This window comes from Nodularia sp. LEGE 04288 (genome assembly GCF_963896525.1).
Classification (GTDB): domain Bacteria; phylum Cyanobacteriota; class Cyanobacteriia; order Cyanobacteriales; family Nostocaceae; genus Nodularia.
The window spans coordinates 1-42,492 of record NZ_CAWQOY010000128.1 but is presented as its reverse complement, the minus strand read 5'-3'; the positions used below and the strand labels follow the sequence as shown (position 1 = coordinate 42,492).

Sequence of the window (42,492 nt, the reverse complement as noted above, 5' to 3'; positions counted from 1 at the left end):
GCAGGGGGGAGAAGACGGTAATTTCCCAATGACCAATGACCAATGACCAATGACCAATGACTAATGACTATTATTTCAATAATCCGGCGCTGATTGCACCTAAGATGGCGATCCCAAATGCTAGGCGATACCAAATAAATACCCAGGTGCTTTGGGTTTTGAGGAATTGTATCAACCCGGCGATCGCTATATATGAAAATATCGCAGATGAAATTGTCCCGACAACCATAGGAACCATACCGACATTACCTACGCCTACTGCTAAAAAATCTTTTAATTCGATTAATCCGGCGAGGGTGATGGCGGGAATACCGAGCAAAAATGAGAATCTGGCGGCTGTTTCTCGTTCTAAACTCATAAATAGCCCACCTGTGATCGTGGAACCTGAACGAGATACGCCAGGAATTAATGCCAAGGTTTGAGCTAAACCCATCAATAGCCCATCTTTCATGGTGAGATGCTGAAAGTCACGTTGACGTTTGCCGAGTTTTTCTGCTAATCCCAATAACAGTGACATGAATATAGAGGCAATGGCGATCGCTGTTAAACTTCTCAAGGGTGAATTATCGTAGTCTGGGATAAATCTTTTAATTAACAGTCCAAAGACCAAGATCGGAATTGTTCCCAAGATAATCCCCATAAATAGCTGAAAGTCAAGGCTTGCGTAATTTTTCAGGGCGATCGCTTTTGTTGCTCCTTTGATAATTTGCGTCATATCACCCCAGAAATACCACAGCACCGCGACAATACTACCAAGCTGAATAATTGCGGTAAAAGCTACTCCCGGATCGCCCCAACCCAGCGCTACAGGCACAACTTTTAAATGTGCTGAACTGCTGATAGGGAGAAATTCCGTCATTCCCTGCACAAAACCTAAAAAAATAGCTTGCAAGATATTCATTTGTTGCTGTACCTCGTCTAAAGCTGGGTTAGGTAGGGTACTTAAAACCTTTCTCGGAAACGCTGCAACTGAAAAAATGGCAGATGCTGCACTTAAGAGCATGAAGCATTGACGTTTTGATAAAGCCATTTAATTTACCTACGAATAGCAAAGCGTTGCTGCACAGCATATCGCTTTGATTACAACCAATTAAACAGCTGTATGAGGAACTTTCCAGGAAATTAGTCATTAGTCATTGGGAATTCATAATCTTTCCCCCCTGCACCCTGCACCCTGCCCCCCTGCCTCTTCTCCCTGACTTGAGGTAAAATAAAAATGCCCAGGGGGGGGATTTTAAGTATGATATCTTAAGTAAGATAAAGTTAAGTAACAAATATTAAAAACTTTGATTAATAATACCTTGTCTTCGTACACCACTCCGACTACCCCAGTCAATCCGGATTTACCCACAATTGAAGTTGGGCAAAAAAGTATCAAAGAGTTAGAATCTACACTCGCTTTATCTCCTTCTATACCTATATCTACGCCGGCGGGACAAACATGGTTAGTGTTGGCGGCGGCGGTCTTTTTAGTATCAGTACCAGTATTTATAGAAGCGCCATTAGTGCGATCGCTGCCAGTTTTGAGTGTAGCGCTCACAGGATTTTGGGTGTGGCTGAGTTTCAGCTTAATGTCACGTCCGACAACTTATGTGTGGGGAGATTTGCTTTTCGGCTTTAGCTGGAGTTGGTTAGCAGGAGCGATTTACTGGGGTTGGCTACGTTGGGAACCTGCTTGGCATTTACCTGTAGAATCTATCGGTTTACCATTTGCTTGTTGGTGTCTGGTGAAGAATTGGGGCAAAGTTGGTAACTGGTTTTACTTAGGTTCTTTACTCGGTACAGTTTTGACTGATGTGTATTTTTATTTAGTAGACTTGATGCCCTATTGGCGGCAAATTATGCAAGTTGAACCGGATAGCGTATCACCAATATTACAAACTGCTTTAATCCAAGTACAAACACCTTGGGGACAAGCCTGGGCAGTAGTTTTGGCTATCTTGCTGTTAACGGCAGGAATTTTACCTTTACGGACAAAATCACAACATTGGTACGCCTTTGGTGGAGCAGTGTTAAGTACAATTTTGGTAGATAGCCTATTCTTAATAGCTGCAAGTGCTGCCTAAAAATTCAATCCAGACAAGCATGGTATCAAAAAAGACCTAATTAAGAAACTTTTCTCCCTATTCCATCTGTGTAGATAACTTTTTGTAAAAATAGTATCAAAGCCAGTAGCAGCAAATATTGTGGGTATTAATCCGCTGTATATTAGTTTTTGATGACTGCTGTTTGTTGAAAAAGCTAGAAGCTCTCAACCCAAGGTAAAAGAGCCAGGATGTATGTACACTCAACGTGTATATTCTCAGGCGAGGACGAAATAGAAGCTCACAGTATTGGTTGCTGTGCTTTACTTCATAGGTCTGAACTCAGCTGACAGTTGATCGCATTTGGCTTAACGTCATTATTTCAGTTTGAAAGAAAGAGGGAGAAAAACCGTGAAAACATTTGTGCGTTTATTAACAGTATTTAGTTTGTTGCTTGGTTCTTGGGGATGGCTGGGAACGACTCAGATAGCCACTGCTGCCAATATCAACAGTGTTGCTTTTGGACAAGTTCCAGTTTTGGCAATTTCCCGGCAGAATAAAGCTGACGCGAAGTTAGGGACAGCATTTGGTCAAAAACTTGATTTGAATAATACCAACGTGCGAGCTTTTCAACAGTTTCCAGGGCTGTACCCAACCCTAGCCAAGAAAATTGTCCTCAATGCTCCTTACAAAAATGTTGAGGATGTCTTGGAAATTCCGGGATTAAGCGATAGCCAAAAACAACGTTTGCAAGCCAACTTAGATAACTTCGCTGTCACCGAACTAGAAACCGTCTTCAACTCCGGAGATGATCGCTTTAACAACGGTATCTACAGATAACAGATAACTCAAAAGTACATCGGGGATGGGAAATGGGGAATGATCTCCTTTTCCCCCATTTCTTAATCACTAATAGTTCCTGATGGCGACAATCCCTCAGATTTATCTGTGGAGTCAATCCAAAATCCAAAATCCAAAATCTAAAATTGTTTGACTTTGCCTCAAATAGATATTCCTAGCCAATTTGATGTTTTAGTAGTCGGTGCTGGCGCGGCTGGACTGTACACAGCACTGTGTCTACCAGAGAACTTGCGAGTCGGCTTGATTACCAAAGAAACAGTGTCTCTATCTGCCAGTGATTGGGCGCAAGGAGGCATTGCGGCAGCCATCGCCCCGGAAGATTCGCCTTCACTGCACATTGAGGATACTTTGCACGCAGGTGCGGGCTTGTGCGATCGCCCAGCCGTAGAATTCCTAGCCCAAGAAGCCCCTCGGTGTATTCAATCCCTGGTTAACTTGGGAGTGGCTTTTGACCGTCACGGTCAAGCTTTAGCTTTAACTTTAGAAGCCGCCCATTCTCGTCATCGCGTTCTGCATACTGCCGATACTACAGGGAGGGAAGTCACCACAACTCTCACAGCCCAAGTATTGCGCCGCCAAAACATTCAAGTCATCCAGCAAGCTTTGGCTTTGAGTTTGTGGCTAGAACCCCAAACCGGGAGATGTCAAGGAATTAGCCTATTCTACCAAGGTAAAATCACCTGGATTAGAGCTAGTGCTGTAATTTTGGCAACCGGTGGCGGCGGTCAGGTATTTGCCCAAACCACTAACCCAGCTGTGAGTACGGGCGATGGGGTAGCGATCGCTTGGCGGGCGGGGGCGATGCTCCGGGACTTGGAATTTGTGCAATTTCACCCCACATCCCTAACTAAACCGGGTGCAGACCACTTTCTGATTAGTGAAGCTGTCCGCGGCGAAGGCGCACACCTGGTTGATGACGCAGGGCGGCGTTTTGCCTTTGACTATCATCCTGCGGGTGAACTAGCACCCAGAGATGTCGTCAGTAGAGCTATTTTCAGCCATCTGCAACAGACAGCAGTGGATCTAGCTACTGCCCATGTCTGGTTAGATATGCGCCCTATACCCCCAGAAAAGATTCGCCATCGCTTTCCCAACATTGTGAAAGTTTGTCAATATTGGGGTATTGATGTCTTCCATGAACCCATTCCTGTAGCCCCGGCGGCTCATTACTGGATGGGTGGGATTGTTGCTGATTTAATGAATCGCACGAACATTCCCGGCTTGTACGCAGTGGGAGAAACCGCCAGTACGGGAGTACATGGGGCTAATCGTTTGGCGAGTAACTCTTTGCTCGAATGTATTGTGTTTGGCGCACAAATGGCAAATATTGACCTGACAGATGTTACACCAGCGTCAGCAGTACCAATATTGCCATTACGAGAATTTAACGCCAATATCGATGAATGGCAAACCCAAAAAACTCAGCTAGAAACACTCAGAGAAAAGTTACCACGTTTGGTTTGGCAAAGTGCGGGGATTTGTCGAGAGCAGTCAATCTTAGCAGATGCGATCGCCACTGTTGAAACTTGGCAACAAGATTTTGCCGCTTTGCCTTTGAGTCAATTCTTACTGTCTTTAAATCCCAACGAACCAGTTAATTTCGACATCCCAGATGTGGAAAGGCAATTGCGACTTTGGGCAGAAACCCGGAATTTACTAGATGTAGCCTATTTAATTCTCAAAAGTGCAGCTTTTAGAACCGAAAGCCGTGGCGGACACTACCGCCTAGACTATCCTCAACCAGACCCTGATTGGCAAGTTCATACCCTTGTACAAAAACGCCAATGGCAGAAATCTCTGATCGGGAAAAATTAGACATTTTTTCTGCACAAATCTTTTTTTTTGTATTTATAGCAACCGCCAAGGAAGTTAACACATAAACGGATAAGTAGGTCGGCGTAAATAAAGTTAACTGGCTAGGGTCGTCATTGGTCATTTGTCCTTTGTCATTGGTCACATTGGGAAGTCACAATTTTTCCCCCCTGCTCCCCTGCTCCCCTGCTCCCCTGCTTCTTCCTCCACTCCCCAGCTATATTCCACAAAAAAGTCAACTGGGAAAGAATTTAGCTACATTCAACCAGTTGACTATATTTAATGATGAAAACTTATTTTCAGTAATTATCTGAAATACTTGAAATTCCTGGGGCCTGTATAACCAGAAATTTTTGCTAGTTGCTCGAGGTTTTGGACTCCGCTATAGATTTGACCATTAATCATCCAACTAGGGAAACCCTCAATTTTGGCAGCTTGACAAACTTCTGGCTGACCTTTCGGACTATCAGCAGCACACTCCACCATAATCTGTTTCTCTTCCAGAATCTGGTAAGCTTCTTGACCAAAGAGTTGTTTTTGTTCGTGGCAGTGAGGACACCAATAGGCAACATATTCCTTAGCATCTGTGGTCGCCAGATGGCGTGCTAGTGCAATTTCTGCCTCACCAGAGGTAGTGGTAATTTCCCAACCAAAGGCCGGATTAGGTTTTACTTGAGGAATAAAGTTAATTTTTTGAGATTGTCCAGGAGTTGAGTCTGATGTCACACCTGACGGATTCACGCCAGCATAGACACCTAAAGTCCCAATCAGCGTTACCACCCCCACAATAATAGCGGTAAAGAAGATTTGGCCTATATCCTCCCAAGAACGACCGATAATCGTCAAAACTAACAAACTTACAGAGAATAAAGCGGAGGCAATACAGTAATAACAAACGGCTTGGATTTGGAACGCCAGCAAGTACATTAAATAGCCACTGAAAACCGACATGGCGATCGCGCCGACCAGCAGTAACCACCAAGTCGAGTTTTCCAGTTTTTTCAGGCTATTTTTGTCACCTGGTTGCCATACTAAAGGAAGAACAGCGAAAATCACCATACTCACATAAGCCAAAAACCCAAATAAAGCTAAAGGCTGACCACCAAAGATGGGTATAGTTGCCCAAGGACTGGAAAGGACATCATTACAGCCTTTGGTACCAGCTTCGGCCACACAAGCGGCAGTGCCTCCTGTTAACTTTTCGATGGCGATATAACCTGTTGTCAAGGCACCAAGTCCAGCGATCGCGGCAATCAATGGACGCGACCATTTGTGAATCCAAGGAGTAGAACGGCGGCGAATCATAAACTGCTATTGGTCATTGGTCATTCAATTTTAGATTTTAGATTTTAGATTTTGGATTTTAGATTACAGTCTAATCTAAAATACTTTCTGCACTGCGTACACTTCGCTAACGCAAATCCAAAATTCTTTATTCCCTAATCCCCAGTTTCCTAAGAGTGTATTTTCATAGGCCCTGAAATAGACTGAATCTCACCTGGAGAATTCCAAAGACTATGGGCAGCTTCTACAAATTGACTGACACGAATCGGGTCAATTGGTTGCTCAATTCGACCGTGGCGCTTGAGGGAACTGGAAACAATTACACCATTTGCTGCCTGCATCAGTGTAGCAATATTTTCCCAATTGGCTCCACTACCAATGAAAACTGGAGTCCCATTTGCCGCCCCACAAGCTAGTTCCAAGTCTTCTTGGTTAGGAGGACTACCGGTAGCCCAGCCAGACAAAATTACTGCATCTGCCAAACCTCTTTCAATTGTGTCTTTCACAGCAACTGTGAGATTTGGGGAACCCAATGGACGGGCGTGCTTCACCAACACATCAGCGAGAATTTTGACATCGCAGCCCAATTCGCGCCGATAACGAAGTAACTGATGAGCTTCTCCTTCAATTAAACCTTGGTCAGTTGCCATCACCCCTGTCAATACATTGACTCGAATAAATTCGGCTTGCGTACTGTAGGCGATCGCCATTGCACTTTTACCATCGTTCCGCAAAACATTTAAGCCTATGGGCAGTGTCACCAAATTTTGGATGCGTTGTACCACCACAGTCATGGCACTCACAACTGCTGGATCAACTTGGTTTTTAGCAAACGGCGCATCAAAAAAGTTTTCCACAATAATGCCGTCCACCCCACCACTGGCTAGGGCGGCTGCTTCTTGTTCGGCACGGTGAATTACCGCTTTGAGATTACCTCCCCAACGGGGCGAGGTGGGCAGTGGAAGTAGATGAACCACGCCAATAATCGGTGTTCGAGTTTTAAATAGCTGATATAAATCCACGTCTTTCATCCGCTTTGCGGGGTCTAGTGTCCATCAGTCGAGAGTCTAGAATTTGTTTGACTATTGACTATTGAACGCCAGTCAAGCAAGAGGACAAGGGGCAGGGGGCAGGGTGCAGGGGGGAGAAACCCATGCCTAAATACAGGGACTTGGGAAAAGGAGGCATTATTTCTCGCACTTGCGCGTCTGGAAATAAATATTTTGATGTTTGGCATACATCAATGCAGGGGCTTGTATCCCTGTTGGCAGGAGAATTAAAATCCTTCTCCCTTGCTCCCTGCTCCCTGCTCCCCTGCCTCTTATGGTCACCTCAAGTCAACCGAACCTGCTGATGGCGCTGGCTCCTCTTGACTTTTAACTAACTAGTCAAATGTGTTTTAAGTTGGTTGTCTTACTACCTCTTCCCTAGGATGGAAATTATCGTAAAACCTCCCCTAAGATATGTTAAGATAAAACTAGGCTAGAAGAGGAGTTTGCCACTCACAAGACGCAAGGCAGCTTTCCCAGGTTTAGGCATCTCGCCTGAGCATCAGGGCAGCATTACTGCTTTATTAGGCGTGGTCTCGTACTCCTGGGTCGAAATAAACGACGCAGAGAGCGCGATTTCCCTGAGGGTAGCGACTTCTCACAACCAGCCCTTTGGGCGGCTTCCCGACGGGTAAATTAACAAGACACACGCTGCGGTAATGAAAAATACCAACAGAAAAATTGTTAAAAAAATACAAGTGTCAATTGTACTCCAAGACACTCACCTTACCCTGGGAAATAGACTAAATAGTACAAATATCATAACATGGCCGCAAACTACCCATGCCATATATCGGCAGGTAGTAGCTGGGAGTTAAAACCTGTTATTCTAGCCCTTGACTGTGTAAAGGTGTGTATCACAAGGAGCGAAATCATCGCTACTTGCTTATCTGACTACAAAAAACAGAAAATGTTTGCAAAATATGGGTGAAAAACCAACGATTGCAATTTCGCACTTAGGCTGCGAGAAAAATCGAATTGATACAGAACATATGCTTGGACTGCTTGTGGAAGCAGGTTATAGTGTAGATACAAATGAAGAGTTAGCCGATTACGTTATAGTTAATACTTGTAGTTTTATAGAAGCAGCAAGACAGGAATCTGTCAGAACTTTAGTAGAACTGGCAGAAGCCAACAAAAAAGTCGTGATCACTGGCTGTATGGCGCAGCACTTCCAAGAAAAATTATTGGAAGAGTTGCCAGAAGCAGTGGCACTGGTAGGCACTGGTGATTATCACAAAATTGTTAATGTAATTGAGCGTGTAGAACAAGGCGAGCAGGTCAAAGAGGTTAGTCTAGAACCAACCTACATCGCCGACGAAACTACACCGCGTTATCGCACTACAACCGAAGGCGTTGCCTATCTGCGGGTAGCCGAAGGATGTGATTATCGTTGTGCATTTTGTATCATTCCTTATCTCAGAGGGAACCAGCGATCGCGTACTATTGAATCTATAGTTGCTGAAGCGGAGCAGTTAGCTAGTCAAGGGGTGCAGGAAATTATTTTAATTTCCCAAATCACCACCAATTACGGGTTAGATATCTATGGAAAGCCAAAGTTAGCCGAATTACTTCGCGCTTTGGGTAAAGTAGATGTACCGTGGATTAGAATGCATTATGCATATCCCACTGGGCTAACCCCAGATGTCATAGAGGCAATCCAAGAAACCCACAATGTCTTACCATATCTAGATTTGCCCCTTCAACATTCTCATCCAGATATTCTTCGCTCAATGAATCGTCCCTGGCAAGGACGGGTAAATGATGGGATTATTGAACGCATCAAAGCAGCCCTACCAAATGCGGTACTCAGGACAACATTTATCGTTGGTTTCCCTGGAGAAACCGCAGAGCATTTTGAGCATCTACTAGAATTCGTCCAGAAACACGAATTTGACCATGTTGGTGTATTCACCTTTTCACCGGAAGAAGGAACGCCCGCTTACAAGCTAGCCAATCAGTTACCCCAATCCGTGATGGATGAGCGCTGGCATAGATTAATGGCGCTTCAAGAGCCGATTGCGGGTAAAAAAAATCAACAGGAAATCGGCAAAATAGTTGAAGTCCTGATTGAACAAGAACACCCTGAAACTGGAAAGCTCATAGGTCGCTCAGGTAGGTTTTCCCCAGAAGTCGATGGTCAGATTTATATCGATGGGGAAGCAAAATTAGGAACCATCGTGCCAGTAGCAATCCACAGCGCTGATACTTATGACCTCTACGGTCAGGTTGTTAATAGTTACAAAAAGTAGAGTCCGCAAAGTGAGTCTAGCAATGGGTATGCCTAAGGCACGCCAGCTATCACGCAGCGTCTCGACCAAAAGAGAAGTCACGTCAAGCCCTTTGGGCATTGCTGAATCTCATTCCTGACTATCGCTTATCTAACACTGATGGCGTAGTACCCTCGTCTAAATGAGGGTTTCACACACTTGCTTTAAATCTGGCAACTGAATGCAACTGCTGACTATGAGCAAATGCCGTCAGATTTAAAAATACCCCACCAAAAAAACAAAAACTAGGAGAATTAATGACTCTTTCCTTTCAAGAATTAGGTCTTTCACAAAAGCGTGTTGAGCAACTAGAAAGCATCGGCTTTACTACACCTACTAATATTCAAACTCAAGCCATTCCCCAACTGCTAGCAGGTCGGGATGTCGTGGGTCAATCCCAAACTGGAACAGGCAAAACAGCAGCATTTTCCCTGCCAATTTTAGAGCAGTTGGATGTTAACCACAAAGCTGTACAAGCCTTGGTATTAGCCCCAACTCGTGAGTTAGCAATTCAAGTTCACGATGCCATCAACCAATTTGTCGGCAACGACGGATTGCGGATTCTGGCAATTTATGGTGGTCAATCCATTGAACGCCAAATGATGCAACTCAAACGTGGTGTTCACATGGTTGTGGGTACACCAGGGCGGATGATTGACTTACTAGATCGGGGCTGTTTGAAGCTCGATCAAGTCAAGTGGTTTGTCTTGGATGAAGCTGATGAAATGTTGAGCATGGGCTTTATTGATGACGTGATCAAAATCCTGTCTCAAGCTCCCAAAGAACGCCAAACAGCTTTGTTCTCGGCGACAATGCCACCATCGATTCGCATGATTGTGAACAAATTCTTGCGAAACCCGGCCACAGTCACCGTTGAGCAGCCAAAAGCCTCACCCAATAAAATCAATCAAGTAGCTTATTTGATTCCCCGCCATTGGACAAAAGCCAAAGCATTGCAGCCGATTCTGGAAATGGAAGATCCAGAAACAGCTTTAATCTTTGTGCGTACCAGACGGACAGCCGCAGAACTCACCAATCTCCTGCAAGGAGCCGGTCACAGTGTGGACGAATACCACGGCGACTTGTCCCAACAGGCGCGGGAGCGATTATTAACCCGATTCCGTAACCGTCAAGTGCGCTGGGTGGTCGCCACTGATATTGCTGCACGGGGGTTAGATGTTGATCTGCTGTCCCATGTAATTAACTACGACTTGCCAGATAGCGCCGAAACCTATGTTCACCGCATTGGGCGGACTGGTCGCGCGGGTCAAGAAGGTACAGCAATTTCCTTAGTACAGCCTTTTGAACGCCGCAAACAGCAGGCATTTGAGCGCCATAACCGCCAAAATTGGCAATTGCTGACGATTCCCACACGGGCGCAGATTGAAGCCCGACATATCCTGAAATTGCAAGAACAAGTCAAAGAAGCCTTGACTGGTGAACGTTTAGCTTCATTCTTGCCCATAGTCAGTGAACTAATTGAAGAATATGATGCTCATGCGATCGCCGCAGCTGCATTACAAATTGCTTATGATCAAACTCGTCCTGCTTGGTTACAATCAGGCGTAGATCCCCAAGACGATGAGCCTTCCTCCAAACCAAAATTGGCCAAGCGTCGTGGTGGTGGTGAATCTTCTGCTGACAGAAACCGTTCCTGGAACAAATCAGACAGCAATGGCAGTAGTCCGAAGCCCAAGCTACGGACAAATACCAGCAGTCGCCGAGACGCTTCTGTGCCATCAACTAATCAAAAGTTAGGTTCAAATGCAGCTAGAGACTAAAGCTCTTAGTCATTAGTCATGAGTTATTAGTCATTAGTCATATCTAGCTACTCAAGACTTTTGACTAATAGCTGTTAATTCAGCCAAGGACGACTGACTTGTTCTAGTTGCCCGATTTCATCGGTGTTTAATCTCCAGCCCAAAGCCCCTGCATTTTGTTTTACGTGTTGGGCAGTTTTCACCCCAGCAATAGGAATCACATTTCCTTGAGCAATTAACCAATTGAGGGCTACTTGGGCAGGAGTGCGATCGTACTTTTCTCCCAAAGTATTGAGTAAAGAAATGACTGGAGAAATTTTTTGTAACCCTTCTTTACTAAATCTTGGGTCTATCTTCCTGGCACCACCGGGGGTTTGATTACTATCTGGTGTATACTTCCCTGTGAGTAATCCCTGCGCTAAGGGACTATATGCCAAAATAGTTACGCCCAACTCACGAGCCGTTGCTAAAATCCCGTTACTTTCAATTTTACGCGTTAGCAACGAGTAGCGGACTTGGTTCACCGCTAAAGGTATTCCACGCGCAGCTAATATTTGCTGCGCCTCTCGCATTTGAGTTGCTGAATAATTGCTCACGCCGACTGAGCCAATTCTACCCCGCTTCACTTCATCTGCTAGGGTATTCATCAAAGTTTTTTGACTTAAAAAGAAAGCGAACGGCCAATGCACTTGATACAGTTCAACTCGCTCTACTTGTAGGCGTTTGAGACTGTCTGTTAAGGCATCCGAGACAGATTGACCCGTAAATCTCCAAGGTAAAGGGCCAAATTTCGTGGCCATTTGCACAGGTTGTGGGGCTTTTTGCATAAATTGCCCTAATAATTCTTCTGATAGTCCAAAACCATAAACTTCGGCAGTATCAAAGAAATTTATCCCCGCCTCTAATGCTGCTGTAAAAGCTGCTTCTAACTGTTCTGGGCCATAGCCATCGCCATAATTCCAAAAGAGTTTATCCCCCCAAGCCCAAGTGCCAATGCAAAGGGGTGTAACACTGGGGCCATTTTGGCCTAATGTGATATTTTCCACGTGGCAATATTTATTTTATTTACATTTCTTTACTTTTATAGTGTATCGCTAAGTAAGTAGCTGAGAAAAATTCCAATTCTCGATGGATGCCTCAACATAGCTTTTGATAGATGTCTTATAAAACTAAAACGGGCATAACCTAAGCTATAGATATTTGATGATGGCGCTGAGGATTGCGTCTAGAAAAAACTACTTTTCATGAGAATTCTTTTAGTTGAAAACTTTGCTAAAAGTATAAAAATATGAGCCAGTTAACCTCAAGTGAGATAAATATAGCCCTAATCACGCTTGGTGGGCTAGTGCTAGGACTTGGGCTGTTATCTGCTTGGCTCAAAGAGCGGTTGTTTCTTTCAGACCCTCTCATAGCTTTGGTAGTTGGGGTATTATTGAGTCCATCTGTGTTTGGCTTAATTAACCTTGCTCATTGGGGTAAACCAGAGATAATTCTAGAGCAGGGGGCAAGATTGGCGATCGCCATCCAAGTGATGGGAGTAGCGTTGCGACTACCAAAGGCTTACCCTTTCAAACATTGGCGCATCTTAGCTGTGCTGTTAGGACTGTTGATGCCCCTGATGTGGTTAATTAGTGGACTGCTTGTATATCTGCTGTTAGGTCTACCCTTTTGGGTCGCCATGCTGGTTGGGGCTGTGATTACTCCTACCGATCCGGTTGTTTCTACTTCCGTTGTGACAGGGAAAGTCGCCGAGCAAAACCTACCCGAACGTATCCGCCATAGCATCTCTGCTGAGTCTGCGGCAAATGATGGATTGGCTTATCTCTTTGTCCTCCTGCCGATTTTGATATTGACCAAACCGCCACAAGAAGCTCTACTTCATTGGTTCACTAAAACTTTACTATGGGAAGTAGGAGCTGCTGTGGTGATGGGAGCGCTGATTGGCTACCTAGCAGGTCGGCTCTTGCAATGGGCTGAAGCCAAACAAACTCTAGAGAAGCAGTCTTTTTTAGCTTATACCGTAGCTCTTTCATTAGCTGTATTGGGTCTTGTAAAGTTACTTGGTAGCGATGGCATCCTGGCAGTTTTCGCGGCAGGAATTACGTTTGATATGGTTGTGAGCGGTCGTGACAGAGCTGAAGAAGAGAACGTACAGGAAGCAGTAGACCGCTTTTTTACGTTGTATATTTTCGTGCTGTTGGGTTTATATCTACCCTGGCAGCAATGGTTTGAGTTAGGTTGGAAGGGTCTTCTGTTGCTGGTAGCGATTTTGTTGTTGCGCCGACTACCAGCAGTACTATTACTACGTCCCCTTCTTGGGCGGTTGCGAGGGATGCCGGATGCCCTGTTTTTAGGATGGTTCGGCCCTATTGGTGTAGCGGCGGTCTTCTATGCTTTCCTTTCACTGCGTAAGGCAGGTGTGGAAGAACCCTGGATTATAGGTAGTCTAGTCATTTGTGCTTCTATTGTTGCTCACGGTTGCACGGCTGTACCCTTCGCTAAACTTTACGGAAAGCAGCAGAGGTAATCTTTGATCAAGAGATAGGACTACTGGACTGACAAGCTTAAAATGTTGCATTATGTTTCTCTTGTGGAACAGGCATACTATGGCTAACGCCACGCTACGCGAACGACAAGCTCAGTACAAGTCTTGCCTGTTCTGGGCGGGCTAGAAGCTCACCCCACAATATTTATGCTTATGCACTATTTTAGCTGTGTCAGTCCACTACAATACTTAATTTTTTTATACGTCAAATAGGATTCCTATATGTCCCCAAATTAGTGAAGAATTTGGGAATTTGGGAGTTAAGTTTTATTGAACGGTTTATCCTTAGTTAAAGAGAGTCTAGATGTTGTAAATCATCCGAAAAAGTAGCTATGGCCAGCGGCGACGTATTTGATACCGAAACAGAATCCTTAACTGTGCCAAGGGTCAACCTGATCACTATGTTCCGGTTAGGCTTGTTTCAAATGGGACTGAGCATGATGTCGATCTTGATTCTGGGTGTACTCAACAGAGTGATGATTCAAGAAATAGCAATTCCAGCAATATTGGTGTCGCTAGTGTTAGCTCTACCTGCTTTTGTTTCACCTGCTCGCATTTGGTTTGGTCAAATGTCAGACCTCAAACCTCTATGGGGTTACAATCGTACGGCTTACGTTTGGGTGGGAGCAGCAGTATTTGCGATCGCTTCATTTTTAGCAATACAAGTGCTTTGGCAATTAAATCTAGCAGCTAGCAGCACAGATGGCTGGGTATGGACAACCGAAACAATCGCCTGGACAGCATTACTATCTTTAGTTTTTGCCCTATATGGTTTAGGAATTTGTGCCAGTGGTACTGCCTTTGCTGCTTTATTAGTGGATATCTCCCAAGAAGATAACCGTTCTCAGGTGGTTGGCGTTGTTTGGTCAATGCTGATGGTGGGGATTGTTGTGGGAGCGATCATTAGTTCCAATTTGCTCAGTCAATTAACGCCAGAAGCACCCATCGAAAGTTTACAGTCAGCTGTCAACAGGTTGTTTTTCATCGTTCCGGCTATTGTCTTTGGGTTGGCGATCATCGCTACATTAGGCGTAGAAAAAAAATATTCCCAATATTCCCGCCCTTCTACAACTGAGAATCGAGATGACAGCGTTGGCTTGGGAAGAGCTTGGAAAATTTTGACAGCTAGTCGCCAAACAGGTTTGTTTTTCACATTTTTGCTGGTCATGACCATCAGCTTATTTATGCAAGACCCTGTTTTGGAACCCTATGCGGGACAGGTGTTTGGGATGCCTTTGGCAGAAAGCACCAGATTGAATATTTTTTACGGTATTGGTATCTTGATAGCCTATGGTGTCACAGGTTTTTTCATTGTGCCGCGTTTGGGTAAACGCAGAACTGCACGCTTAGGCTGTGTATTAGTGGCAATCTGTGCAGTATTACTGGGTCTATCAGGATTTACGGCTAATCCAGCTTTTCTGAAAGTGAGCTTGTTTATGTTTGGTTTAGCTACTGGTTTTGTCACTACCGCAGCCATTAGTTTAATGTTGGATCTGACAGCAGCTGAAGCCGCAGGTACTTTTATTGGGGCTTGGGGATTAGCTCAGTCTGTCTCTAGGGGAGTCGCCGTAGTCATAGGCGGGACAGTATTAGATATTGGTCGTAATTTTCTACCGAGTTTAGAGCTAGCTTATGGAATGGTATTCTTTCTAGAAGCTGTGGGGATGGTAGTGTCGATTTGGTTCCTCAACCGAGTCAATGTCAAAGAATTTCAAACCAGTGCCAAACAAGCGATCGCATCTATTCTCGAAAGTGATTTAGACTAATTCCTTGGCTGAGGAACGTCTTTGCGCGAGAATTGATTCATGAATGATTTTTGGACAACAATTCTCGACTTTGCCGAAACCACCACTACCAGAGTGGGAAAGCAACTGATGCAAGATTTTGGTAAAGTGCAGGCTTCTCAAAAAGCTGACGGTAGTTTAGTCACGCAAGCCGATAAATGGGCAGATCAGGAAATTCGGGATGCAATAGCTTCTCGTTTTTCTGGTTATGGCATTTTGAGCGAAGAAAGCGACAAAGTTTTTCCGGGTACTGAGTGGTGCTGGGTAATCGACCCTCTCGATGGCACCACCAACTTTACTAGAGGTCTGCCCATTTGGTCAATTTCGATGGGATTGCTGTATAAAGGCACACCCATTTTTGGTTATGTTTACGTTCCCCCACTAGGTCAAGCTTTTCACGGTTTCTGGGCGGGTGACTCTGGTTTAACAACACCCTCCGGCGCATTTCTCAACCACCACCCCATCCATAGCAGTAGTGATGCTGTCAGTAAAAATCACTTTTTTAACCTCTGTTCTCGAAGCACTTCTGTGATTCAAACAGACTTTCCCTGCAAAATTCGGATGCTGGGTGTAGCTAGCTATAATTTTCTCACAGTTGCGACTGGGGCTACACTAGGTGGGATTGAAGCGACACCAAAGGTTTGGGACATCGCCGGGGCTTGGGTGATTGTGAAGGCGGCTGGTGGTAGTTGGACATCTCTTAAGAATCAGCCCTTTCCTTTGTCATCAGGGGAAGATTATAGCGATCGCTCTTTTCCCACCCTAGTTGTAAGTCGCCCGGAATTGCTGCCAGTATTTACACCATTGCTCAAACATTTAAAACTTTAATTATTTGCAGTGTGTCGGATCTGCCCTTACACTGATACACTGATGTCATAAAAAAATGGTAATGAAAGGACTCTGGCTGGAAAATCAACAATTGCAACTACGCACAGATATTCCCGTTCCTGATGCGCCACCGGGAGAAGCCTTAGTGCGGGTATTACGTGCAGGTATCTGTAACACTGACCTAGAACTTAAAAGGGGTTACTATCCTTACACTGGCATTTTGGGTCATGAGTTCGTTGGTATCGTCGAACAAGGGCCAGAACACCTTCTGAATCGGCGCGTAGTCGGAGAAATCAACGCTGTTTGTGGTCATTGCCGTTTTTGCCTGAGTGGACAACCCACGCACTGCGAGAACCGCACTGTTTTAGGCATTGTTAACCGTCACGGAGCCTTTGCTGATTATCTGTGTTTGCCCGTGCAGAATCTACATCCAGTACCTGACAATGTACCAACAGATATTGCCACTTTTACCGAACCTGTCGCAGCAGCTTTAGAAATTCAGCAGCAGGTAGCAGTGGGTGTTGATCACCGAGTCCTAGTGGTGGGAGATGGTAAATTAGGACAATTGGTAGCCCAGACCTTAGCTTTAACTGGGTGCAATTTGTTGGTAGTCGGACGACATCGAGACAAACTCGCTAACTTAGAAGCCAGAGGAATAAAAACTGGTTTAGCCGATGCGGTTATAGATCGAGCCTTTGATATATCAGTAGAGTGTACGGGTAATCCTGAAGGATTTGCGATCGCTCGTCGCGCCTTACGTCCTCGTGGTACTTTAGTTCTGAAAAGCACCTATGCAGGCAATCTCAGCTTAGATGCTTCTTCTTTGGTAGTAGACGAAATTACTCTGATTGGCTCTCGTTGCGGCCCCTTTCCGGAGGCACTCCAGCTACTAGCAACAGGAAAGATAGACGTACAACCCCTGATTCATGGCTGCTACCCCTTGGATGATGCAATTTTTGCCTTTGAACAAGCGCAGCATCGAGGTGTTTTAAAAGTCTTATTAGAAATTAGTCATTAGTCAATCAATTTTAGATTTTAGATTTTAGATTTTGGATTAGACTACAATCTAAAATACTCGCTGCGCTGCATACGCTACGAAGATCGCAAATCCAAAATTCTTTGGTCATTGGTCATTTTCTTTGTTCTCTTGTCCAATCATGACTAATAGAGCATAGGATTGGTCTTTGGTTGATAGTCGCAACAATTAATAGCTTCTTCTGTACTAGCAGTGGATGGGTGTACAGTGCATTTCAAGCGGTAATTGTCGGTAAAAAATTGGCACTTAGCACAGGGAATTTGATGCATTTGTTTGGCTGTGCTGACACTATCTCGAGCTGCTACCCAAAGACTCCAAACCAAGAGAATAATCACAGTCCAAGCAGCAATAAAGCAAATAGGGACTAATAATGGTTGAATCCCCCGAATGACAAAATCTATCAATCTTAACACGGTAAGTCCTGATAAAAATTAAGAGTTAGAAGTATATTAACTCCTAACTCCTGATTCCTTTCTTCTGACTACAGAGGTATAAATTTGGTGCAGGGGAGAAGTTTATTCCCAATCACCAATGACCATCTACTTAAACGCCAGCATGACCCAGCGCTATACCAGCTACAAGCATTCCCAATACTAGGAACGGTTGAGCGCTGGCTTGATATTTCACATCATTTTTCAGGGGGTCACGCAGAAAATACATATCCTGGAAGGTCATTTGCGGGATGATTAACAACAGCAAAATTGCTGCATATAAGTTTTCATGAATGGTGATCAGATAAACTGCAATCACAGCTTGGAAGACATCAATCATCACTGCACAAACCCAAGCGGCTCTTGTGACACCAAACATCACAGGTAATGATTTTAATCCAAACTGGCGATCGCCTTCCACACTCTTAAAATCATTCACAATGGCAATACCCAAACCAGCCAAGCTATAAACCACGGTGATAACAACAATTTTCCAATTGAGTTCGCCAAACAGCGCATGACCAGTACACCAAGGAAAAGCCATATAGCTAGCACCAAGGGCATAACCGCCTAACCAACCGTTTTGTTTCAGCTTTAATGGTGGTGCAGAATAAATGTAAGCAATAAAGGAACCCAGTATAGCTATAGTTGTGATTGTCGGATATTCATTACCTGCCCAAACATCTAATAGAACAGCCAGAACATTTCCCGAAATTAACAATACCCAAATTTGTGTAATTACTTGAGGTAAGGGAATTGCACCAGAGGGAATTGGGCGGTAGGGTTCATTGACCGCATCAATTTCACGGTCATAGTATTCATTTAAAGTTTGCGTATAACCTGCGAGTAAAGGCCCTGAAAGCAACATACAAGCTGCCGACATCAAGACATTTTCTAGTGTCCAAGTATAGTTACCCGAAGAAGCCGCACCACAGACTACACCCCAAATCAGCGGAATCCAGGTGATAGGTTTCATCAGTTGCAGGCGGATTTTCCAGATAGATTTTTCCCCTGCTGCTGCGCCTTTCATGCCTAATAACTGCCGAGCCTTGGAGCTGCGATCGGCAACGGCTGTAATTTCCTCTTGGGGTGAAACTGACTCTATAGCCTCTGCTGGCTGGGAATTAGGGTTAATTGGAGTTGATTCTGACATAAGACTATGAGTAGGGAGTAGGGAGTTACTTCGACTTACTTCGACTTCGCTCAGTACAAGTCGCTCAGTAACCGGGGGAATAGGGAGTGGGGAATAGGGAGTGGGGAATAGGAGGAGATGAGAGAAAAAGATTGTGGCAATAGCCCAAAAACTTGTCCCCTGCACCCTGTCCCCTGCCCCCCGGCTTCTTTCCCCAATCCCCAAAACCTAGTACTTAAAAAGAAATTATCAAATAATTATTCTGAAATTTGGCTCCAGCCACCTGTCTGCCAGTTAGTGCCGGAGGTAGGAAGAGATTACGCCGATGGTCTCCTGCTTCTACGGTGACTTCTGGCCCATACTGGGTAAGTTTGACTTGCTTTTTATCAAATCCTGGCAAGAATAAGCGGACTTGACGATTGTGGATGTCAATTTCTATGGGTTTGGGAGCCTGTAGTGCTTGTTCTGCAAAGTTGGGGAGAGCATCTATCAAAGGTTGCCATTCGCCTGTGGGAGTATCGGGAACAACGCTGACGCTCAGAGGTGTAAATTCTGCGGAAAGGTTAACGTTTGGCTCAGGTGATACCAAAATCACCCCCCCAACGGTTAAACCGATTTGTTGCGCGCTACCCCACAAATAACGGGAACTTGCCACTTCTAGGGGGTCTGCTTTACTAACTAAAAAGGCAGCAAACCGATGAGGATCTGCAAGGGCGGCTATTCCTTTATCTAAAAAACTATTTATTTGGTTGATGGGTAGAGAAAAGTTATCTGATTTCGAGTTGACATTCAAAAAGCTGCTAATTAGCGGCTGAATTAACGGCGATTCCGCAATAGTCTTTCCTAAATCAGAGTTGACAACTAATTGCTGAAATCGCCGTACATACCAACTCAGAGATTCTGGCATCCCCAACATTCGCAGGGTGAAGGAATCACCTGTGCCATCATAGATAATCGCGTCATAGTTGCCACTGGCATCATATTCGCGGATCGCATTCAAGGCCAGGGCGCTGTCCATTCCCGGTAATACTACCAGTTCTTGACCATAAACATCTTTGAAGATGGGCGTGCGGAGGTATTGCGCCTCCAGTTTTTTCACTCCTTCCCAGCTGCGTTCTAGCAACACAGATGATTGAAATTGCACCACTTGTAAATTGGGAGCAATTTCCTGGGGGTCAGCAGTCAGGGTCTGATCCAGTAAAATGGGTAAAACTGGTTCTGCCAACCCTGCTAGAAGTACACGCTTGCCTTGGCTTGCCAATAACTTGGCGGCGGCGATCGCAATTTTTGTCCGCTCTACACCGCCTTTGCCCAAAAATGTCAATATCAGGGACATGACTTGATTCCTATATTCACCGCCAATCTTTTCCACTCCAACTTAGCACTAGGCAAATACTCTTAGCTTCCGCGTTGAGTTCTATCTATTACACAAGTTTGATTTCATCTTCAAAAAACCAAGTGGAAGAATTGTCGTCAAATAGTACCACTACACCAATTCCACGGCCATCCGTGACTTTGTAGCCTTGGATAATGCCTATTTGTCCGAGTTTTTTCGCAATAGAAGCAGATACGCGATCGCGCAGACGAAAAACTTTAACCTTTTGTCCGATTTCCATGCCTAGTCACAATGCAATAAACCAAGTCTCAGTTTAGCCGAATCGGTGTCGCTTCGGTGATAGATTTCGGGGATAATGGCAGACAGAGGCAACAATGAGCGTCACATTTGCCGACTTGAGGAGTTAACCAAAATAGTTTGCTTGATTAGGTAACAACTATGACTAGCGCCATAAATTCAGTCAATACAAACACTGAATATCCTAGTGCTGATGGAGAGCCTGTGGCGGAAACATATTTACATCTGTATGCCATTTTAACTACATTGGAAGTCCTGAAACAGTACTTAGCAGGCAGACAGGCAACGGTACTAGCAAATCAATTTCTCTACTATGCTCAGGGTTTTCCCAAATTAAGAGTTGCACCAGATGTCATGGTAATTTTTGATGTGCAGCCTGGGGGTAGAGATAACTATAAAGTTTGGGAAGAAGGTCAAGTTCCGCAAGTGGTATTTGAGATGACCAGTAAAGGCACTCAAAAGCAGGATCAAGAGCAAAAGAAACTATTGTATGAACAATTAGGTATTTTAGAATACTGGTTATTTGACCCCAAAGGAGAATGGGTTAACGCCAAATTACAGGGCTATCGTTTACAAGATGAAATCTATCAACCCATTACTGATAGTCTATCTCAGCCTTTAGGATTGCGGCTAGAAGTAGAAGAAGAACTCTTACGATTTTATCGCTTAGATACGGGGGCGAAATTACTCATCCCCACCGAACTGGCAGAATTAGCAGAACAAGAACGACAACGTGCGGAAAGATTAGCAGAACATTTGCGTTCATTAGGTGTTGACCCAGATAGTTTAAATTAAGCCAGAAATTGTCCGGAAATTTAGAGGCCAAATAATCTTCATCAAAGCTACTTTTATAGTCAACATATATTTGTGTATAGTTGATTAATTCTGTAACAAAGCAGATAACTAGGAAAGATTATTCTCTGTTTTAGCTATGATTTATACCAAAAAAACTTGAAGAAATTTTCAGAGAATAGTCGCATTCATTGATGATAATTAGGTGTGAGTAGTGAGCGAGGAAACAGGAATTGGTGCGAATAATGCGGAGCGCTGTACGTAAGGCTGAAAAACTGAGGTGGATACTGCCAATAAATCAGCCGTTGTGGGCTAAGTTCGATTTACTGAGAACTTTAGTGCGGCGGGATTTAGAGGCGCGATACAAGGGTTCTGTTTTGGGCAATTTCTGGCCTTTGGTAAATCAGCTTTCGCAATTAGTGATTTACACATATGTGTTTTCCATTGTGCTAAAAGTGAAGCTAACTCTCACAAATTTGCCAGAAAATAACTTCACTTTTGGATTGTGGTTATTTGCTGGTTTGCTTCCCTGGATTGCTTTTTCAAGTGGATTAATGCAGTCGGCTGGTTCAGTGGTAGGTCAGCCAAATTTGGTCAAAAAGGTAGTATTTCCCCTGGCTTTGTTACCCTTGGTGCCAATTTTATCAACGTTCATTGAAAGTTCTTTTGGTTTAATGGCGTTGATCTTATTTGTGGCAGTACAAGCTCATACTTTACATCCTACCTTGGCGCTGTTACCCTTAGTCTGGTTAACGCAGTTGTTGTTAACGGCAGGTTTGGGTTATTTGGCTGCGGGATTAACGATTTTTTTGCGTGATGTTCCCCAGACACTGGGAGTAGTTTTAAATATTTGGATGTATTTAACACCGATTATTTATCCTGCTTCAGCAATTCCCGAAGCGTGGCGCAATTGGGTATTTTGGTTAAATCCGTTGACTGCTATTTCAGAAGTTTATCGTGATTTAATTTTAGTTGGGGAGGTGAAGCATTGGGGTGAATGGGGCGTTTCCAGTGCGATCGCATTGATGATATTTTGTTTTGGATTTGCAGTTTATAAACGGTTGCGTCCGGCTTTCGCAGATGTACTGTAAATATGTGGTAAAATTTTGCTTTTGCTGATGATTTTAAAATATTGAGGTATGGAAAATATGGGAGAAGAAATTGCAGTTTCTCTCAAAAATGTATCAAAGTGCTTTCAGCGATATGCTCATCCAGTAGATCGCTTAAAAGAGATTTTATTACCTGGTAAAAGTATTTCTGAACAATTTTGGGCGCTGAGAGATATTGATTTAGTAATTCCTAAAGGAGAAACAGTAGGCATTATTGGGCGCAATGGCTGTGGTAAAAGTACACTATTGCAAATTATCGCGGGAACCTTAACACCCACAACGGGTGAAGTAAAAGTCAAGGGTCGAGTCTCTGCATTGTTAGAACTGGGAAGTGGTTTTAACCCAGAGTTTACAGGACGGCAAAATGTATTTTTTAATGGGCGCTTATTAGGGTTAAGTCAACAAGAAATTGCCGACAAATTTGATGAAATTGCTGGATTTGCAGATATCGGAGACTTTATCAATCAACCAGTAAAAACATACTCAAGCGGTATGTTTGTTCGTTTAGCCTTTGCTGTAGCTGTGAACGTCAATCCAGAAATTCTCATTGTTGATGAAGCACTGGCTGTCGGTGATGTTGTGTTTCAACATAGATGTATGCGGCGGATGCGAGATTTAATGGATTCTGGAGTCACAACTTTATTTGTCTCTCACGATTCCGGAGCTATCAAAAATTTGTGTAATTCAGCAGTCATGATTCATGATGGGCAAATACACACTTCAGGTTTGCCCAATGCAGTCATAATTGAATATTTGAGACTGGTTACTGATTTAGAATTGAATTTAGCGCCGAAAGAGTTAGATAATCAATTTCCCCAGCCAACAGATGACATTAATCTTGTCAACAATCAATCATTAGAATCACTCGGTGTTGACATCCTATCAGTTAAGGAATCTTCGGGAAAACTCAAACGCCGGGGAAGTGGTAAGGCTCGGATTGAAAAAATCAGATTATTGAACCAGTTAGGAGAAGACGCTGGAGAAAGCCCTATTTTTGAATTTAATGAAGAAGTTACTTTAGTTATTCAAGTCAGAGCTTATGTTGCTATTAAGAGTTGTATCATTGGGTTTTTCGTATGCGACAAAAACGGCAACGAATTGATCGGAAGTAATACCTTGGAAGAAAATATTAAAATTGATAACTTAGAGACTGAAGAAAAATTAGAAATTAGCTTTAAATTCAAAATACCTTTAAGACCAAACTCTTACAGTGTAACGGTTGCTGGAGCCGAAAACTATGAAGCTGTCACTTTTGATTGGATTGATAATGCAATAGTTTTTCAGGTTTTACCTCCACACACAGGAAAGCGTATTCATGCTTTAATCGACCAGCCAATGATGGTTGAACTTAAAAGAAATCTGTTGCAAATAATAGCTATAGCAAATTAAATTATCTAAAAATTAATTATGCATAAAGATTGGTCAAAAGATTATCCATCCCCTGAAGGGCTGACAGAAGAAGCTCTAGATGAGAATAGCAGTCTCAAAAAAATGCTGGACTTTATTGGCTCAGGTAAAAGAGTAGTTGACTTTGGCTGTGCAACAGGTTACTTCGCAAATTTACTTCAACAAAAAGGTTGTATAGTCACAGGAATAGAAATCAATCCAGATGCAGCAAAAGTAGCTGAAAAATACTGTCAAAACGTCATAGTAGCCGATCTTGATTTTGTATCTATTACAGAAATTTTAGCTAATCAGAAGTTTGATGTGGCGATATTTGGCGATATTCTGGAACATCTCCGCAACCCGTGGAAAGTTTTAGAAGAAACCAAAAGTATTTTAAAAGAGCATGGCTTTGTAGTAGCGTCTATTCCCAATATCGCTCACGGAGCAATTCGTTTAGCATTACTTGAAGGCAAATTTGACTATAGGAAGTTAGGAATATTAGATGATACACATTTGCGGTTTTTTACTCGTGAAACAACTGAAAAATTGTTAAAAACATCTGGATATTTTCTTGATCAAATAGGCCGTACAAAATTACCAGTATTTTCTGATTCTGATTTAGTCCCAAAACTTAATGAAAATGACTTTAGCAAAGACCTTATAGAATGCCTCCAAGAAGATCAAGATATTGATACTCTACAATTTATAGTCCGAGCATTTCCTTTATTTCAAGAGGGTGAGCATAGTTTACTGAATACCAGATATCACCAGGTATTAGTCGAACGTGATCTCATACAATCGCAACTACAAAAAACACAGGCTGAATTTGAGCGATCGCAATCTCAATTACATCAAACACAGGCTGAATTTGAGCAATCGCAATCTCAATTGCAAACGATAGAGGCGGAATTTGAACGATCGCAATCTCAATTGCAAAAGATTGAGGCGGAATTTGAGCGATCGCAATCTCAATTGCAAAAGACAGAGGCTAAATTAGAGGAAATTCGTTGGCGATCGCAACATATGCAAACAGAAATAGAAGTTGGTTTACAACCGTCTATAGAAGAAGTAGAAACATTGAGATTACAACTCCAAAATACTCTGACAGAATTTGAGCGATCGCAGCATATAATCACAGCAATGGAAAGTAGTAAATTTTGGAAAATTAGAGAAATTTGGTTCAAATTCAAAACAATATGGACTGGAGTTAATCATTAATCAATGATATTATTTGTAAAACCTAACTTCAAAATAGCATTCAATAATTCAAATAATTATAAATGTGGAGGATTTGAAATATGCTATTTAAGCAAAACAACTTACAAGATATAGTTAGCTTATTAAAATGTTCCAAATGCCACAACGATCACTTAGTAATTAAAACAGACTATTTAGAGTGTAGCAATTGTTCAGCACAATACCCAATACGGAATAAAGTACCCATTTTCTTAGAAAATACCAATACTGTTAAAATAATGCCCATAGACCATATTAGTAATCAATTGCCTATGGAAATATTTAACTGGCTAGAAAAATTAAATGGTTATAGCTTGAATATAGGCGCAGGTGCAACAAAATCAAAAATACCTAAATGTATAGAACTAGAGTATTCAATATGGAAAAATACGGCTGTTGTGGGTGACGCACATCATCTTCCCTTTCAGGATGAAATTTTTGATGCCGTAGTCTGCTTTAATGTATTTGAACATTTATATAATCCAGCTTTAGCAGCAAAAGAAATCTTACGAGTATTAAAACCCGGGGGAAAACTAATTCTTCAGACAGCATTTTTACAACCTTTGCATGAAGAACCAATACATTTTTATAATGCAACTAAATATGGGTTACTTAATTGGTTCTCCGAATTTAAGATAGAAAAGTGCCATGTTTCTGAAAACTTCAATCCTGCTTTGACATTAGGGTGGTTATCCTCTGAATTAATCCACTCATTAAATCAAAATTATAATTCTAGCATCAGTACATACTTATCAAAAACAACCCTTCAAGATTGGAGCAAAATTTGGGCTGATCCTGATCAACGAAACGGTTTACTATGGGATTCATTATTAAATTTACCTCAATCTAGCCAAGAAAAGTTTAGTGCTGGCTTTGAACTTGAAGCCAGTAAACCAAGTAAAATTCAAATGCTTAAACCTATCGAAAATAACACAACAAAAGAAGCGTCTATGGAACTACTAAACCAAAATTCATCAGTGAAAATAGCACAATTACCAGATGAATCAATCAATGAAATTGACGAAAAAAGATTATTAGTTATTTCTCGGCTAGAAAGTGCAACCATCTGTGAGAAGATGGGCAATAATCCCTGGCAAACAATATCTAATACTGCCTATGAATCCAGTGAAAATCCTTGTATAACTGTAATTATTTCTTTGTATAATTACTCTAAATATATATGTAAATGTATAGATAGTGTGTGTAAATCTAATTTGTATGATTTACCAGGAGATATTGAAGTATTAATAATTGATGATTGTTCCACAGATAGTTCAGCCAGCATAGTAGAAGAATATATAAAAGAGGCTAAAATACCTATTTCTTTAATCAAGAAATATTTTAACACAGGTTTAGCTGATGTGAGAAACATAGGATTAAAACTGGCACGTTCACCTTATGTATTCATCCTAGATGCAGACAATTGGATATTGCCCAACTGCTTACCAGTTCTTTATAGAGAAATTAAACTATCTGATTGTGCAGCAACATACGGAAAAATTAGAAGGTTTGATAATGAAACTAATCAAGATATTGATACAGTATCCTCTAAAGAGTGGGATGTTAGTTCCTTAGTAAAAGATCCATACATAGATGCTATGGCTATGTTTAATAGAGAAATTTTGCTGAAAGTAGGAGGATATTCGACTGAACTCATTGAATATGGTTGGTTTGGATGGGAAGATTATGACCTTTGGCTGAAATTAGCTCAAAATGGTTACTCATGTCAGCTAGTTCCAGAAATTCTCAGTTCCTATAGGTTGCATCCAACTTCAATGATCAATATTACTGGCAGATATATCCTCAATATGTCTAGATATTTTCATAATAAATTTTCAGAATTGTCTCAATTAAACACTCAGTCAGATAGACTATTTGGTTCTTGGCGCAGTGAAGTTTATTCAGGAACATACGGAAAAATCAGACCGAGGTTAAATGCAGTTCAATCAGATGAATTACACAAGGCTAATGCGACTATTGAGGCTATCCAGTCTAGTAAATTTTGGAAATTAAGAAACCAGTGGTTTAAATTGAAAAAGAATTTAGGTTTAACCAAAGATATTGGCGTTAAAATCTAATTTCTTTGTTGGCATAAATTAATCAAATTTAGGGTTAGGGTTAAATTCATGAATTATCAAGTGGTAGCCTATATTACTGCTTACAAAGACGTACAAGCAGTAAAAAAATGTTTAGAATTACTCAAAAATCAGTCATATCCCATAGGAGAAATTTTTGTAGTTGACAATTCTCCGCAACAAATAATATTTTCTGAAGATGGATTATTAGTTAAACACTGTCCTGCAAATATAGGAGTTGCAGGAGGATTGAAGCAAGCAGTTATTTGGGCTAAAGAAAAAGGCGCTGATTTTCTTTGGGCTTTTGATCAAGATAGTGAACCAGATGAAAATTTGCTAGAAAAGCTATTATTAAAATATAGTTTATTGTCAACAAAGGATTTTCCTATTGGAATAGTTGCTCCTTTGGCAATTGATGTGCAATCTCAGAGCAAAATCCACGGTTTAATATTTGGGGGATATAAATTTGATTTACCATCAGAATTAGAAAGCCTGACAGATTACTATGAATGTGACGCTTTGATTACATCTGGGAGTTTAATTTCTTTAGATGCAGCTAGAAGTGTGGAATTACCAAGAGAAGATTTATTCCTAGATGCTGTAGATTACCTGTACTGTATAAATTTCAAAAGAAAGGGATATAAAGTAGTGGTGAGCAAGGATACTATTCTTAAGCATCATTTAGGCACATATCGACACATTAAGTCACCAAAGACAAAAAAAGAAGTTTTTACTTACACTTGCTCACCGCTTCGCTACTATTACAGTTGTAGAAATCATACTTTTCTGGAAACTCGTTTATCAACAAAGTTGATGTTGTCCAAATCTGTAATCCATAGATTAAATATTTTAAGGCATCATTTAACGCATATATATTCTTATGAACCAGACTTCACTTTGTTAAAAGCTTGGGCTTGTATGAGTGGAACTATAGAAGGTTTTATGGGGAAACTGGGTAAAACTTGGTAAGTAGAAATGTTAAGTATTTCAGCCGCTTTACGGAAGTTAACCGGTGGGCAGATATGACGTGCTAAATTATTCTTGCCAATATTAGTAGAATCAACACCCGTGAAACTTATAACTACTGAAATTTCTGACGTTTACCTGATCGAACCGCAAGTATTCGCTGACTCACGCGGTTTGTTCTGGGAATCCTACAATCACCAAAAATTTACAGATAAACTAGATATTAGCGTCAACTTCGTCCAAGACAACCACTCAGCTTCCCAGCAAAATGTCCTTCGGGGACTGCACTACCAAATCATCCAACCCCAAGGTAAACTCGTCCGTGCTGTGGTTGGTATAATCTTTGACGTAGCTGTAGATATTAGAAAAAGCTCTCCCACCTGCGGAAAATGGGTAGGTTATGAACTCAGCGCTGAGAATAAACGCCAATTGTGGATACCACCAGGCTTGGCGCACGGTTTTCTTGTGCTGTCAGAAACTGCGGAAGTTATTTATAAAACGACAGATTATTATGCTCCTGAAGGCGATCGCACAATTCTCTGGAATGATCCAGATTTAGCTATAGATTGGCCTATCAAACAACTCCCGATATTATCAGCTAAAGATAGCAACGGTCAAGCATTTAGAACTGCGGAACTATATGAATGAATCAATCTTACTACTGGGTAGCAACGGTCAAGTAGGGCAAGAACTCGAAAAACTTCTTTCCCCCCATCACAAAATCATCTCACTTGCACGCCCCCAAATAGACCTCAGCCAACCCGATAGCCTGCGTCAAATCATCAGAGAAATCCAACCACAAATCATCATTAACGCCGCCGCTTACACTGCTGTAGACAAAGCCGAAACCGAACCCGAACTAGCTACCGCCATCAATGCGACAGCCCCCCAAATTATCGCCGCAGAAAGCCAAAAACTGGGGTCTTTTCTGATTCACTTTTCCACAGATTACGTATTTGATGGACAGCATACTCACCCATACCAAGAAACTGATCCAACCAATCCTTTAGGTGTTTACGGTCAAACCAAACGAGCCGGAGAAATAGCAATTGAGCAAACTCATCCCCATCATCTCATTCTGCGTACAGCTTGGGTTTACGGCTGCTGTGGTAAAGGGAACTTTGTCAAAACCATGCTGCGACTGGGTAAAGAACGCTCAGAAATTGGTGTAGTGACAGATCAAATTGGTAGTCCTACATGGGCGCAAGATATCGCTGATGCGATCGCTCAGATTATACCCCAATTAACACCAGAAATAGCTGGCACCTATCACTATACCAATAGTGGCGTAATTAGCTGGTACGACTTTGCCGTAGCGATTTTTGAAGAAGCCCAACAACTTGGTTTTCCCCTCACACCACCCAAAGTTATCCCCATCACCACCGCCGAATATCCCACCTTAGCCCGTCGTCCGGCTTATCCTGTCCTAGCTTGTGGGAAAATATCACAACTTCTAGGAACTTATCCCCCCCATTGGCGACAAAGATTGAGACTAATGCTCAAAGACTGGCTCTCCAAATCTTAATAAATATGAAAGCACTGATTCTATCTGGTGGTAAAGGTACACGTCTACGTCCACTCACCTATACAGGCGCAAAACAACTAGTCCCAGTTGCCAATAAACCAATTTTGTGGTATGGGATTGAAGAGATGGTTGCAGCTGGAATTACCGATATTGGGATTATTATTAGCCCAGAAACGGGATCAGAAGTCCAAAAGAAAACCGGAGATGGCAAAGTTTTTGGTGCTAACATCACCTATATTCTACAAGACCAGCCAGCCGGATTAGCTCATGCTGTGGCGATCGCCCGTTCCTTTTTAGCAGATTCGCCCTTTGTCATGTACTTGGGTGACAACCTCATTCAACAAGGTGACTTAAGTTACTTTTTACAAGAATTTATTCAACAACAACCAGATGCTTTAATTCTGCTGCGTGAAGTTGTCAATCCTAGCGCTTTTGGTGTGGCTAAGGTAGACGAAACAGGGAGAGTCTTAGAATTAATTGAAAAACCCAAAATTCCCCCATCAAACTTAGCCTTGGTCGGGGTTTATTTCTTTTCTCCCATTATTCATGATGCCATTAATCGTATCCAACCCTCAAAGAGAGGCGAGTTAGAAATTACCGATGCTATTCAATGTTTAATAGACCACAAAAAACACGTTGTCGCTTGCAAGTTAGATGGTTGGTGGCTAGATACTGGGAAAAAAGATGATTTACTAGAAGCTAACCGTTTGATTCTCGATACTTATTTGCAAACATCCAATTTAGGCATAGTCGATCCCCAGAGTCAGATTATTGGACGAGTCCAAATTGGGACTAATTCCCAAATTATCAATTGTACAATTCGCGGGCCAGTGGTGATTGGTAACGATTGTTATTTAGAAAACTGCTTCATTGGCCCTTACAGTAGCATTGCAAATCAGACAAAGCTGATTGATACCGATTTAGAACACAGCGTCATTTTAGAAGGGGCTAAAATTGTGGGAATTAATCAGCGGATTATTGATAGTGTCATTGGACAACGCGCACAATTGACTATTGCACCTCGTCGTCCTAAAGCCTTACGGTTTTTGATTGGTGATGATTGTCAAATTGAACTGACATGATTTACTTTTTAACAGTTAACTATTATTCTACGAATCTGCTAACTAAATTAATTCATTCATTCCCATCTGACCAAAATACTGCTTACAAAGTTTTAATCATCAATAATTCTCCGGAAGAGACTGCTATTAACCAGTTTCAAAGTCAATCTGTGCAGATTATTCATGCTGATGGTAATATAGGCTTTGGTAATGCTTGCAATTTAGGTATTGAATATATTTTTAATCAAGATAAGCAAGCAATTATTTGGATAATTAATCCAGATGCCTATTTACCAAAAAATGCTTTAGCAGAAGTTAACAGATTTTTTGATTCTCATTCAGAGTTATCAATTCTTGGTACGATTATTTATACACCTGGAGGTGAAGTTTGGTTTGCAGGGGGTCGCTTTTTTCCGAGAATTGGGGCAATTATTCATCAAGACTTGTTAACACACACAGATAAACCCTATGCCACTTGTGACTGGGTTTCAGGTTGTAGTTTAATGATTAATTTACGGAAATTTGCGGAACCGCCTTTATTTGACCCGGTTTACTTTCTCTACTATGAAGATTTTGATTTTTGTCAACGCTACGCTCATCAAGGACATTTAATTGCCATCACTAATAATTTTAGTGTAATTCATCAACCATCATCTATTACTAATAGAAATGTGTTTCTTAAAATTAAACATAGTACATACAGCTATCTAATAACATTAGAAAAATATACAAATCTGGCGATACAAATAGTCAGATTAATTAGGCTGATTGTGTACGCACTTGCTTTGATTGCGATCAAACCTCAAGTTTCATTAGGGAAAATGGCGGGAGTGTTAATGTATTTGAAGCGAAGTATGAGTAAGAGGCGCTAGCACCGCTACGCGGAAGTCAAAATCGAGTTTATAGGCTTTTGATTGATTTCTTATGGTTGTCCTATTTACGCCGTGCTGTACTAAATATTTACACTAATACTAAATTAATATGAAGCTGCATGGAATAAAATATCAAGAATAATTGAACGCAGATGGACACAGATGGACGCAGATAAAGATGGATTAATCAAGGAATTTCAGGATTATGTGCAGCCTCACATAAAATTGGTATAAATATTCTGCTGTTTCAGTATGAACAACCTAAAACTTGTTAGTTAGTAATGACCTTTTAAGTGCTGAAATCATGTAATACTAAATGTAAGACTTTTCTTATTTGACAGCAAAAATATGAAAATCACATCTAAAGGACAAGTAACCATTCCCGTAGAAATACGTGAAAAATTAGGACTCATACCCAACACAGAAGTCGAGTTTGAAGTCATTGGAGACGCAGTTTATTTAAAAAAAGCTCAAGTTAAATTTACTACGGCTAAAAGTTTAGTAGAAAGGATACGAGGTAAAGCAACAGTAAAAATGACTACAGATGAGGTAATGGCACTAACTAGACAAGATTAATGAAAGAAATACTGGTTGACAGTAACATTATTCTTGATATTGTCACGGAAGATGCAAATTGGTTTGATTGGTCATCTGAAAAATTAATTGAATATGCCGAAAATACCCAACTTAATATTAACCCCATTATTTATGCTGAAATTTCAATGGGATTTCAAAAGATAGAAGAACTAGAAGCAATTTTACCGCTAAATTTTTTTCATCGTTTAGACTTACCTTGGGAAGCTGCTTTTTTGGCGGGAAAGTGCTTTATGCAATATCGCCAAAAAGGTGGAACTAAACGCTCGCCTTTACCAGACTTTTATATTGGCGCTCATGCTGCGATCGCGGATATGATGCTTTTGACTAGAGACGTTAATCGATACCGCACTTACTTTCCCACATTAGAACTCATAGCTCCAGAATATTAATCATTGAATATTCAGATGACAACTAAAAAAGCCCTAATTACCGGACTCACCGGACAAGACGGTTCCTATCTCGCCGAAATCCTCTTAACAAAAGGTTACGAAGTATTCGGACTAGTTCGCCGTTCTAGCACCAGCAACTTGGAACGTATTAGCCACCTTTCCGGCGACGTTCACATTGTATCTGGTGACCTCCTCGATCAATCTTCCTTAATGGACGTAATTACAGACTCACAACCTGATGAAATCTATAATCTCGCCTCTCAAAGCTACGTCCCCCTGTCTTGGACTCAACCCGCCCTCACGGCGGAATACACAGCCCTCGGTGTTTCCCGTCTCTTAGAATCAATTCGTCGCTGCAAACCGGATGCAAGATTCTACCAAGCCTCTAGTAGTGAGGTTTTTGGTCAACCCGACGAATCACCCCAAACCGAACGCACCGCTTTTCGTCCCCGTAACCCCTATGGTGTTGCTAAAGCTTACGCCCACTGGATGACTATTAACTATCGGCAAAAATATAACCTCTACGCCTGCTGTGGTATTACCTACACTCACGAATCCCCCCGACGCGGCACAGAATTTGTATTTCGGAAAATTACCCACGCAGCAGCCCAAATCAAACTCGGTTTGGCAAATGAATTAAAATTAGGTAATTTAGATGCTCGTCGTGATTGGTGCTATGCCAAAGATGCTGTTTATGCTATGTGGCTGATGTTACAACAAGAGCAACCCGACGATTATATTATTGCCAGTGGTGAAACTCACTCGGTCAGAGAACTTGTTGAGTGTGCTTTTAATTGTGTTGGTCTAAATTGGCCAGATTATGTTTCAGTTGACTCCGCATTTTACCGTCCTGATGAACCAGTGCAGTTAGTTGGTTCTATTGATAAAATTAAAACTCAACTAGGTTGGCAACCTCAACATACTTTTGAGCAAATGGTTGAGTTAATGGTTGATTATGACCTCAAAAAATTGAGCGACAGCATAGCTTAAAGATTTTCATGTTAAAGGTTGTAGTTGATGCCATCCTCTGTAAAATTACACCCAAGCGGGATGGGTTTTATATGGCTAAAATTCAATCAATAAAGCTAGTCAAAGAGCAAAATTACTTTCCTGATCAAGAATGGCAAAAGCAACATTAAAGCTTATTTAATGAATATATCTGATAATTCTGGCTCTAAGCAATTAATTATAAACTTATCAATTCTCTTACCAAAACCCACAGGTATCAGTAACTATGCTCAAAATATTTTCCCTTATTTAAAATGTCTTGAACCCACTTTATTAACAGCACAAAATTACTCGAAATTTAAATCCTATCCAGTCCCAAATAATCTGACTCCGGAGCAAGGTACAAAGGGACATTTGCGCCGCTTATTATGGACACAGTTTCAAGTCCCGCAAATCTATCACAACCTCAAATCTCGGCTGTTATTTTCCCCGTTACCAGAAGCGCCCCTGAATAGTAATTGTCGTTTTGTGGTTATGTGTCATGACTTAATACCGTTGCGCTTTCCCAAACGCTTCTCGCCGTTAACACCTTACCATCGTTATTACATTCCCCAAGTCCTCAAACAAGCGCAACATATCATCTGCAATTCCCAAGCCACAGCCCAGGATATCATCGATTTTTACCAAGTTCCGGCCAGTAAAATTACGCCCATTCCTTTGGCTTATCATCGCCAACATTTTCGCCCAATTAGAGAAACATCGGCAGAAAGTCAGCGTTATTTTCTTTACCTGGGACGACATGACCCTTATAAAAATTTACATCGACTGATAGCTGCTTTTGCGGCGCTACGCAATAGGGGCGAATATGAATTATGGTTAGCAGGCCCCATCGATGGGCGTTACACTCCAGTTTTACAAAGGCAGGTTGCAGAACTGGGAATAACTGATCAGGTAAAGTTTCTCAACTATGTATCTTATAGCGAATTACCAAAAATTATTCATGGTGCGATCGCCTTAGTGTTTCCCAGTCTGTGGGAAGGCTTCGGTTTCCCGGTTCTGGAAGCAATGGCTTGTGGGACTCCGGTAATTACTTCTAACCTGTCCTCACTCCCAGAAGTTGCGGGTGATGCGGCGATTTTGATTAATCCTGACAACACAGCAGAAATTACCGATGCCATGCGGATTATAGCTGAAGATATGGAAGTGCGATCGCACCTCTCCACCCAAGGTATAAATAGAGCAAATCAATTCAGTTGGGAAAAAACCGGACTGGCTACCGCCGAAGTTTTATCACGTTATTTATGAATGCTAGGCTAAAGTTATCTTTCCCAAAACCTTACCAATAAATCCTATGGTTGTGCAAACTCCCCCCCGGCAATCTTCTATAGAAGAATACCTAGCACAGGAAGAGACTGCTGAGTACCGCAGCGAATACCGTAATGGAGAAATTATACCAATGGCTGGAGGCTCTATTAATCACAACAGAATTATCCGCAATCTTAGCAGACTTTTAGAATTGGGTTTGCAAGAAAAGTCTTATGAAGTATTTCTGAGTGACTTGCGCCTATGGATTCCTCATTACCAAGAATACACATATCCTGATATTCTGATCATCGAAGATGAAGCTATCTTTCAAGAAGGACGCACTGATACAGTGGTGAATCCTAGCATAATTTTTGAGGTACTTTCTAAATCTACCAGTAGTAGAGACAGAGGCGATAAATTTACTTATTACCGTTCCATCCCAGAACTCCAAGAATATATATTAATTGACCAATATCAAATTCATATTGAGCAGTTTAGCAAAACTCCAGAAGGTAACTGGCTATTAAGAGAATCTGACAATGAAGACGGAGTTTTAACTTTAGCTGCCGCAAATTGCCAAATTCCCCATCGCCAGATTTACGAGAGAGTTAAATTTGAATCAGAGTAGATGGTTCCAGCAATTCTTAATTACGAATTACGAACTACGAACTACGAATTACGAATTAAGGAGTTCCCACCGCCCCAGAGTAAACCAAACCCCGTTGCAGATCCAAAGTCAGAATTGCTCCATCACGAATCACTGAGGTTGCGCCCTTGACACCCACAATCACTGGTACACCCAGACGTAAAGCAATGACTGCGGCATGACTGGTTAGACTATCATCTTCTGTAATAATCCCGGCAGCTTTCCGAATCGCTTCTACAAAATCGGCATCGGTGCGGGGTGCAACCAAAATATCTCCAGGATTAAAATTACTCACTTCCATGCCAGTGAGAACTACCCTAGCACGACCACTGACAGAACCTTGTCCCAAACCAATACCCTGACCCAGCACGGCTGTGACCACTTCCACCTTCACCAAATCCGTTGAGCCGGAAACTCCTTGGAGTGTACCAGCAGTCATCACCACCAAATCACCTTCAGATAGGTAATTACGCTCTTGCGCCACATTGATAGCCGCTTGAAATGTCTGTCCTGTGGAAGGTAGCCCCAGAACCAACAATGGTTTGACTCCCCAGACCATTTGTAGCTGTCGGGCCACATTTACATGGGGTGTCACCGCCAAAATCGGTGTATGGGGACGGAATTTCGAGACATTCCGGGCTGTAGCTCCTGTTTGCGTCAGGGTCATAATTGCCGCTGCTCCCAGCTGTTCAGCAATTTGTCCCACTGCTTGACTAATGGCATTAGGAATCGAACGCCTGTCATCGCGCTTTGGACGGACGACTCGATGCAGTACTTCTTCCTGCTCCATGCGTTCAGCAATACGTGCCATTGTTGCCACTGCTTCCACGGGAAAGTCACCCACAGCAGTTTCATTAGACAGCATCACGGCATCAGTGCCATCTAAAATGGCATTAGCTACGTCTGACACTTCCGCACGAGTGGGACGGGGGTTGCTCACCATGCTGTCTAACATTTGGGTAGCAGTGATGATGGGAATCCCTAAGCGATTGGCGGCAGCAATTAGCCGCTTTTGCAACACAGGGACATCCTCAGCCGGGAGTTCTACACCTAAGTCACCTCTAGCAACCATCACGCCATCACATAAAGCCAGAACTTCTTCCATTTGTTCAATGGCTTCATGTTTTTCAATTTTGGCAATTACTGGTACTTGCTTGCCGGCGCTAGAAATTAACTCTTTAATTTCGATCATGTCCTGGGGGTTGCGGACAAAGGAAAGTGCTACCCAGTCTACACCTTGATCCAGACCAAACACGAGATCCTCTCGGTCTTTGTCGGTCATGGCCTTGATTGACAGGTAAACACCAGGAAAGTTGACACCTTTGTTGTTAGACAACTTACCAGGCACTGTGACAGAACAGTGTAAATCGCCTTTGTCACGATTAATTTCTTCTACGAGCATTTCTACTCGTCCATCATCAAGGAGGATTTTTGCACCTACAGGTACTTCTTCTGCCAAATGATCGTAAGTAACACAGCTAATTTCTTGTGAACCGATAACTGGGCGATTTGTCAAGGTGAAGCGATCGCCTTTTGCTAAAATTATCGACCCATTTTCAAACTTACCTAAGCGAATTTTTGGACCTTGTAAGTCTTGGAGAATTGCCACTGGCTGATTTAATTCAAAGGCAGTTTGCCGAATTAAGCGAATACTACGCTGATGGTCGGCATGAGTACCGTGGGAGAAATTGAGCCGCAGTGTCGTTGCACCCGCTTCAATAATCGCCTTCAGCATTTCTGGGCTGCTAGTGGCAGGCCCAATTGTAGCTACAATTTTTGTCCGGCGTAGAGAGTCTCTTAATTGCATAGGGGCTGATTCTAGGGGGCTATCTCTATCTAGAGATTCATAGTAAGTTAAGGGGCGTTTCGTTTTCAGTCACTGCTATATCCATAACCAACAAAGGCAGAGGATGAATGGGGGTGTGAGAGTCACTTTGAGCCGTAATTATTTATTTTCCCCTGGTTAACATTTCCCAAGAGTTGTGAGATAGAGTAGATATCGTACACCAAACTTGGTCACATCCTGCTGAGTAGAGATTTTTCCATCAACTTTTTGATGCTTGCCTCGCACATCCTACTGATCAGCAAAAACTTATCTCTCGTCTGGAATCATAGCGCTATTCATCTACTCTTCAGCAAAGATAAAGTTAAATATTGCTAAATAACAACTTACAAAAGTTTATGATCAGCTCATCTTTATCGTATATTCTTAGTGTTTGATCAAAGAAGGAGTTACAAATGCTCACATTGGAGGCACAGAAGTCACTGAAAATCCCGCCCAAGGAATTTTTAGCGCCTCCTGGTGATTTTAATCCCACACTGTTACTGTTTTTATCCACGGTAACAATGCTGGTGTTGTCTAACTTTGGTTACTGGCTATGGCAATGGCCAGACTGGTTGTGTTTTACCATTAACACCCTGGCTTTACATTGTGCTGGCACGGTGATTCACGATGCTTGTCATCAATCTGCCCATCGCAACCGCGTGATTAATGCCATGTTAGGGCATGGTAGCGCTTTGATATTAGCTTTTGCTTATCCAGTATTTACACGGGTGCATTTACAGCATCACTCCCATGTCAATGACCCCAAAAACGACCCAGATCATTACGTCTCTACAGGGGGGCCGTTGTGGTTGATTGCAGTGCGTTTTTTATACCATGAGGTGTTTTTCTTTCAACGGCGACTGTGGCGCAAGTATGAACTATTAGAATGGTTCGTCAGCCGCTTAATTGTGGTGACAATTTTTTATATCTCGATTCAATATCACTTTTTAGGCTACATTCTGAATTTTTGGTTTATCCCGGCGTTTTTGGTGGGGATAGCACTAGGATTATTTTTTGATTATTTACCACATCGTCCGTTTGCAGAACGCGATCGCTGGAAAAATGCCCGCGTCTATCCTGGTAAACTGCTAAATATCCTGATCTTAGGACAGAATTACCACCTCATCCATCATTTATGGCCTTCAATTCCTTGGTATAACTACCAACCTGCTTATTACGCGATGAAGCCGTTATTGGATGAAAAGGGTAGTCCTCAGACATCGGGGTTATTGCAGAAAAAAGACTTTTTTGAATTTGTGTATGACATCTTTGTAGGAATTAGATTTCATCGTCATCACGAATAATCTTTACCACTTAAGAATTAGAGGGAAATCTTAGAGGTTGTTTGAAAAGTTTTGGGCGAATATAATTCGCTACTACACAAGTAAAGTCCACCTGCGTGGACTAATGAAAAATTAACCCGCCTGCGCGGGTTTCGTCTGTGTAGCCGCGACTTCTATTCGCCAAGTTAGTCATAAATTAGACTTTTCAAACAACCTCTTAAACATCTCAAAAAATATCAGAGGTAATCCCACTTTATTTTCTCACCTTTCAATTCAGACTGCTGTAGACAAGGAATTCGCCTGTGGTTAACTCTTCTATTTCTACTGGTTCTTCAAATGATTTTAATTTGAATTGTAAATCATTCCAATCCTTGCCATATTTATTTTGGAAGTGAATTGTCCATTTTTCCCTTTGTTGAATAAACCAATCCTCAATTTCACGAACACTTCTTCTGATAGAATCCGCCTCCATTATGTTTTGAAAACTGGTTCCATCTGTTGTCATTCCTGAACCCATAGGCGAAAGGACACGATCACCAGGTGTCTGAACCAGAGTAACTAATCCAGCTTTCCGAAAGCTGTCAATATCGTTATCAGAGGGGTTGTGGTCTAGTTCATTAATGCCCCTTACGGTATCTCGAACTAGCAGCTCCTCCCAGTTTTCTTCGATGATTCTTAGTAAATCCTGATTGGTCCAACCTCCTTTGTGTGGATGAATATCTATTAAATACATTATTCTTGAATGTATATCAGCAATGGCAAATAAAAGTTCTTTGGTGCGGTCTACAAATTCGGGTTGCGTTGGATGAGGTTCAGTACCCAGGTGGAAGTGGAAGATTTCCCAGTCATAAAACATTAGGTCTTTGTAGTCTGGATCGTTTATCTTGGTGCTTATATGAGGTTTTAAATTTTGTCCAGATTCTGCCTTTATAATAAATTGTTGCAACCCATTCCTAATTTCTTCGGATAGAGGCTTGTTGATTAACTCTTGAGATTTTTTGATAGTCCAAGAGATAACTGGTGGTATTCTCCGTCTCACGTTGAGGTATCGGAGCAAAAGAGTTTCCAAATCCTCTCCTGGTATTTCGGGATATCCCAATTGGGATAATTTTTGTACGGTAATTTCTTTTAGATCATCAATGAAATTAATAACTGCCATATTTCCTCGAATTTTTGCCCTTTATAATTAAGTATCGTCATACTTTTGCCTTTTTAGCTCAGAGAATGTTTGTAAAGTGTCAATTCATACTAATCCTGGCGACTAGAAGTCGCAGCTACACAGACAAAACCCGCCTGCGCGGGTTGGAAATGTTTAATTTTTATGAGTCCGCACAGGCCGACTTACTTTGTGTATTAGCGTACAGCCTGCGGTATGCGGAGGGGCTATTTTATTCGCCCAATACTTTGAAAACGTATCGGCTCAAATATCAGTGCAGAGATTTTGAGCGTAAATCACTTCAATATTGCTACGAAATTCTAATTTGTCTAAAGATTCGGCAAAAAACACAAAACCTTTGTATGCTGTCACATATTTATAGATTTTGGTGAAATAGCCTTCACTCGTGATAATTACTAGTGGCTGCTCCATCTTGGAGAGAATGCTCAAAAAATCCTCTAGCTTTACGCAAACACCAGTTCCCCTCTCAGTAAACATTCTCCCACCAATGGCAGTATGTTGAGCCGCATCACCACTGTAATAGCTCATTTCGTGCTAATTTTTACTATAATTTACAGCCGTATTTTAAACTTTTGACTTAGCTACGTGCTGTGATGGTTGTAACGGCTGGGATAAACTCCAATCTGGACGTAATTTAGCAGCTTGGCGCAAATAAATATGATTAATTGGTGTAGAAGCTGGGAGGTGAGCGTGAATGAGAAACCGGATGCAACGCTGTAAGCTACCTTCGACGTGCATTTGCTGTACATCCAACATAGCCACATTATCCCATCCAGAACGCGATCGCGCGATCGCCGCCGGAAAAACCGCATCCAAATCACGCGTCACTGAGAAAGTCACACTAATCATCTCCTCTGGCTGGATTTGATTTCGTTGTTCTAGTTCATCTATAAGTTCCGTTACCGCTTCTCCAATCGCTTCAATGGTATTTTCGGAAACGGTTGTTGCTCCACGAATCGCCCGCATTTTCCACTCCACGCCAAAATCCTCCTTAATTAATCATCAGTTATGAGTCATGAGTCATTGGTCATTAATCAAAGACTATTGACCAATGAGTGTTAATTTTTTATGGTCGATATAACCACAGTGGCAGACCACTAGTAGACATTTCAAATTCCAGCCAATTAATTCCCGCCCCTAGTCCTGATGAAACCTGACGGCTTCCGGGTAGAACGCGACTCAATAAAGGTTTTCGTTCTTCTAGGGTATAACAGGGTGCTTTGTCAGGATCAAGACCCACCATTTCTGCTGTCCAGCAACGTGCATCTTCTTCGGTTCCCAGGCGGTCTACAACGCCTAATTCTAAAGCTTGTTCTCCGGTAAAAATTCGACCATCAGCGAAAGTTTTCACAGTTTCTACTTCCAAAGAACGCGCCTCGGCGATGGTGTAGACAAACTGCTGATAACTGATATCAATCAACTCTTGCAGGATGGTTTCTTCTGGTAAAGTCAGTTGGCGGTCAAATGCCAAAATGTCTTTGTAAGGGCCAGACTTGATAACTTTGAAGGAAACACCGATTTTTTCCAGCAAGCGTTCCAAGTTATTCCCTCGCAAAATCACGCCAATACTCCCGGTGATTGTACCAGGGTTAGCCATGATGTGTTCGGCTCCCATGCCAATATAGACACCGCCAGAAGCCGAAATATTGCCAAAGCTGGCAACGATTTTGATTTTTTTGCGTAACCTCTTGAGGGCGCTGTAGATTTCTTGCGAATCTCCAACTGTACCTCCAGGACTATCGATGCGTAGGAGTAAAGCGGGAAACTTTCTCTCTTCTACGGTTTTTAGGGCTTCTAATACGCGCTTGCGAGTAGAACCCGCGATCGCACCAGTAATTTCAATCCGGGCAATTTGTTTGCGAAACTTGGACTTGAAGGGCCAGACCATGAGCAGTTAAAAAACCTCTGTAATACACTCAATATAAATTGCCCAGCGCTTAAACGTCGCACTTCGCTCTGTGCAAAAAAACCAGCAGCCATGATCCTATCGAAAATCTTAATAAAATTTTTAGATTCTCTATGTATTTTTATGGAAATATAAAGTTACAATCTTCATTAAGACTAGACTATTGACAACAATTGCATAGTAGTTTTTAACTATTGAGTAACTATTGATTATTTAATTAATATTTATTAAAACAAGTCAATTAGATAAATCCAGTAATACTAGTACCTATCTAGGTTAAAGATTGGCAGAATATTGATTAGTCGTCTTCTCACCATTAGGAGTCGATGCGTAAGATTTGATACCGATAATAAGCATAAGTATCAAATAGCGCCCCGACGAAACTACAAGTCAAACTAATGATGACAAGTCCATGAAGGGGATGACCACTGCCAAAGATGAAGAGAAAATGCATGATCCGAGTGGCGCTGGCCTCAGTTGCTCCTTGTAAAGCGGGAAAGTAACCGATGAGGGGCAAAAGGAATAATACGCCACCGACTAAGGACATGGGAGCAATAAAGCTAAAGAACATAGTCAGGAGCAGGGAGCGGAGAAAGTTGGTGAAAATAGACATTTACAGCAAGCTCCGTTGATAAAGTGAATAATCGCGAAAAAAAGCTAGATGTCATCTTCCAGAATAGGTGCGATCGCTCTTCATCAGACAATATGTCAAAAATCTTAAGTTTCCATTAAAAGAGACAGCCCCCTGTTCAATCAAATAATTTGAACCTTAAAAAGGCTAAAATCTGCTGAAACCCTGGCAAAACACAGCTTTAAGCCCATAATATTTCGTAATAATGTAATATAAACAAGACTTACGCAACTTTAGTTTCTGAGATGAGCTTTAAATTAAGTTAATGTTTTGCGGAGTAGGGAGTGGGGGAAGAGGCAGGGGGGAAGAGGCAG

40 protein-coding genes are annotated in these 42,492 nt (G+C 42.0%); 26 read left to right on the top strand and 14 right to left on the bottom strand.

The window, feature by feature from the left end; genetic code table 11:
- Positions 1-70 precede the first annotated feature (70 nt).
- The gene (locus AACX33_RS17500) at positions 71-1,030 is read right to left on the bottom strand and encodes an undecaprenyl-diphosphate phosphatase (protein WP_194000191.1); all 960 of its coding nucleotides are present in this window, start codon (positions 1,028-1,030) and stop codon (positions 71-73) included.
- Positions 1,031-1,286: 256 nt separating this feature from the next.
- On the opposite strand from AACX33_RS17500, the gene AACX33_RS17495 reads away from it, so the two are divergent.
- The 3 genes from AACX33_RS17495 (at position 1,287) to nadB (ending at position 4,700) form a co-directional block, all read left to right on the top strand.
- A complete protein-coding gene (locus AACX33_RS17495; protein ID WP_194000189.1) occupies positions 1,287-2,066 on the top strand; it encodes a DUF3120 domain-containing protein in 780 nt (259 codons plus the stop codon).
- Between the two features lie 369 nt (positions 2,067-2,435).
- Positions 2,436-2,864, top strand: coding sequence for a photosystem II complex extrinsic protein PsbU (gene psbU, locus AACX33_RS17490; RefSeq protein ID WP_194000186.1), 429 nt, complete (start codon positions 2,436-2,438; stop codon positions 2,862-2,864).
- A 156-nt stretch (positions 2,865-3,020) separates the two neighbouring features.
- A complete protein-coding gene (gene nadB, locus AACX33_RS17485) occupies positions 3,021-4,700 on the top strand; it encodes an L-aspartate oxidase (RefSeq protein ID WP_194000402.1) in 1,680 nt (559 codons plus the stop codon).
- Positions 4,701-5,003: 303 nt separating this feature from the next.
- Here nadB and AACX33_RS17480 read toward each other — a convergent pair whose 3' ends face one another.
- Complete coding sequence (locus AACX33_RS17480; protein ID WP_194000185.1) at positions 5,004-6,002, bottom strand: vitamin K epoxide reductase family protein; 999 nt, start codon at positions 6,000-6,002, stop codon at positions 5,004-5,006.
- Positions 6,003-6,151: 149 nt separating this feature from the next.
- Positions 6,152-7,003: a photosystem I biogenesis protein BtpA gene (gene btpA, locus AACX33_RS17475; RefSeq protein ID WP_194000400.1), complete on the bottom strand. Its 852-nt coding sequence runs from the start codon at positions 7,001-7,003 to the stop codon at positions 6,152-6,154.
- Positions 7,004-7,953: 950 nt separating this feature from the next.
- Between btpA and rimO the strand changes: the two genes are divergently transcribed.
- Complete coding sequence (gene rimO / locus AACX33_RS17470) at positions 7,954-9,282, top strand: 30S ribosomal protein S12 methylthiotransferase RimO (protein ID WP_194000183.1); 1,329 nt, start codon at positions 7,954-7,956, stop codon at positions 9,280-9,282.
- Positions 9,283-9,557: 275 nt separating this feature from the next.
- Positions 9,558-11,081 (top strand): DEAD/DEAH box helicase, encoded by a 1,524-nt coding sequence (locus AACX33_RS17465; RefSeq protein WP_194000181.1) that lies wholly within the window; start codon positions 9,558-9,560, stop codon positions 11,079-11,081.
- 74 nt (positions 11,082-11,155) lie between these two features.
- Here the strand turns inward: AACX33_RS17465 and AACX33_RS17460 are convergent, their stop codons facing one another.
- Positions 11,156-12,106: an aldo/keto reductase gene (locus tag AACX33_RS17460; protein WP_194000179.1), complete on the bottom strand. Its 951-nt coding sequence runs from the start codon at positions 12,104-12,106 to the stop codon at positions 11,156-11,158.
- 242 nt (positions 12,107-12,348) lie between these two features.
- On the opposite strand from AACX33_RS17460, the gene AACX33_RS17455 reads away from it, so the two are divergent.
- The 4 genes from AACX33_RS17455 (at position 12,349) to AACX33_RS17440 (ending at position 17,235) form a co-directional block, all read left to right on the top strand.
- Entirely contained in the window at positions 12,349-13,587 is a 1,239-nt protein-coding gene (locus AACX33_RS17455; RefSeq protein WP_194000177.1) for a cation:proton antiporter domain-containing protein, read from the top strand.
- A gap of 350 nt (positions 13,588-13,937) precedes the next feature.
- Positions 13,938-15,371 (top strand): BCD family MFS transporter, encoded by a 1,434-nt coding sequence (locus AACX33_RS17450; protein WP_194000175.1) that lies wholly within the window; start codon positions 13,938-13,940, stop codon positions 15,369-15,371.
- 39 nt (positions 15,372-15,410) lie between these two features.
- Positions 15,411-16,217 carry an inositol monophosphatase family protein gene (locus tag AACX33_RS17445; RefSeq protein ID WP_194000154.1) on the top strand — a complete coding sequence of 269 codons (807 nt, stop codon included), beginning with the start codon at positions 15,411-15,413 and terminating at the stop codon, positions 16,215-16,217.
- Between the two features lie 61 nt (positions 16,218-16,278).
- Positions 16,279-17,235: an MDR/zinc-dependent alcohol dehydrogenase-like family protein gene (locus AACX33_RS17440; RefSeq protein WP_194000152.1), complete on the top strand. Its 957-nt coding sequence runs from the start codon at positions 16,279-16,281 to the stop codon at positions 17,233-17,235.
- A 143-nt stretch (positions 17,236-17,378) separates the two neighbouring features.
- Here the strand turns inward: AACX33_RS17440 and AACX33_RS17435 are convergent, their stop codons facing one another.
- From AACX33_RS17435 to petP, 4 genes are all read right to left on the bottom strand, one after another.
- Positions 17,379-17,666, bottom strand: a complete 288-nt coding sequence (locus AACX33_RS17435; RefSeq protein WP_194000150.1) for a hypothetical protein — start codon at positions 17,664-17,666, stop codon at positions 17,379-17,381.
- Positions 17,667-17,796: 130 nt separating this feature from the next.
- A complete protein-coding gene (gene chlG / locus AACX33_RS17430; RefSeq protein ID WP_194000148.1) occupies positions 17,797-18,837 on the bottom strand; it encodes a chlorophyll synthase ChlG in 1,041 nt (346 codons plus the stop codon).
- Positions 18,838-19,051: 214 nt separating this feature from the next.
- Entirely contained in the window at positions 19,052-20,152 is a 1,101-nt protein-coding gene (locus AACX33_RS17425) for a Get3/ArsA fold putative tail anchor-mediating ATPase NosAFP (RefSeq protein WP_194000146.1), read from the bottom strand.
- Between the two features lie 88 nt (positions 20,153-20,240).
- On the bottom strand, positions 20,241-20,432 hold the full coding sequence (gene petP / locus AACX33_RS17420; protein ID WP_194000144.1) for a cytochrome b6f subunit PetP: 192 nt from the start codon (positions 20,430-20,432) through the stop codon (positions 20,241-20,243).
- A gap of 158 nt (positions 20,433-20,590) precedes the next feature.
- On the opposite strand from petP, the gene AACX33_RS17415 reads away from it, so the two are divergent.
- The 16 genes from AACX33_RS17415 to AACX33_RS17340 all read left to right on the top strand — a co-directional run bounded on the left by AACX33_RS17415 (position 20,591) and on the right by AACX33_RS17340 (position 35,338).
- On the top strand, positions 20,591-21,244 hold the full coding sequence (locus tag AACX33_RS17415; protein WP_194000142.1) for a Uma2 family endonuclease: 654 nt from the start codon (positions 20,591-20,593) through the stop codon (positions 21,242-21,244).
- Between the two features lie 242 nt (positions 21,245-21,486).
- Positions 21,487-22,332, top strand: a complete 846-nt coding sequence (locus AACX33_RS17410) for an ABC transporter permease (RefSeq protein ID WP_194000140.1) — start codon at positions 21,487-21,489, stop codon at positions 22,330-22,332.
- Positions 22,333-22,389: 57 nt separating this feature from the next.
- Positions 22,390-23,739 carry an ABC transporter ATP-binding protein gene (locus AACX33_RS17405; RefSeq protein ID WP_194000138.1) on the top strand — a complete coding sequence of 450 codons (1,350 nt, stop codon included), beginning with the start codon at positions 22,390-22,392 and terminating at the stop codon, positions 23,737-23,739.
- Between the two features lie 18 nt (positions 23,740-23,757).
- On the top strand, positions 23,758-24,954 hold the full coding sequence (locus AACX33_RS17400) for a class I SAM-dependent methyltransferase (RefSeq protein ID WP_194000136.1): 1,197 nt from the start codon (positions 23,758-23,760) through the stop codon (positions 24,952-24,954).
- Between the two features lie 80 nt (positions 24,955-25,034).
- Positions 25,035-27,050, top strand: coding sequence for a glycosyltransferase (locus tag AACX33_RS17395; protein ID WP_194000134.1), 2,016 nt, complete (start codon positions 25,035-25,037; stop codon positions 27,048-27,050).
- Positions 27,051-27,098: 48 nt separating this feature from the next.
- The gene (locus AACX33_RS17390) at positions 27,099-28,016 is read left to right on the top strand and encodes a glycosyltransferase family 2 protein (protein WP_194000132.1); all 918 of its coding nucleotides are present in this window, start codon (positions 27,099-27,101) and stop codon (positions 28,014-28,016) included.
- A 99-nt stretch (positions 28,017-28,115) separates the two neighbouring features.
- A complete protein-coding gene (rfbC, locus tag AACX33_RS17385) occupies positions 28,116-28,661 on the top strand; it encodes a dTDP-4-dehydrorhamnose 3,5-epimerase (RefSeq protein WP_194000130.1) in 546 nt (181 codons plus the stop codon).
- Complete coding sequence (rfbD, locus tag AACX33_RS17380) at positions 28,654-29,538, top strand: dTDP-4-dehydrorhamnose reductase (protein ID WP_194000128.1); 885 nt, start codon at positions 28,654-28,656, stop codon at positions 29,536-29,538. Before rfbC ends, rfbD begins: the two co-directional genes overlap by 8 nt.
- Before the next feature lie 5 nt (positions 29,539-29,543).
- Positions 29,544-30,620, top strand: coding sequence for a glucose-1-phosphate thymidylyltransferase (locus AACX33_RS17375; protein WP_194000126.1), 1,077 nt, complete (start codon positions 29,544-29,546; stop codon positions 30,618-30,620).
- Positions 30,617-31,471, top strand: coding sequence for a glycosyltransferase (locus AACX33_RS17370; protein ID WP_194000124.1), 855 nt, complete (start codon positions 30,617-30,619; stop codon positions 31,469-31,471). Before AACX33_RS17375 ends, AACX33_RS17370 begins: the two co-directional genes overlap by 4 nt.
- A gap of 348 nt (positions 31,472-31,819) precedes the next feature.
- Positions 31,820-32,047, top strand: a complete 228-nt coding sequence (locus AACX33_RS17365; protein WP_194000122.1) for an AbrB/MazE/SpoVT family DNA-binding domain-containing protein — start codon at positions 31,820-31,822, stop codon at positions 32,045-32,047.
- Positions 32,047-32,457 carry a type II toxin-antitoxin system VapC family toxin gene (locus AACX33_RS17360; protein ID WP_194000120.1) on the top strand — a complete coding sequence of 137 codons (411 nt, stop codon included), beginning with the start codon at positions 32,047-32,049 and terminating at the stop codon, positions 32,455-32,457. The genes AACX33_RS17365 and AACX33_RS17360 overlap by 1 nt, the downstream gene beginning before the upstream one ends.
- A gap of 15 nt (positions 32,458-32,472) precedes the next feature.
- Positions 32,473-33,447, top strand: coding sequence for a GDP-mannose 4,6-dehydratase (locus tag AACX33_RS17355; RefSeq protein ID WP_194000118.1), 975 nt, complete (start codon positions 32,473-32,475; stop codon positions 33,445-33,447).
- A gap of 8 nt (positions 33,448-33,455) precedes the next feature.
- Positions 33,456-33,596, top strand: coding sequence for a hypothetical protein (locus AACX33_RS17350; protein WP_194000116.1), 141 nt, complete (start codon positions 33,456-33,458; stop codon positions 33,594-33,596).
- A gap of 10 nt (positions 33,597-33,606) precedes the next feature.
- Positions 33,607-34,710 (top strand): glycosyltransferase family 4 protein, encoded by a 1,104-nt coding sequence (locus AACX33_RS17345; RefSeq protein ID WP_194000114.1) that lies wholly within the window; start codon positions 33,607-33,609, stop codon positions 34,708-34,710.
- Between the two features lie 46 nt (positions 34,711-34,756).
- On the top strand, positions 34,757-35,338 hold the full coding sequence (locus AACX33_RS17340) for a Uma2 family endonuclease (RefSeq protein ID WP_194000112.1): 582 nt from the start codon (positions 34,757-34,759) through the stop codon (positions 35,336-35,338).
- A 55-nt stretch (positions 35,339-35,393) separates the two neighbouring features.
- On the opposite strand, the gene pyk is transcribed toward AACX33_RS17340, so the two are convergent.
- The gene (gene pyk, locus AACX33_RS17335) at positions 35,394-37,163 is read right to left on the bottom strand and encodes a pyruvate kinase (protein WP_194000110.1); all 1,770 of its coding nucleotides are present in this window, start codon (positions 37,161-37,163) and stop codon (positions 35,394-35,396) included.
- Positions 37,164-37,594: 431 nt separating this feature from the next.
- Here pyk and crtR point away from each other — a divergent pair, with 431 nt between their 5' ends.
- Complete coding sequence (gene crtR, locus AACX33_RS17330) at positions 37,595-38,485, top strand: beta-carotene hydroxylase (protein WP_194000108.1); 891 nt, start codon at positions 37,595-37,597, stop codon at positions 38,483-38,485.
- Positions 38,486-38,732: 247 nt separating this feature from the next.
- On the opposite strand, the gene AACX33_RS17325 is transcribed toward crtR, so the two are convergent.
- The 5 genes from AACX33_RS17325 to AACX33_RS17305 all read right to left on the bottom strand — a co-directional run bounded on the left by AACX33_RS17325 (position 38,733) and on the right by AACX33_RS17305 (position 42,160).
- Positions 38,733-39,623 carry a hypothetical protein gene (locus tag AACX33_RS17325; RefSeq protein ID WP_194000105.1) on the bottom strand — a complete coding sequence of 297 codons (891 nt, stop codon included), beginning with the start codon at positions 39,621-39,623 and terminating at the stop codon, positions 38,733-38,735.
- Between the two features lie 261 nt (positions 39,624-39,884).
- The gene (locus AACX33_RS17320) at positions 39,885-40,169 is read right to left on the bottom strand and encodes a hypothetical protein (protein WP_194000103.1); all 285 of its coding nucleotides are present in this window, start codon (positions 40,167-40,169) and stop codon (positions 39,885-39,887) included.
- 36 nt (positions 40,170-40,205) lie between these two features.
- Positions 40,206-40,619, bottom strand: coding sequence for a chorismate mutase (aroH, locus tag AACX33_RS17315; RefSeq protein WP_194000100.1), 414 nt, complete (start codon positions 40,617-40,619; stop codon positions 40,206-40,208).
- Between the two features lie 88 nt (positions 40,620-40,707).
- Positions 40,708-41,529, bottom strand: a complete 822-nt coding sequence (gene sppA, locus AACX33_RS17310; RefSeq protein ID WP_194000097.1) for a signal peptide peptidase SppA — start codon at positions 41,527-41,529, stop codon at positions 40,708-40,710.
- A 334-nt stretch (positions 41,530-41,863) separates the two neighbouring features.
- Positions 41,864-42,160: a hypothetical protein gene (locus AACX33_RS17305; protein ID WP_194000095.1), complete on the bottom strand. Its 297-nt coding sequence runs from the start codon at positions 42,158-42,160 to the stop codon at positions 41,864-41,866.
- Positions 42,161-42,492 lie beyond the last annotated feature (332 nt).

Bases quoted from the DNA above. Each gene is read 5' to 3' on its own strand.
- AACX33_RS17395 (WP_194000134.1), top strand. From the start codon at position 25,035: ATGCTATTTAAGCAAAACAACTTACAAGATATAGTTAGCTTATTAAAA.
- sppA (WP_194000097.1), bottom strand. From the start codon at position 41,529: ATGGTCTGGCCCTTCAAGTCCAAGTTTCGCAAACAAATTGCCCGGATT.
- AACX33_RS17425 (WP_194000146.1), bottom strand. From the start codon at position 20,152: ATGTCCCTGATATTGACATTTTTGGGCAAAGGCGGTGTAGAGCGGACA.
- petP (WP_194000144.1), bottom strand. From the start codon at position 20,432: ATGGAAATCGGACAAAAGGTTAAAGTTTTTCGTCTGCGCGATCGCGTA.
- AACX33_RS17355 (WP_194000118.1), top strand. From the start codon at position 32,473: ATGACAACTAAAAAAGCCCTAATTACCGGACTCACCGGACAAGACGGT.
- AACX33_RS17440 (WP_194000152.1), top strand. From the start codon at position 16,279: ATGAAAGGACTCTGGCTGGAAAATCAACAATTGCAACTACGCACAGAT.
- chlG (WP_194000148.1), bottom strand. From the start codon at position 18,837: ATGTCAGAATCAACTCCAATTAACCCTAATTCCCAGCCAGCAGAGGCT.
- crtR (WP_194000108.1), top strand. From the start codon at position 37,595: ATGCTCACATTGGAGGCACAGAAGTCACTGAAAATCCCGCCCAAGGAA.
- rfbD (WP_194000128.1), top strand. From the start codon at position 28,654: ATGAATGAATCAATCTTACTACTGGGTAGCAACGGTCAAGTAGGGCAA.
- AACX33_RS17350 (WP_194000116.1), top strand. From the start codon at position 33,456: ATGTTAAAGGTTGTAGTTGATGCCATCCTCTGTAAAATTACACCCAAG.
- AACX33_RS17325 (WP_194000105.1), bottom strand. From the start codon at position 39,623: ATGGCAGTTATTAATTTCATTGATGATCTAAAAGAAATTACCGTACAA.
- AACX33_RS17370 (WP_194000124.1), top strand. From the start codon at position 30,617: ATGATTTACTTTTTAACAGTTAACTATTATTCTACGAATCTGCTAACT.
- pyk (WP_194000110.1), bottom strand. From the start codon at position 37,163: ATGCAATTAAGAGACTCTCTACGCCGGACAAAAATTGTAGCTACAATT.
- AACX33_RS17345 (WP_194000114.1), top strand. From the start codon at position 33,607: ATGAATATATCTGATAATTCTGGCTCTAAGCAATTAATTATAAACTTA.
- AACX33_RS17415 (WP_194000142.1), top strand. From the start codon at position 20,591: ATGACTAGCGCCATAAATTCAGTCAATACAAACACTGAATATCCTAGT.
- AACX33_RS17480 (WP_194000185.1), bottom strand. From the start codon at position 6,002: ATGATTCGCCGCCGTTCTACTCCTTGGATTCACAAATGGTCGCGTCCA.
- AACX33_RS17375 (WP_194000126.1), top strand. From the start codon at position 29,544: ATGAAAGCACTGATTCTATCTGGTGGTAAAGGTACACGTCTACGTCCA.
- AACX33_RS17405 (WP_194000138.1), top strand. From the start codon at position 22,390: ATGGGAGAAGAAATTGCAGTTTCTCTCAAAAATGTATCAAAGTGCTTT.
- AACX33_RS17455 (WP_194000177.1), top strand. From the start codon at position 12,349: ATGAGCCAGTTAACCTCAAGTGAGATAAATATAGCCCTAATCACGCTT.
- AACX33_RS17450 (WP_194000175.1), top strand. From the start codon at position 13,938: ATGGCCAGCGGCGACGTATTTGATACCGAAACAGAATCCTTAACTGTG.
- AACX33_RS17320 (WP_194000103.1), bottom strand. From the start codon at position 40,169: ATGAGCTATTACAGTGGTGATGCGGCTCAACATACTGCCATTGGTGGG.
- AACX33_RS17365 (WP_194000122.1), top strand. From the start codon at position 31,820: ATGAAAATCACATCTAAAGGACAAGTAACCATTCCCGTAGAAATACGT.
- AACX33_RS17400 (WP_194000136.1), top strand. From the start codon at position 23,758: ATGCATAAAGATTGGTCAAAAGATTATCCATCCCCTGAAGGGCTGACA.
- rimO (WP_194000183.1), top strand. From the start codon at position 7,954: ATGGGTGAAAAACCAACGATTGCAATTTCGCACTTAGGCTGCGAGAAA.
- AACX33_RS17340 (WP_194000112.1), top strand. From the start codon at position 34,757: ATGGTTGTGCAAACTCCCCCCCGGCAATCTTCTATAGAAGAATACCTA.
- AACX33_RS17410 (WP_194000140.1), top strand. From the start codon at position 21,487: ATGCGGAGCGCTGTACGTAAGGCTGAAAAACTGAGGTGGATACTGCCA.
- AACX33_RS17445 (WP_194000154.1), top strand. From the start codon at position 15,411: ATGAATGATTTTTGGACAACAATTCTCGACTTTGCCGAAACCACCACT.
- AACX33_RS17360 (WP_194000120.1), top strand. From the start codon at position 32,047: ATGAAAGAAATACTGGTTGACAGTAACATTATTCTTGATATTGTCACG.
- AACX33_RS17305 (WP_194000095.1), bottom strand. From the start codon at position 42,160: ATGTCTATTTTCACCAACTTTCTCCGCTCCCTGCTCCTGACTATGTTC.
- AACX33_RS17500 (WP_194000191.1), bottom strand. From the start codon at position 1,030: ATGGCTTTATCAAAACGTCAATGCTTCATGCTCTTAAGTGCAGCATCT.
- AACX33_RS17390 (WP_194000132.1), top strand. From the start codon at position 27,099: ATGAATTATCAAGTGGTAGCCTATATTACTGCTTACAAAGACGTACAA.
- AACX33_RS17465 (WP_194000181.1), top strand. From the start codon at position 9,558: ATGACTCTTTCCTTTCAAGAATTAGGTCTTTCACAAAAGCGTGTTGAG.